Consider the following 54,738-nt stretch of genomic DNA (forward strand, 5'->3'; position numbering starts at 1 on the left):
AGGGCAACCACGTGGAACAGGATGGCCAGCGGGCTCTGCAGGGACTCGAGCCAGCCGTTGAAGGCATCGGCACCCTGTACCAGGCGCATCAGGCCCCACATCAGCACCACGGCGTAGATGGAGACGAACAGGCTGGTCCCTTCGCGCACCATGTAACCGGTGTAGAAGGCGTTCTTCAGCCACCAGTCCTTCTTCATCTCGCGCACATACGGTTTGCGTTTGCTGTTTGCGTTATTCATGGTCTCACTCCGGCTTGAACATGGCGATCATGTAGTCCTTGGCGCTCTCGACCTTGCCGAGCTGGATGGCTGCGGCGGGGTCGACCCCCTTCGGGCATACGTCGGAGCAGTAACCCACGAAGGTGCAGCTCCACACGCCGGCGTCGGCGTTGACGATCTTCATGCGCTCGGCGGCCGCGCCGTCACGGCTGTCGGCGTTGTAGCGGTAGAGCAGGGCCAGGGCGGCGGGACCGGTGAACGCCTTGTTCAGACCATACTGGGGGCAGGCTGCATAGCAGAGACCACAGTTGATGCACATGGAGAACTGGCGATATTTCTCGAGCTGGGCCGGGGTCTGGATGTATTCACCCTCGCACAGGCTGCGCTCTTCCTTCGGCACGATATAGGGCTTGATGCTCTCGAGCTTCTCGATGAAGTCGGACATGTCCACCACCAGATCGCGCTCGATCGGGAAGTTGTTGAGGGGCTCGATACGCATCTTGCCCGGGGTGTAGTCGCGCAGGAAGGTCTTGCAGCCCAGCTTGGGCACGCCGTTGACCATCATGCCGCAGGAGCCGCAGATCGCCATCCGGCAGGACCAGCGGAAGCTCAAGGTGGAGTCCAGGTGATCCTTGATGTAGTTCAGGGCCTCCAGCAGGGACATCTCCTTGGCGAAGGGCACCTGGAAGGTCTGGAACCAGGGCTCGTTATCCTGCTCGGGACGGTAGCGCAGGATCTCAATTTCCATCATCTCAGCCATTCTTCTTGGCCTCCTGTTGTTCTGCCTCGGCACCGTAGACACGCTTGGCCGGCTGGGACTTGGTGATCTTCACGTCGGAGTACTCCAGGTTCGGGGCCCCTTCGGGGTTGTAGAACGCCAGGGTGTGCTTGAGGAAGTTCACGTCGTCACGGGCCTCGTAACCGTCCAGGCGCTGGTGGGAGCCGCGGGACTCTTTACGGTTGATGGCGGAGTGGGCCATGGCCTCGGCCACGTCGAGCAGGTAGCCCAGCTCGATGGCATACAGAAGGTCGGTGTTGAAGACGGACGACTTGTCGTTGATCTTCACCTTCTTGTAGCGGGCCTTGAGCTCGGTGATCTTGTCGATGGTCTCTTGCATCAGCTCGCCGGTACGGTAGATACCGACGCCGGCTTCCATGGTCCGACCCAGATCGTTGCGGATGTCGGCCGGGTTCTCGGTACCCTCGTTGTCCATCAGGGCCATATGCTGGTCGATCAGGGCCTTGGCCTTGGCGGCCAGGGCGTCGGTGTCGCCGTGCTTGCTCTCGAGGGCATGCTTGGCCGCGGCCTCACCGGCTACCTTGCCAAACACCACCAGCTCGGCCAGGGAGTTGGAGCCCAGACGGTTGGCACCGTGCAGGCCGACCGAGGCACACTCGCCGATGGCATAGAGACCTTCCAGACGGGTGGCGCACTGGCCGTTGGTCTCGATACCGCCCATGGTGTAGTGCACGGTCGGACGTACCGGGATCGGCTCCTTGACCGGATCCACACCCACGTAGGCCTTGGCCAGCTCGCAGATGAAGGGGAGACGCTCTTTGAGGTACTTCTCGCCCAGGTGGCGCAGGTCCAGGTGCACGTAGTCGCCCATGGGGGACTCGAACACGCGACCCTTCTGCTGCTCCTGCCAGAAGGCCTGGGAGAGGCGGTCGCGGGGGCCCAGCTCCATGTATTTGTTCTTCGGCTGGCCGACCGGGGTCTCCGGGCCGAGGCCGTACTCTTGCAGATAGCGGTAGCCATCCTTGTTGAGCATGATGCCGCCTTCACCACGGCACCCTTCGGTCATCAGGATGCCGCTGCCCGGCAGACCGGTCGGGTGATACTGAACGAACTCCATGTCACGCAGGGGCACGCCGTGACGGTAGGCCAGCGCCATGCCGTCACCGGTCACGATGCCGCCGTTGGTGTTGAAGCGATAGACACGGCCGGCACCGCCGGTGGCGAAGATCACCGACTTGGCCTGGATGAAGCGGGTGATGCCGTTTTGGATATCAAACACCACCACGCCCTGGACGCGACCCTCTTCGACGATGAGATCGAGGCAGAAGTGCTCGTCGAAGCGCTGGATGCTGGGGTACTTGATGGAGGTCTGGAACAGGGTGTGCAGCATGTGGAAGCCGGTCTTGTCGGCGGCAAACCAGGTGCGGGGGATCTTCATCCCGCCGAAGGCGCGCACGTTGACCTTGCCGTCCGGTTTACGGCTCCAGGGGCAGCCCCAGTGCTCCAGTTGAACCATTTCGCGGGTGGCGTTTTCGACGAAGTATTCCACCACGTCCTGTTCGCACAGCCAGTCGCCGCCGGAGACGGTGTCGTTGAAGTGGTTGTCGAGGGTATCGTCATCGCGGACGACACCGGCAGAGCCCCCCTCTGCGGCCACGGTGTGGCTGCGCATCGGATAGACCTTGGAGATGAGGGCGATCTTCATCTCCGGATGGGCTTCTGCTACGGCGATAGCGGCACGCAGGCCACCACCACCGGCACCGATGATGGCAACATCGGTCTTGATAATATCCACATCTGCCTCCTTTGGGATAGATTTGCTGGGCACGATTTTGCTCTATGAAAAAAATTCAGGCTTGATGCAAGTCAAACAGGTCTGTTTTAGCGTTCTGGCATAGTGAATTTCTCCACGTGCCCCGTCTTCCGCGGGTAAAGACTCTGTAGTCTCTCGCCATCCAAGGATTTGATACAGACTTCGCCTGGTCAGCTGGGTGTTCCAGGACAAGGCATTATAGGCCAGAGAGGCTGACTAAAATGCGAAATGCCTCTCTTTTTAGGTACTCATCCCTATAATTTTTAAGGTTTTTATTAAGTTAGTTGAGTGACCTTGTTGCGATATTACTCAATTTGATGCGAAACACACTCAAATTCATTCACATAGATGAATGGTTATGCGTATTTTTTCTCCATGGTCGCATCAGATCAAGCGGAAGCGAATGACGTAGAGGGGAGGGAGATGGGGGTAGATGGTGCGGATCACCGCTCTGAGCTCCTCCAGCGTCATGTTCTCCTGGCGGGCATGCTCCCCGGTGAGTGCGTCGAAGGGGACGGGGGTGACCGAGAGGACCTCAATGGTGCCGAAAGGGATCTGCTCCGGGTTGGTGAAGAGAGAGAGCCGCTGGCCCGGTTGCCAGTTGGCCTCGCTCTCGTCGCGGATGGTGATGGTCTTGCGGCCGGCACGAATGTCGTCGACGAAGCGGCTGTAGAAGGTAAAGGCGGGATGGCTCACGGGATCCTCACAGTTTGAGATAGGCGCGCAGTGCCGCATGGTCGCGAATGATCAGCTCCCCCTCCCGTTTCTCCACCAGCCCCAGGGCGATGAGCTCACCAACGGCGCGCCGGTAGACGCGCTCCGTGGTGCCGAAACGGGCCGCCTCCAGGGCACTCTGGCGGGATCCCAGCATGGGGGTGCGCCGCTTGGCATGCCACAGTTCGAGGGCGATGTTGTAGGCGATGGGGTGGAGCAGCCGCTGGGTGGTGATCTCCAGGCTGTCGAGGTAGTCGCCGGCCAGGGCGCAGGTGAAAAAGAGCAGCAGCTCCGGTGCCTGTTCGAGTTGGATGCAGAGCCTGCCGACATCGATCACCTCGGCATCGAGCTCGCTCCTGGCCTCGACGCTCCACTGGATCGGCGTGCCACCAAACAGCTCCATCTCACCGAGGATCTGGTCGTGGCACTCCACCTCACCGAGCTGAAACAGACGCCCCGAGGCGACGCCGGAGTAGAAGGCGATGCGCCCGGTGGGGACGCGCAACAGCTCGTGCAGGGGTTCTCCCTGGGTCAGCATGCGCTCCCCGGGCAGGAAGCGGCGGGTGTGCAGGCGGCAGGTCGCCAACATGGCATCGAAACGGGGCTGCAGGCGAGAGAGGGCCTCACCGAAGCGGGGATGGGGATAGGGGGTACGCTGCATGGCCTCCTCCTGACGGGGAGAAGAGCGTAGCAGCGCAGCCCCTCATAACCAAGGAGATTGCGCTCAGTTCGTGAGCGCGCTCAGGGCGGCGTGAATGGCGAGGCGCTCCCCCTCCATCATGCGCGTCTCGGCGGCGGCGTAGTCGGCCACCCCCTCCTGTACCTCCTGCTGCCAGGCCACCACGTTGCAGAGCACGGCGGCAACGCGCACCCCGCGATAGCGCCCCACCGCCAGCAGGGCGCCGCTCTCCATGTCGGCGGCCAGGATGCCACGCCGGTGCCACAGCTCACACACCGCCTGCTCGTCGTCCCGATAGAAGGCGTCGTGGGAGCGCACCAGACCGTGGTGGTGCGGGTGGTCGCTGGCGCGGATTGCCGTCAGCAGCCCCTGCTGCAGGCCCGGATCGGCGCAGGCCGGGTATTCGGCGGGCAGGTAGGCCAGCGAGGCCCCGTCGTGGCGCACCGCCCCCTCGACCACCACCAGATCCCCGAGGGTGACGACGGGCTGCAGGCTGCCGGCGGAGCCGACTCGTACCAGCTGGCGGGCGCCGGACTGGGCCAGCTCCTCCAGGGCTATGATGGCCGAGGGGGCACCGATGCCGGTGCTGCAGACCGTGATATCCCGGCCCCGGTAGCGGCCGTTTGCCAGGCGAAACTCCCGGCTCTGGCCGAGGATCTCGACCTCATCGAGCTGGGCCGCGATGCGATCGACCCGGGCCGGATCGCCGCACACCACGACCCGCTCGGCGATCTGTTCGGGGCGGCACTGAAGATGGGGCAGCAGGCTCATGCCAGTGCCTCCTCACGGCGCTCGCGGCGAGCGGCCAGCATCCAGAGGCGGGTACCGTTGGCGGCGATGAAGAGCAGGATCAGGTACTCCAGGGACATGGCATAGACCCCCTGGGCGGCGTAGACGCCGACGCTGATGATGTTGATGACCACCCAGAGGATCCAGTTCTCCACGTACTTGCGGGTCATCAGGATCTGGGCGACCACCGAGAGCACCGTCATGGTGGCATCCCAGAAGGGGAAGGCATCCGGTTGGGGCTCGGGCAGGGTCAGGCCGGCACCCAGTGCGTTGAGCAGGGAGACACTGGCGCGGGCCAGGGCGGCAAACACAGGATCGATGTAGAGGGTGAGCAGGGCGATGGCGACCGCCGAGATACCCGCGGTGGCGAGCAGCTTGTGGCGCGGCAGCCAGCGGATCTCGAGGGGTTCGCCCTGATCGTTGGCCGGCCGGCTCCAGGCATACCAGCCATAGAGGTTGGCGCAGAAGAAGAAGAGCTGGAGCAGCAGCAGGCCGTAGAGCTGGATCTGGAAGAAGATGATGGCGAACAGGGTGACGTTGATGAGACCGAACAGATAGTTGATGGTCTTCTCCTGACTGGCCAGCCAGATGCACGCCAGGCCGAACAGGGTTCCGATCGCCTCGATCCAGGACATGGCATAGCCCCCTTCACCGAGGGGGATGGTGACCAGCGTGTTGCCGATATCGAACCAGGACATGGGGCACTCCTTGTGTATGGATAGAATGAACGCCGGCATTCTAGAGCGCCCGTCGTGCTCATGGCAGGACTTTTGTCCGTACCGGGCGGAGCCATACCGCATTTTGGGGAGGTCGGGAGGGCGCTGGTTGATGTTCCACAAGACAGCGGAACGCTCCCTGTGCTCTCATGGACTCTGTTGTTACCACCAAGGGGGTGAGAGGTGAGCCTGGAGCTGTATTGGGTGCTGGTGCTGTTGCTGGGTGCTGTCTTCCTGTTTGTCACCAATGCCATCCGCATGGACATGGTGGCGCTCCTCATCATAGTGCTGTTCGTGCTGAGCGGTACCCTCACCCTGCCCGAGGCGCTGGCCGGCTTCAGCGATCCCAATGTCATCCTGATCGGTGCCCTCTTCGTGGTGGGGGAGGGGCTGGTGCGTACCGGCATCGCCTATCAGGTGGGTGATGCCCTGGTGAAGGTGGCCGGCAGCAGCGAGACGCGCCTGCTGGTGCTCTTGATGGTGGCGGTGGCGGGGCTCGGTGCCGTCATGAGTTCGACCGGGGTGGTGGCCATCTTCATCCCGGTGGCCTTGAGCGTGGCCCAGCGCATGGGGATCCCGGCCGGTCGGCTGATGATGCCGCTCGGGTTTGCCGGCCTCATCAGCGGCATGATGACCCTGGTGGCAACCCCCCCCAACATGGTGGTGAACAGCGAGCTGATGCGAAATGGCCTCAGGGGCTTTGGCTTCTTCGGCTTTACCCCGTTTGGCCTGGTGATCCTGCTGCTCGGCATCGGTTACATGCTGCTGATCCGTCGCCATCTGGTGCGTGGTGAGGGGGAGGGGAAGCGTGCCGGGCATGGCCGGCACACCATGCGGGATCTGGTGCGCGACTACCGTCTTGGCGGACGGGCGCGGCGCCTGGCCATCCGTCCCGACTCTCCCCTCATCGGACGCACCCTCGACGAGTTACAGCTGCGCGCCCGCTACGGGGCCAACGTCATCGGGGTGGAGCGCTGGCGCAAGTTTCGCCGGGTCATGGTGAGCGTGTCGGGGATCTCCGAGTTCCAGGCCCGCGATGTGCTGCTTATCGACATGGGCGATGCCAGCGAGGTGCGGCGCTTTTGCGGCGAGCAGCGGCTCGAGCCCATGATACTGCGCGGCGAATATTTCTCGGAGCGTGCCCGTGAGGTGGGGCTGGCCGAGGTATCGCTGATCCCGGACTCGAACCTCATCGGCAAGAGCTTGCGGGAGGCCACCTTTCGCAGCCAATACGGGCTGAGCGTGGTGGGGATCCGCCGCGACGGCGCCCCCCTGGAGGGCAAGCTGGTGGACGAGCCCCTGCGCATGGGGGACTCCCTGCTGGTGGTCGGCAACTGGAGCCTGATCCGCCAGTTGCAGACCCATGTGCGCGACTTCCTCCTGCTCGGTTTGCCCGCCGAGGTGGACGAGATGGCGCCGGCCCGCAGTCAGGCTATCCATGCCCTGCTGGCGCTGGCCATCATGATCGGGCTGATGGTGACCGATCCTGTGCCCAACGTGGTCGCCGCCCTGATCGCCTGTCTCCTGATGGGGCAGTTTCGCTGCATCGATCTGGAGAGCGCCTACCGCGCCATCCACTGGCCAACCCTTATTCTCATCGTCGGGGTGCTGCCATTCGCCCTGGCACTGGAGAAGACCGGGGGGGTGGCCCTGATCGTCGACGGTCTGATGGCGCTGGTGGGTGAGCGGGGGCCACGGGTGATGCTGGCGAGCCTGTTCGTGCTGACGGCCTTGATTGGCCTCTTCATCTCCAACACGGCGACGGCGGTGCTGATGGCTCCCATCGCGCTGGGGGCGGCCCAACAGATGGGGGTCTCTCCCTATCCGCTGGTGATGACGGTGGCCATCGCCGCCTCGGCGGCCTTCATGACGCCGGTCTCCTCACCGGTCAACACCCTGGTGATGGGACCGGGCGAGTACCGCTTCATGGATTTCGTCCGCATCGGGGTGCCGTTCACCGTGCTGGTGCTGCTGGTGTGTATCGGCCTGGTGCCGTTACTGCTGCCTTTCTGAGGCGCCAAAACGAAAAAACCAGCCGTGAGGCTGGTTTTGACTGTGTGGCTATGGTGCGGAAGGAGAGACTCGAACTCTCACGCCTGGGCGCCAGAACCTAAATCTGGTGCGTCTACCAATTTCGCCACTTCCGCGAAGAAGATGGTGGCTATGACGGGATTCGAACCTGTGACCCCCGCATTATGAGTGCGATGCTCTAACCAACTGAGCTACATAGCCGAAGATGGCTGGGGTACTAGGATTCGAACCTAGGTATGGCGGGATCAAAACCCGCTGCCTTACCGCTTGGCGATACCCCAACAGCGGCGACGATCGTGGATCGAAGCGCTTTTAAAAATGGCTGGGGTACTAGGATTCGAACCTAGGTATGGCGGGATCAAAACCCGCTGCCTTACCGCTTGGCGATACCCCAACAGAATATGGTGGCTATGACGGGATTCGAACCTGTGACCCCCGCATTATGAGTGCGATGCTCTAACCAACTGAGCTACATAGCCGAAAAGATGGCTGGGGTACTAGGATTCGAACCTAGGTATGGCGGGATCAAAACCCGCTGCCTTACCGCTTGGCGATACCCCAACAGCGATGCTCGCGTGAGCAAACATCCTTTGGAAAATGGCTGGGGTACTAGGATTCGAACCTAGGTATGGCGGGATCAAAACCCGCTGCCTTACCGCTTGGCGATACCCCAGCAGAGATGGTGGCTATGACGGGATTCGAACCTGTGACCCCCGCATTATGAGTGCGATGCTCTAACCAACTGAGCTACATAGCCATCACTGCTGTCAGTGCGAGTCGCCTCGTCACTGTGCGGCGAGATTATGCGGATCGAGCCTTGGGGCGTCAACCCTTTTTTCCCAGAAAAACCGAAAAGCGGTGCGTTTGGCGAGTTCTTCGCCGATGTTGTGCAAAACCGCGACAATTCACGATTTTACCCAGTCCCCGCAGGGTCGCTGGGGGATAAAAGAAGGGCCGGCAGAGCCGGCCCGACGGGGATTAGACGTTGAACAGGAAGTTCATGATGTCACCGTCTTTGACGATGTAATCCTTCCCTTCTGCGCGCATCTTGCCCGCTTCTTTGGCTCCCTGCTCGCCCTTGAACTGGATAAAGTCATCGAAGGCGATGGTTTGGGCGCGGATAAAGCCTTTTTCGAAGTCGGTGTGGATCTTGCCGGCCGCCTGCGGGGCGGTGGCACCGACCGGGATAGTCCAGGCGCGCACTTCCTTCACACCGGCGGTGAAGTAGGTCTGCAGGTTGAGCAGGGTGTAACCGGAGCGGATCACCCGGTTCAGACCCGGCTCCTCGATGCCCAGATCGGCCATGAAGTCGGCGCGATCGGCATCGTCCAGCTCGGCGATGTCGGACTCGATGGCGCAGCACACCGGTACCACCACTGCGTTTTCGCCGGCGGCGATCTCACGCACCTGATCCAGGAAGGGGTTGTTCTCGAACCCGTCCTCGGCCACGTTGGCGATGTACATGGTGGGTTTGAGGGTCAGGAAGTTGAGGTAATCGACGGCGGCGATCTCCTCCTTGGAGAGATCCAGACCACGGATCATCTTGTCTGCTTCCAGGCCGGCCTTGATCTTCTCGAGCACTTCCACCTCGAACTTGGCGTCCTTGTCACCACCCTTGGCGCGCTTGGATTGGCGCAGGATGGCGCGCTCGCACGCCTCCAGATCGGAGAGGGCCAGCTCGGTGTTGATCACCTCGATGTCGTTGGCCGGGGAGACCTTGCCCGCCACGTGAACGATGTTCTCGTCTTCGAAGCAGCGCACCACGTGACCGATGGCGTCGGTCTCGCGGATGTTGGCCAGGAACTGGTTGCCCAGGCCCTCACCCTTGGAGGCACCGGCCACCAGGCCGGCGATATCCACAAACTCCATGGTGGTCGGCACGGTACGCTGGGGTTTTACGATCTCGGCCAGCTGGTCCATGCGGGGATCCGGCACCGGCACCACGCCGGTGTTCGGCTCTATGGTGCAGAAGGGGAAGTTGGCGGCTTCGATACCGGCCTTGGTCAGCGCATTGAACAGGGTGGATTTGCCCACATTGGGCAGGCCCACGATACCGCATTTAAAACCCATGGTCGTTTACCTTACTTGATTGATGCTGTGGAGTGGCTCACTCGGCCTTGAAGCTGTGCAGCCGGTTCATGGCCTTGGTCATGTCCTGCTTGAACAGGATGTCGGTGGCGCGCAGGGATTCGTCCAGCGCGGCATCGATGAGGTCCTGTTCCTTGGCCGGGGCCTTGGTCAGCACGAAGCCGGCGACCAGCTCCTTGCTGCCGGGATGGCCGATCCCGAGGCGCAGCCGATAGAAATTATTGTTGTTGCCAAGCTTGGCGATGATGTCCTTGAGGCCGTTGTGGCCCCCGTGACCCCCACCCTGCTTGAACTTGGCGATGCCGGGCGGCAGGTCCAGCTCGTCGTGGGCCACCAGGATGGCCTCCGGCTCGATCTGGTAGAAACGCGCCAGAGCGGCGACCGCCTTGCCCGACAGATTCATATAGGTGGCCGGGATGAGCAGACGCACATCCTGGCCGTCGACCTGCAGACGAGCGGTGTGACCGAAGAACTTGGGCTCCTCGCGCAGGCTGACGTTATGCCAGCGCGCCAGTTGCTCCACATACCAGGCCCCCGCATTGTGGCGGGTCTTGGCGTATTCGGGGCCGGGATTGCCGAGGCCCACAATCAACTTGATCTGGCTTGTCACGGGTTCACTCTTTCGTCGATATCAGGATGACAGGCAGGGGTGTGCCCGAAGGCAAGAGGCGTATTCTAGCCGTGGGGCGGCGATCTCTCAACCAAACCGCCCCGCGGGAGCGTGGATCAGGGCAGGCGCTTGAGGGTTACCACCTCGTCACCCAGGGCTTCGAGAGGATTGCGCACCTCCCGCACGTACTCGGTGAAGGCGGCCGCATCGGTGCCACAGTCGATCCCCTTGGCCTTGCAGTTCAGGGCCGTGCCCCGATAGCTCACCACGACCTTGTCCCCCTCCCGGGTGACGGCGGCCACCGGGAAGGCGGTGAGAGTCCCCTCGACCCGGGCCAGTTCGACCCGCTCGCTGCCCGGCTGCTGCTGGGCGCGGTAGAGGGCATCCCAGCCATCGTTGCCGTTGGCGCTGTAGCCGTTCATCACCACCCGATAGCGGGCGTTATCCTGCAGCGGTTGCCATTGGCCATCGCGACTCTGCCACGCCAGCGCCGTCACCTGGCCACCCTTGCCGGTGGTGGTCTCCTCGAAGGTGTAGCGCAGATGGCCACCGTAGGGGAACTTGCCCGCGTGGGCACCGGCCGGCAGGGTTGCGCTCACCGTCTCTGTGATGAGGGCGCGCACATCGCTGCCGCTCAGGGTCAGCACCGACAGCTGGTTTTTGAAGGGGAGCAGGGTGAGGGCGGCATCCCCCTCGCGCCACTCACCGGCGCCGATGTCGGCGCGCACGCCGCCGACGGCCGTGATGGCAAAGTCGACCGGTTGGCCGAGCAGGCGCTGCACCGGGGCGCTGTTGGCCCACCAGTATTGGGATTCGGCGACCAGGGGAGCTACGTCGGAGCCGTGGCTGTCGCTCTTGTCGTCACCGGGGCGGCGCGGGTTGGGCAGATCGGCGGGCACGCTGGCGATCACCTTGCCAAACGCCTGCTCCAGGGCCGGCTTGTAGTGGCTGTCGATGATGCCGCGCAGGCGGACATCTTCATCGACCCGCTGGATATTCTCCTGACGGTCTACGAAGGCGAGGGTCTGCTCTCTGGCCTTGCTCTCCAGAGGCGTCTGACGGGCCGCATCACGATAGAAGTCGGCGCTGGCCAGCAGGGTGTTTTTTCCCTCGCAATCGGTCACCCGGCCGTCGCCGTCGAAGGTGACCTCGACCAGACCCATGGCCTGGGCGTAGGAGCCGGCCTGTACCACGCAGGTCTGACCTATGCCGTCCGGGTTGGTGACCATCTGGGCGTAGCGGGTGGCGCTCGCTCCCATGCCGAGGTTACTGAAATCCCCCAGCAGGCTGTGGGAGTGACCGCCGACGATGACGTCGATACCGTTGACCCGCTCGGCCAGCGCCAGATCCCGCTGGTTGCCGATGTGGGTCAGCAGCACCACCTTGTCGACCCCCTTCTGCTTGAGCAGATCCACGGTCGCCTGGGCCGAGGCCACCTCCTTGGCAAAGCGCAGCTTGCCGGTGTTCGGCGCTATGTCACCCATCTCCTCCAGCACCAGGCCGACCACGGCCACGATGGGCTTGTCGGCCGGGAGGGGCTCGCCCTCTTTGAGCGGGCTCTTCTGGTTGCCGTCGAAGGCAAACAGGGCATAGGGTTTGAGGTTGGCAACAGATCGCAGGGCGGCATCCTGGCTGGTATCCAGGTTGGCGGCCAGCAGCGGGAAGTTGACCCCCTTGATAAAGCGGGCGAGCTTCTGATTGTCCAGATCGAACTCATGGTTGCCGAGGGCCATGGCATCGAGGCCAAACTGGCTGAGCAGCTCGGCGTTGGCCATCCCCTCGTTGAGCTTGAAGTAACCGCTCCCCTGCCAGGCATCCCCCCCGTGCAGGGTCAGCAGGGGGCGATTCTGACGCTGGGCATCCGCCTGCAGCGCCTTGGTCATGGTGAGCAGGCGCGGGTAACCGCCGAAGCGGGTGTAGACGGTCTCCTTCTCAACGCCCTGAGCTGCCAGTGCCGGGTTGCGCAGGGTGGCGTTGACCGGATCGAACTGGGAGTGGGTGTCGTTCATGTGGGCGATGCTGAGCACGAAGGTCTGGGGCTCTTTGCCTTGCTGGCAGGCAAACAGAGCGCTACAGAGGGTCGCGACAAGCAGGGGACGGAGTGGAGACATGGAAACTTCCTCGCTGCCTTGGTGGGTGGGATACGTTTTCGTGGATATCAAAAAGACGAAAACCGCCATGCGGCGGTTTTCGTGAATCACTCTCTATCAATGCTCAAACATGGCAGAGATAGACTCTTCATTGCTGATGCGGCGAATGGCCTCGGCCAGCACAGTGGCCAGACTGAGCTGTTTCACCTTGCCGATGGCCTTCATCTCTTCGGTCAAGGGGATGGAGTCGGTGATGATCACCTCGTCGATCACGGAATCCTTGATGTTCTGCAGGGCGTTGCCGGAGAAAACCGGGTGAGTGGCGTAGGCAAATACGCGCTTGGCACCACGATCCTTGAGGGCTTCTGCGGCCTTGCACAGGGTGCCGCCGGTGTCGATCATGTCGTCGACGATGATGCAGTCGCGGTCGGCCACGTCGCCGATCAGGTGCATGACCTGGGAGACGTTGGCGCGGGGACGACGCTTGTCGATGATGGCGATGTCGGTGTCATCGAGCAGCTTGGCGATGGCGCGGGCACGCACCACGCCGCCGATGTCCGGGGAGACCACGACCGGGGCTTCCAGGTTCTTGGCCTTCATGTCTTCGAGCAGCACCGGGCTGCCGAACACGTTGTCCACCGGCACATCGAAGAAGCCCTGGATCTGCTCGGCGTGGAGATCCACGGTCAGCACGCGGTCAACGCCGACGCTGGAGAGGAAGTCGGCAACCACCTTGGCGGTGATGGGCACACGGGCGGAGCGAACACGACGGTCCTGACGGGCATAGCCGAAGTAGGGGATCACGGCGGTGATCCGGCCGGCGGAGGCACGACGCAGGGCATCCACCATCACGATCAACTCCATCAGGTTGTCGTTGGTCGGGGCACAGGTGGATTGAATGATGAAGATATCGCCGCCGCGTACATTCTCGTTGATCTGTACGCTGATCTCGCCGTCGCTAAAGCGACCGACGGCAGCATTGCCGAGTTTGATAAACAGGCGATCTGCGATCTTCTGGGCCAGTTCGGGCGTGGCGTTACCAGCAAACAGCTTCATGTCAGGCACGGTTTGAAACCTCGGGGTTGCATCCAGTATGTGGGGGTGGACCAGGGGTCCGCTCGTTCGGGGGCAAACGATTTATCAAGGTGACGGACGAACAGCCCGGCCAGGGAAGTGGGGCCCTCATCCGCTTTCACTCAGATGAACCCTGCCGTATTTGCATGACGAGCCTGTTGCAAGGCATCTGCCAGAGGTGATATGTTCACGCCCTTGGCAACAAACCCCACCCAGCCGTCAGGCAGTTTTGCCAACACTTCCCGAGCGAGGCTCTCGTCTTCAAATGCAGCGAAGACGCAGGCTCCAGTGCCCGTCATTCTTGACGGCGCGTATTCTAGCAACCAGCCGAGCGCATTGGCAACCTCGGGGTGGCGCTTTTTGACGAGCGCCTCGCAATCGTTTTTCCACTCTCCGCTCATCAGCTCCTGCAATCCCATTTTCGGGGTATTTCTCGGCAGGTCAGGATCCTGAAAGATGGCCGCCGTCGCCACGTGGCACTCGGGTTTGATCACCAGATACCAACGCTCCGGGACCGCCACCGGCTGCAGCCGTTCCCCGACGCCCTCGGCGAAGGCGGCGGTGCCGCGCACAAACACCGGCACGTCGGCCCCGAGGCGCACCCCGAGCCCGGCCAGCTCATCCACCGACAAACCGGCGCCCCAGAGATGGTTGAGGGCCACCAGCGTGGTGGCCGCATCCGACGAGCCACCGCCGATGCCACCGCCCATGGGCAGTACCTTGGTGATCCGGATATGCGCCCCCTTGGGCTCCGGCAGGCGAGCCTGCAACAGACGGGCGGCGCGGATGATGAGATTCTCCTCGTCGGGCACGCCGGGAATGGCGGGGGAGAGGGTGAGGCGATCCCCTTGGGTCACCTCGACGCTCAGGGTGTCCCCGTGATCGAGGAAGATAAACAGGGTCTGCAACTCGTGGTAACCGTCGGGGCGGCGGCCGTTGACGTGCAAAAAGAGGTTCAGTTTGGCGGGCGCCGGCCAGAGGATGTCGCTCATTTCAGGCTCCACTCGTTGATCAGCAGCTTGAGGCGGGTGCCTTCCCCCTGCAGGGAGAGCTGGTGCGGCAGGCGATAGCCGTCCTGGTCACGGTATTGCTGATAGTCGATCTGCCAGGCGCCGTCGGTGACGCTGGCCAGGCTCTTGTCCGGATTGAGGGTGTAGCGGGCCTCGCCCGGCAGCCCCTTGATCCACTCGGGCAGGCCGTCGATGGGGAGCTCCCAGCCGGTCAGACGATAGATGAGATCGCCCGCGTCCTGGCTCTGGTGGCGGTTGCCATCCCGATCGATCAGGGTGAGTCGGCCACTCTGGCGGCTCAGCTCGAGAATATGGGTACCGATGACGCTGGTGAGGTTGAGGCGGTAGTCATCGCCTTCCTGCTGCCAGTTGAGGCGGGCGCTGCCCTTCTCTTTTTCGGTGATGATGGCGAGCTTGCCCGAGAGCTGCCAGTGGGTCAGCTGCTCGAGGCGCAGGCGCTCCTGGCTCCAGTCCACCTGTTGGCGCTGGGGTTGGGGAGTGGTGGCACAGCCTGCCAGCAGCAGGGCCAGGGTGAGGAGTATGAGACGAAGGGGCACGGGGTCGGCTCCGGATGATGGTTTGCGACAGTATAAGTGGCGGCCGTATCGCTTTTAAAGGCCTACCCTTTCCCGTACAATTAGCGCCCTGCCACTGCCCTGCTCCAAGGATTACCCCACAGCCCCATGAGTCTGCTCGCGCTAGGAATCAACCACAAGACGGCCAGCGTCTCGTTGCGCGAGCGTGTGGCCTTCGGTCCCGACTGCATCGAGCGCGCCCTGCACGATCTGGTGCAGCAGCCCGGGGTAAGCGAGGCGGTGATCGTCTCCACCTGCAATCGTACCGAGATCTACTGCAACCTGGACGCGGGCCAGGGGGAGCAGGTGCTGCACTGGTTGCAGCGTTTCCACCGGCTGGAGAGCGGCGAGCTCGACAATGCCACTTACCTCCATCACGACGAGGAGGCGGTGCGCCATCTGATGCGGGTGGCCTGCGGCCTCGACTCACTGGTGCTCGGTGAGCCCCAGATCCTGGGGCAGATCAAGCAGTCTTACGGTACCGCCCAGCAGGCCGGTGGCCTGCGGGCCATCCTGGAGCGATTGTTCCAGAAGGCGTTCTCGGTGGCCAAGCGGGTGCGCACCGACACCGAGATCGGCGCCAGTGCCGTGTCGGTGGCGTTTGCCGCCGTCAGCCTGGCGCGCCAGATCTTCGCCGATCTCTCCCAGACCAAGGTGCTGCTGGTCGGTGCCGGTGAGACCATCGAGCTGGTCGCCCGTCACCTGCGCGAGCAGAACGTCACCCAGATGATGGTGGCCAACCGAACCCTGCAACGGGCCCAGGGGCTGGCCGAGGAGTTCGGCGCCCAGGTGATGACCCTGGAGGCGATCCCCGAGCACCTGCACGAGGCGGATATCGTCATCAGTTCGACCGCGAGCCCACTGCCCCTCATCGGCAAGGGGATGGTGGAGCGGGCCCTCAAGGCGCGCCGTTACCGTCCCATGTTTCTGGTGGACATCGCCGTGCCGCGCGACATCGAGGAGGAGGTGGACGAGCTCTCCGATGCCTATCTCTACACGGTGGATGATCTGCAGGGGATCATCGAGCAGAACCTGGAGGCGCGTCGCCGCGCCGCCCAACAGGCGGAGCGAATCGTGCTGGAGGAGCGCGACGACTTCATGGGGTGGTTTCGTTCCCTCCATGCGGTCGATCTCATCCGCGACTATCGCCAGCAGGCCCAGGGGTATGCAGAGGAGGAGCTCCTGCGCGCCCTGCAGAGTCTGCAACAGGGTGAGGAGCCCGAGGCGGCGCTGCGGCGCCTGGCCCATCGCCTCACCAACAAACTGATCCACACCCCGACCCAGGCCCTGCGCCATGCCGGCGAACAGGGGGATCGGGAACAATTGGCCCTGCTGCGAAGCGCCCTCGGCCTGCAGCAGGAGTGACCCGTCGGCCACCCTTGGCCAATGCCCATTTTTGAGAGAACCATGAATCCATCTGTCATTCGCAAGCTGGAAGGGCTCATTGAGCGCCACGAGGAAGTGCAGGCCCTGCTCGGGGAGCCTGACGTCATCAACGATCAGGATCGCTATCGCGCCCTGACCAGGGAGTACTCCCAGCTCGAGGAGATCGTCGGTGGCTTCCGCCGCTGGCGCCAGGCCGAGGAGGATCTCGAGGCCGCCAGGCTGATGCTGGAGGAGGATGATCCGGAACTGCGCGAGATGGCGCAGGAGGAGCTGCCGCTCGCCAAGGCCAATCTGGAGAGCCTGGAGCAGGAGCTGCAGATCATGCTGCTGCCCAAGGATCCCAAGGATGACAACAACTGCTACCTCGAGATCCGCGCCGGAGCCGGTGGCGACGAGGCGGCCATCTTCGCCGGGGATCTCTATCGCATGTATTCGCGCTATGCGGAGCGCCAGGGCTGGCGCCTGAGCATGGTCAGCTGCAACGAGGGGGAACACGGCGGTTTTAAAGAGGTGATCGCCAAGATCGACGGGGAGCGGGTCTATGGCCGCCTCAAGTTCGAGTCCGGCGGTCATCGGGTGCAGCGGGTGCCGGAGACCGAGTCCCAGGGGCGTATCCACACCTCTGCCTGCACGGTGGCGGTGCTACCCGAGGTGCCCGAGGCCGAGCAGATCGAAATCAACCCGGCGGATCTGAAGGTCGACACCTTCCGCGCCTCCGGTGCCGGTGGTCAGCACATCAACAAGACCGACTCGGCCATCCGCATCACTCACCTGCCGACGGGCCTGGTGGTGGAGTGCCAGGACGAGCGTTCCCAGCACAAGAACCGCGCCAAGGCGCTGGCGGTACTGGCGGCACGTCTGCAGGCGGCCGAGGATGAGCGTCATCGCGCCGCCGAGCAGACCACCCGCCGCAATCTGGTGGGCTCGGGGGATCGCTCCGAGCGCATCCGCACCTACAACTACCCCCAGGGACGCCTGTCCGAGCACCGCATCAACCTCACCCTCTATCGCCTCTCCGAGGTGCTCGAAGGGGATCTGGACTGCGTCATCACGCCGCTGGTGCAGGAGTACCAGGCCGATCAGCTCGCCTCCCTGGCGGACAACAGCTGATGCGTCTGGACGCCGCTCGCGCCTGGCTGACCGGGGCCCTCGCCGCTGGCGAGTCGCCCCGTGCCGATGCCGATGCCCTGCTCTGCCATCTGCTGGGGCGGGATCGCGGCTATCTGCTGAGCTGGCCCGAGCGCGAGCTCACCGGCGACCAGTTGGTTCGGCTGGAGGGATGGCTGGCGCGCCGTCAGGGGGGCGAGCCCATCGCCCATATCCTCGGGGAGCGGGAGTTCTGGTCTCTGCCCCTGCTGGTGAGCCCGGCCACCCTGATCCCGCGCCCGGATACCGAGGTGTTGGTGGAGCTGGCCCTGGCGCGCCTGCCGGCAGCCCCTGCCCGGGTGCTCGATCTCGGCACCGGTACCGGTGCCATTGCTCTGGCCCTCAAGTCGGAGCGAGCCGATGACGAGGTATGGGCGGTCGATGCCCAGCCCGATGCGGTGGCGCTGGCGAGGCGCAACAGCGAGCGGCTGCGCCTGCCCCTGCTGCTGCGTCTGGGCTCCTGGTTTGAGCCCCTGGGCGATGCACCCCGCTTCGATCTCATCGTCTCCAACCCTCCCTATATCGATGGGGAAGATCCGCACCTGGCCCAGGGGGACGTGCGTTTCGAGCCCCTCAGCGCCCTGGTGGCCGACGAGGCGGGGCTGGCGGATCTGCGCCACATAGTGCGCAGTGCGCCGGCTCACCTGGTGCCCGGCGGCTGGTTGCTGCTGGAGCACGGCTGGCAGCAGGGGGCTTGCGTGCGCGAGCTGCTGGCCGAGGCAGGTTATGACGCCATCGAGACGGTGCGCGATTACGGTGACAACGACCGCGTCACTCTGGGACGCTTCCAAGGAATTGCCTGATGTATCCAATCCTGAAACATCTCCATTTGCTGCTTGTCGCCCTGGCGGTGGTGGCCTTTATGGTTCGCTTTGCCCTGTTGCAGCGCGCCGCCGCGCCGGCCAGGCAAGCCCGGCTGATGCGGGTCGGCGGTGTGCTCAATGGCCTGGTGGTGCTGTCGGGGCTTGCCCTGTGCCTGTTGCTCGGCCTCAATCCCATCAACAACGCCGTCCCCTGGCTCAGCGAGAAGCTGGTCTGCATCCTGATCGCCGCCTTCCTGGGGTGGATGTCCCTCAGCCGTTTCGGCAGTCGCACCACCCGCTGGTTCGCCTTCCTCGGCGCTCTGGGGTGGGTCTATTTCGCGGCCAAGCTGGCGGTGATCAAGCTTCCCTCCCTGTTTGGTTGAGATTGTGATGACGCGTTTTCGTATCGACGAGTGGACCGATTTCGAGGGGTATGAGCTGACCGAGCTGGCCCTCTCGGTGGCCGACGAGGTCTATGGTGAAGGGCGCGCCGCCGAGGGGAAGGCGTACCTCAATGCGCTGGAGTCCCGTCTGGACTCTGTGCGCCTCGCCCCCCCCGAGGCGCGACGCCCGGCCCTGCTGGCCCTGCTCTATGAAGAGCTGGGGTTTCACGGGGATTGGCAGGACTACTTCAACTCGGAAAACTGCGATCTCTGCGCCGTGTTGCACCGGCGTTGCGGCATACCGGTGAGCCTCGGCATCGTACTGATCCAGCTGGGGCGTACGCTCGGCCTCAAGGTGGAGGGACTCTGTTTCCCCGGCCACTTTCTGGTCTGCTTCGACGAGGGGGATAGCCAGGTCTATGTGGACCCCTTCAATGGTGAGGAGCTCTCGCTGCACGGAGTCGAGCTGCTGCTGCGCGGGGCACTGGGCAATTTTGCCACCCTGAGTGGCCAGTACCTGATGCCGGCGAGCCAGTGGGAGATCCTCGAGCGGTTGCTCAACGTGAGCAAGGCGGCCCTGCTGCGGGAGGGGCGCATGAACGAGGCCCTGCGCTGCTGCGAGTTGCTGCTGCGCATGAAACCGGGCGATCCCCTCGAGACTCGGGATCGCGGCTTTATTTATGAACAGCTCGACTGCCCCCAGTTTGCCGCGGGGGACTTCGAATACTTTATTGAACAGTGTCCGGATGACCCTGTGGCCGATCTGCTCAAGGCGCAGCTCAAGGCCCTGGATCTCACCCCCAAGACCCTCCATTAAGGAACCCGTGATGGAACAGAAAATCGTCAAGGTAAATGCCATCGAAGTGGCCAACGACAAGCCTTTCGTGCTGTTTGGCGGCATGAACGTGCTGGAGTCCCGCGACATGGCCATGGCCGTGTGTGAGCGCTACGTGGAAGTGACCAGCAAGCTGGGCATCCCGTTTGTGTTCAAGGCGAGCTGGGACAAGGCGAACCGCTCCTCTATCCACTCCTATCGTGGCCCGGGGCTGGAGGAGGGGATGAAGATCTTCCAGGAGCTCAAGGCGACCTTCGGCATGCCGGTCATCTCCGATCTGCACGAGCCGTGTCAGGCCAAGCCGGTGGCCGAGGTGGTGGATGTGATCCAGCTGCCCGCCTTCCTGGCGCGCCAGACCGACCTGGTGGAGGCCATGGCCCGTACCGGTAACGTCATCAACATCAAGAAGCCCCAGTTCCTGAGTCCGAGCCAGATGAAGAACATCACCGAGAAGTTCGAGGAGTGTGGCAACGATCGCCTCATTCTGTGCGAGCGCGGTGCCAACTTCGGTTACGACAATCTGGTGGTCGACATGCTGGGTTTCGGTGTGATGCAGCGCAGCACCGGTGGCTATCCGGTGATCTTCGACGTGACCCACTCCCTGCAGTGCCGCGATCCCCTGGGCGCCGCCTCCGGTGGTCGTCGTGACCAGGTGACCGAGCTGGCCCGTGCCGGCATGGCGGTTGGCCTGGCAGGCCTGTTTATCGAGTCCCATCCCGATCCCAAGGTGGCCCGCTGCGACGGCCCGAGCGCCCTGCCGCTGGACAAGCTGGAAGGCTTCCTCAAGCAGATGAAGGCCATCGACGAGCTGGTGAAGGGGTTTGAGCCCCTCGACACCTCGGCCTGATGAGCCCCCGACGCCCCGCTTTGCGGGGCGTTGTCGTTCAGGTGCTTCAAGCGCCGGTTTCCACAGGGATTTTCACCACTCACTCGCTTGTGCTTTCTTTTGTCTTGGGGCCGAATATGGGAAACTAGGCCGCTTCTAGGAGACACAGTGCATGCGGCTATTCACCCTGATCCTGCTGGCCCTGCTCGGCGGCCTGCAATACCACCTCTGGCTCGGCAAGAACGGGCTGGAGGACTACTACAAGATGTCTGACACGGTCGCACGCCAGCAGCAGGACAATCAGTCGCTCAAGGATCGTAACGGCCTCATCTACCGGGAGATCGCCGATCTCACCAGCGGTCTCGAGGCGATCGAAGAGCTGTCACGCAACGATCTCGGCTATATCAAGCAGGGGGAGACCTTCTACCGCATCATTCCCAAGAAGGAGAAGCAGGAGGAGGTGAGCAATGAGTAATGCCGTGACTGCCGTGGTGCCCGCCGCCGGCATCGGCAGCCGCATGGGAAGCGAGCTGCCCAAGCAGTATCTGCTGCTCAACGGCAAACCCATCCTCGAGCACACCCTCAGCCGCCTGCTGGCTCATCCGGCCATAGAACAAGTGGTGGTGGCGCTGGCCCCCCATGATGCCTGGTTCGATGCCCTGCCGATGGCCAGCGATCCCCGCGTGGTGCGGGTCGAGGGGGGCGGCGAGCGGGCCAACTCTGTACTCAACGCCCTGATGGTGGTGGAGAGCGACTGGGTCATGGTGCACGATGCCGCTCGTCCCTGTATCACGGCCGGCGATATGGACCGCCTCATCACAGTGGCGCAGCAGGGGGAGGGGGCCATCCTCGGCAGCCGGGTACGCGATACCATGAAGCGCACCAACGGGGCCGGCGAAATAGTGGCCACCGTCGATCGCGACGAATTGTGGCACGCCCTGACGCCACAGATGTTTCCCACCAGAACCCTGCGCTGTGCCCTCGAAGAGGGGCTGGTGCTGGGGGCCCTGATTACCGATGAAGCGTCGGCCATGGAGCGGGCCGGCTATTGTCCACGGATGGTGGAGGGACGGGCCGACAACCTCAAGGTGACCCGTCCCGAGGATCTGGCACTGGCCAGCCTCTATTTGCGTCAACAAGACGCGCTCTAACACTATTCAATCGCGCGGCCGGTGCCGCGGCAGGAGGAGATGGCGTGATCCGGATCGGACATGGTTTTGACGTGCACAAGTTCGGGGGCGAGGGCCCCTGCATGTTGGGCGGGGTTGCCGTTCCCTATGAGCAGGGGCTGCTTGCCCACTCGGACGGCGATGTGGTGCTGCACGCGGTGAGTGACGCCCTGCTCGGTGCCATCGCCGCCGGTGACATCGGCCGCCACTTCCCCGATACCAGTGCCGAGTTCGAGAATATCGACAGCCGCATCCTGCTGCGCGACGTGTTCGCCCGGGTCAAGGGGGCCGGCTATCGTATCGGTAACCTGGATGTCACTATCATCGCCCAGGCACCCAGGATGGCGCCCCACATCGACGCCATGTGCGCCGTGCTGGCGGCCGATCTCGAATGTGAGCTGAACCGGGTCAACGTCAAGGCGACCACCACAGAGAAACTCGGCTTTACTGGCCGCAAAGAAGGGATCGCCACCGAAGCCGTGGTATTGCTGGTGAAACAATAATGCTCGAACAACTGACCTATCTGCATGGCCAGCCGGCCGTCACCGGTGTGCTCAAGGCCGCCCCGTCCGACTTCGTCGTCATCGAGGATCTCGGTTTCGAGCCCTGCGGCGAGGGGGAACATATCTTCGTGCGGGTGCGCAAGAGCGGCGAGAACACCGCCTGGGTGGCGGGCCTGCTGGCCGACGCCGCCGGGGTGAACCGCAACGCGGTGACTTGGGCCGGCCTGAAAGATCGCCACGCGGTGACCGAGCAGTGGTTCGGTATCCACCTGCCGGGTAAGGGCGAGCCTGACTTGAGCGTCATCGAGAGCGACAGCATCCAGATTCTCGAGGCCAGGCGCCACAACCGCAAGCTGCGCACCGGTTACCTCAAGGGCAACCACTTCACCCTGCGCCTGACCGGGCTGTCGGGCAGCGAGGGGCTCGAGGCCCGCCTGCAGGCGGTGGCCGAGCAGGGGGTACCCAACTACTACGGCGAACAGCGTTTCGGCCGGGGTGGCAACAACCTGGAGGCCGCCAAGGCCATGTTTGGCGGCAAGCGGATCAAGGATCGCAACAAGCGCTCCCTCTACCTGTCGGCGGCGCGCAGCATGCTGTTCAATACGGTCGTGACCGCCCGTATTGAACAGGGAGTGGCCCACACCCTGCTTGCCGGTGACTGCCTGATGCTCAAGGGCTCCCACTCCATCTTCAGCGAACCCGAGGTCACTCCCGAGCTGGCGGCACGCCTGGCCAGTGGCGATGTGCAACTCACCGCCCCCCTGTGGGGTCGTGGCCGCCTCGCCAGTCAGGGAGAGGCGGCCGCCTTTGAAGAGGCGGCTCTGAGCGAACTTGCCGAGTGGCGCGAGGGGCTCGAGAAGGCCGGGATGGATCAGGAACGCCGTCCCCTGCTGCTGCGCCCCGAGGGGATGCAGTGGCAGCTGGAGGCCGATACCCTGACCCTCTCATTCTTCTTGCCGGCCGGCGCTTTTGCCACCAGCGTGGTGCGCGAGCTGATCGATGCCCGCGAGGCGGATCACTACGGAGAGACCCATGCGCATTCTGGTGAGTAATGACGATGGCGTGAATGCGCGTGGCATCCGGGCGCTCTCCCGGGCGCTGGCCGAGTGCGGTGAGGTGACCGTGGTTGCACCGGATCGCAATCGCAGCGGTGCCAGCCACTCTCTGACCCTGGAGGTGCCACTGCGGGTCAGCCGCATCGAGGAGACCGGCTTCTATGCGGTGAAGGGGACGCCGACCGACTGCGTGCACCTGGCCGCCAACGAGCTGCTCAGGCCCGAGCCCGACATGGTCGTGGCCGGTATCAACCACGGTGCCAATCTGGGTGATGACGTCATCTACTCCGGCACCGTGGCGGCGGCCACCGAGGGGCGCCATCTGGGCTTCCCCTCCATCGCCATCTCCCTGGTGGGGGATACCCACTTCGAGACGGCGGCCCACTATGCGCTGACCCTGGTGCGGGCGCTGCAGCATCACCCCCTGCCCGCGGATCAGATCCTCAATGTCAATGTGCCGGATCTGCCGCTGGAGCAGGTAAAAGGGATGAAGGTGACCCGTCTTGGCAATCGTCACCGGGCCGAGTCGGTGATCCGGCAGCAGGATCCCCGGGGCCAGACCGTCTATTGGATTGGCCCCCCGGGGGCCCGGCAGGATGCGGGAGAGGGGACCGACTTTGCGGCCATCGAGCAGGGCTATGTCTCCATCACCCCGCTGACCATCGACATGACCGCATATCGCAACATGAGCAACCTGGAGGCCTGGCTGGCACAGCAAGGATAAGGGTGTGATAGAGCAGCGCCTATTGAATCAACTGATCGCCAAGGGGATCACGGATTATCGCGTGTTGGCTGCCATTGCCGACATTCCGCGCGAGTACTTCGTGGACGAGGCGATGGCTCACCAGGCGTGGGATAACACGGCCTTGCCCATCGGGCATGGCCAGACCATCTCCCAACCCTACATGGTGGCGCGCATGACCGAGCTGGTGGTGGCCAATGATCCGGCCCATGTGCTGGAGATAGGCACAGGGTCGGGTTATCAGACGGCAGTGCTGGCGCGTCTGGTGGAGCATGTCTATACGGTCGAGCGCATCAAGTCCCTGCAATATCAGGCGCGGCGCCGGCTGAGAAACCTGGACCTGCACAACATCTCGACCCGGCACGGTAATGGCTGGGATGGCTGGGCCTCCAAGGGACCCTTCGACGCCATCCTGGTCACGGCGGCGGCCAGCGAGGTTCCCCAGGTTCTGCTGGAGCAACTGGCCGACGGGGGACGCATGGTGATTCCCGTGGGTGAGCAGCAGCAGGCCCTGATGCTGATTGAACGCAATGGCTCCCAACTGACCCAGAGGGCGCTGGAGCCGGTGCGATTTGTTCCTCTTGTTAATGGAGAAATTGAGTGAAGTTGTTTTCCCGCCTCTACGCCATGGTCATGGTATGGGCCCGTCATCGGCATGCCCCCTTCTACCTCTCGGGGACGGCCTTTATTGAATCCATTTTCTGGCCCATCCCGGTCGATGTGATGCTGGCGCCCATGGCGCTGGCCAAGCCGCAAAAGGCGTGGCATTACGCCGCACTGGCGACGCTCTTCTCCGTGCTCGGCGCCCTGTTTGGTTATGCCCTGGGCTATGCCCTGTGGGAACCCGTGGTTCAGCCCATGGTGGCGGCGGTCGGTTATCAGGAGAAGATTGCCCTGGCCGAGCAGTGGTTTGAGCAGTGGGGAATCTGGGTCATTTTCATCGCCAGCTTCACTCCCATCCCCTACAAGGTGTTCACGGTGACGGCCGGCCTGTTGCATATGGCGCTGCTCCCCTTTATTGTCACCTCCCTCATTGGTCGCGGCATGCGCTTCTTCCTGGTGGCCGGGTTGATGCGATGGGGTGGTGAGAAGATGGAGCGCAAGCTGATGCACTATGTGGATGTGCTGGGCTGGCTCTGTATCGCTCTGGCCGTGGCGGCTTATTTCTGGTTTAGCAAGTAAGGGATTGTTATGAGTCTGTTGCAGTGGCGAAAGAGCAGCGCAGTGCTGTTGTCCGGTCTGTTGTTTGCCTGCTCCTCCAGCCAAACCCCGGCCCCGGTCGGCAGTATCGATGGCGGTTACCGGTCCGGTAGTTCGGCCCGTTATGTGGGCAAGCAGCGGACCCTGACTGGCAACAGCTATACGGTACAGAAGGGGGACACCCTCTATTCCATCGCCTTCAGCGCCGGCACTAATGTGCCCGCCATTGCCAGTCTCAACGGGATCGAGCCTCCCTACAACATCTATCCGGGTCAGCAACTGCGACTGCACGTCTTCGAATCCCAGTCTCTGGGGGGTAAATCCGGCGGTGGCGCCGTGGTCGTTACCCAGCCGTCGGTCGCCAAGCCTTCTGGTCAGACCTCGCAGTGGACGGAGCAGAAAACCGTTGCCGCGCCTGCACCAAAGGAATACGCTCAAAAAACAGCTCAAAATAACAACAATGTCTCCAGCGGATCGCCGGATTGGCGTTGGCCAACAGATGGCAAGCTTGTCGAGGGGTTCTCCACTGCCGAACAGGGCAACAAGGGGATCGACATTGCCGGCAAGAAGGGGCAACCCGTCTTTGCGGCCAGCGACGGCAAGGTAGTCTATGCCGGCAGTGCGCTTCGGGGATATGGCAAGCTGATCATTCTCAAGCATGACGATGAGTATCTCTCCGCCTATGCCCACAACGACCAGTTGCGGGTGCAGGAGGGGCAGAGTGTCAAGAAAGGGATGGTCATTGCCGATATGGGAAGCACGGATGCGCCGGATGTGCGACTGCACTTTGAAATCCGGTACAAGGGCAAGTCGGTCAATCCGATGAGCTATCTGCCCAAGCGTTAAACCCAGAGGGAAAGCGTGACTCTGGTTCTGGAGGGATGCCATGAGCCAAGAAGATAAGCTGGATGTACAGGACGTTGAATTCGAGCTTGATGAGGAGATTGAGAGCGCAGAGGAAGAGGAGGAGCTGACCGTTGAGGCTGCCGATGAGGTGGTCAGCGATGAGGTGTTCACCCCTGAACTCAACCGGGTCATGGATGCGACCCAGCTCTATCTGGGAGAGATAGGCTTCTCTCCCCTGCTCACTGCCGAGGAAGAGGTCTACTTCGCCCGCCGCGCCTTGCGCGGCGACAAGGCTGCCCGCAAACGGATGATCGAATCCAACTTGCGGCTGGTCGTCAAGATTGCCCGCCGTTATAACAACCGTGGCCTGGCTCTGCTCGATCTCATCGAGGAGGGTAATCTGGGCCTGATCCGTGCCGTCGAGAAGTTCGATCCCGAGCGCGGTTTCCGTTTCTCTACCTACGCCACCTGGTGGATCCGCCAAACCATAGAGCGGGCCATCATGAATCAGACGCGCACCATTCGACTGCCGATCCATGTGGTCAAGGAGCTCAACGTCTATCTGCGTACCGCCCGTGAGCTGGCCCATCGCCTCGATCACGAGCCCACGGCGGAGGATATCGCCTCTGCCCTCGACAAGCCGGTCGAAGACGTGAGCCGCATGCTCAAGCTCAACGAGAAGATCAGCTCGGTCGATACGCCGATCGGTGGCGACAAGGACAAGGCTCTGCTGGATGTGCTCTCCGATGAGCGTGGCTCCGGCCCCGAGCTGGAGACCCAGGAGGACGATATGCGCAGCAGCATTGTCCACTGGCTCGAGGAGCTAAATCCCAAGCAGCGCGAGGTGCTGGCCCGCCGTTTCGGCCTGCTGGGGTATGAGGCGGCGACGCTGGAGGATGTGGGTCACGAGATCGGTCTCACCCGGGAGAGGGTGCGACAGATCCAGGTTGAAGCCCTGCGCCGCCTGCGTGAGGTGCTGCTCTCTCAAGGCCTCTCTATCGATGCGCTGTTTCGCAACGGTTGAGTGACCTCGAGGGAAATGGTGAGGGGGCTTGTCCCCCTCGTTTTATGGTGGGCGAGCATGGGTTTGCGCCGAGATACACCTGTTATGTGATTGTTTCCGCAGATCTTGATGAAAAGCCCGCCATTTGAGGGCTCAAAGGGGATAAAGGCTTTGCCTGACAACCTCTTTTTGCATAGAGTGAAGCCGTGCTAATTGCCAGTTGATAAAGGATAACTTATGAACAAAGCGCAACTTGTCGATGCTATCGCCGCTAAAGCCGATCTGAGCAAGGCTCAGGCCAAGGCTGCACTGGAGGAGATCCTGGCAGGTATCACCCAGAGCCTGAAAGAGGGCGATGCAGTCCAGCTGGTCGGTTTCGGCACCTTCAAGGTCAACCATCGTGCTGGTCGTACCGGTCGCAATCCCCAAACCGGCAAGGAGATCCAGATCGCCGCGGCTAATGTGCCCTCCTTCGTTGCCGGTAAGGCCCTGAAGGACGCCGTCAAGTAAGACGCCCGTTTTGCCAAAAAACCCGGCCTGTTGCGCCGGGTTTTTTATTGTGTGTCCCGTCCCTTTTTTCGGATAAACTGAGAGAAAAGCGGTATCGGGAGGTTGGTATGGCACATCCCATGACCATAGGCCAGGTGGCCATTCCCTGGGCCCCCTCCAGGCAGTTATCGCCCGGTCTGGTGGTGGTCGATCTACACCACGACATCTGGGGTGACACCCTGACCATAGCGCTCGGGCAGGCCCGCAGCATCGACATACCTCCCCTCACTCAATGCCATGTCTACTTCCGCCAGGTGTTTGCCCTGCGCGTGGTGGAGGATGGGGATCTCTCCGATGGCATGAGCAGCCATCCCGTCGAGGAGCAGATTCAGATCATCACCCCGTCACGGTTCGCCGCCTGGTTTCATCAGGAGTCCAAGGGGGTACATCTGGACGAGGATCTGCAGCACTACCGGATTTCGACCTGGGACTACTGTGTCGACATCCTCACGTCACGTCCCCCCGAACTGCATCTGGTCGAATAAATCAGCAAGGGAGGCCATGGCCTCCCTTGCTGATTCGAAAGAATCCCCTAGCTACTCCACATAGAAGGTGTGCTGGAACTCCAGGGGCCACCGCTGTCCGTTCCCCATCAGGGTCAGGGTGATGCGGTACGTATCTTCGTTGCGGTAGGGAAGCTCGGCCAGGTAATAGATCGCCTTACCCTCCCTGACCTCACGGAAGGATAGGGGGCGAACCGTGCCGGTCAGGTTGCGGGCCTCACCCGTGATGCCAACCGATTGGGGTATTCCCTGCTTGTCCTGTACCGCAATGTTGATGATGCCGTTATAGCGGCTGCGCTCAACCTGATACTGAGTGGCCACCTCCGGGGTCAGAAAGCTGGAGGCAAAGGCACTGTAGTGCACGTTCCAGGGGCCGACCTCTTTCATCTGCTCCGCCTGGCCGGGGAGGGACAACATCATCCCCAGCAGGGCGCCTAACCAGGCTCTCATCATCGCTTCTCCTTGTCGGTGACTCTCATGTTCAGTTTAACAGGGCGGCAATCTCGGAGGGGATTGCCCGTGGCCCTTCGATACTGACCGCCTTGTGGCGTCCCAGTTCGCCGCGAATAACCCTGACTTGCCCTTTGGCCACCTTGAACTGCTTGGCCAGATACTTGATCAGATGGGCATTGGCCTGCCCATCAACCGGAGGCGCCGTGATGGCGACCTTGATCTCCTCTCCGTGCAGACCGACTATCTGATCCCGGCTCGCCTTGGGCTGGATGAGGAGCTGAAGCAGCAGCACCTCTCCCTGCCAGCTGGCTGCCACCATCAGATCATCCACCAGAGCTGGCCGAAGAGATCGCCCAGCAGGTAGTTGATGGCCTGCAGGGCGATGAAGGCAACCAGCACGGAGAGATCCAGTCCGCCCAGGGGGGGAAGGATGCGGCGTATGGGTTGCAAGAAGGGTTCGGTCAGCTGATGCATCACATATTCGATGGGGTTGCGGCCTTGACTGACCCAGCTCAGGATGGCGCGAATCAGCAGGATCCAGAAGACCATGGAGCCAGCCTTCTTGAGGACGGTCAGACCGGCGAAGAGGGAGAGGCTGACCCAGTCGGCCTGCAATACCCCAAGGCTCTTGAGCAGAGCCAGCTTGCCCATTGCCACGATCAGGGCCAGCACCAGGGAGGCGAGATCCAGGCTGCCCACGCTGGGGATTACCCGGCGCAGGGGAACCAGCAGCGGTGAGGTGAGCTTGACCACGGTTTGGCTCAGGGGGTTATAGAAGTCGGCACGTGCCCACTGCAGCCAGAGGCGCAGCAGCACGACCATGAGGTAAAGGTCGAAGACGGTGTTGATAAGGAAAAAGGCGGTATTCATCGAGGCTCCTTAGAAGAGTGTTTCCATCTCGCCGGCCCGGCGAACGGCGGCCTGCATGGCGTGGCTGGTGATCTGCTGCAATCCCTGCTCCTGAAAGGTTCGGATCGCCTCGGCAGTGGTGCCGCCCTTGCTGGTGACCTGCTCGCGCAGTTGTGCGAGAGAGAGGGTTGGATTCTGCGCCACCATGGCAGCCGCGCCGATGGCGGTCTGTTGAACCAGGGCCCGGGCCTGCTCCGGGGTGAATCCCATCTGCTCGGCCTCTTCGCAGATGGCCTGCATAAAGAGAAAGAAGTAGGCGGGGGCACTGCCTGCGGCAGCAATGACCCCGTTGATCCCGCTCTCGTCAGCCACCCAGAGTGTCTGACCCACCGCCTGCAGCATCTGCTCGGCGAACTGGCGGTCTTCTTCATTCACAGGATCGGGGGCATAGAGTCCGGTCATGCCCAGTCCGAGCAGGGCCGGGGTATTGGGCATGCAGCGGATGATCCGCGTCTGCCCCGTCATCTGGGTGAGACGTTCGACCCGGATCCCGGCGGCGACAGAGATAAGCAGCTTGCCCTCCAGGATGCCAGGTTCGGCGCGCAGGGTCTCGAGCATGTCAGCCATCAGCTGGGGTTTGACCGCCAGCACGATCACCTCGGCTCTCCGGGCTGCCGCCAGGTTATCCTGAGTGATGTGGATGCCGGTCTCGCTGGCCAGGGCATCGAGCTTGGGGCGGCTGGGGTTGGCCGCGGTGATGCAATCAACCGGGTAACCGGCGCGCACCAGCCCCAGTATGATGCTGCGGCTCATGTTACCGGCCCCGATGAAGGCGATCTGTCTGTGTTGCATAGGCATCCTGCTTATGAGTAGTCGCGGGCACCGAAGATGGCGGTGCCGATTCTCACCATGGTACTGCCATGGTGGACGGCGGGCTCGAGATCCTCGGTCATGCCCATGGAGAGGGTGTCGACCGAGGGATATTTTGCCTGGAGACGAGTGAACAGTTGCTGCATGCGGGCCATCTGCCCGGCCAGGCGATCTGCATCGTCGGTATGTTCAGGAATGGCCATTAGGCCGCGCAATACCAGGCGATCACTGCGTGACACCTGTTCGGCAAGGCTGAAAATCTGCTCTTCCGTGGTTCCTGATTTGCTGAGCTCTCCGCTAATATTGATTTGCAGACAAATATTTAGCGGTGGCATATGGGGCGGTCTCTGGGATTGCAGCCGCTCGATCAGCTTGGCTCTGTCCACGCTCTGCACCCACTGGAAGCGCTCGGCAACAGGGCGGGTCTTGTTGGACTGCAGGGGGCCGATGAAGTGCCACTCCAGGTCATCAAAGGCGGGATCCTGGCGCAGACGATCGATCTTGTCGACCGCCTCCTGGGCATAGGATTCACCGAAGCGACGTTGTCCGCAGTCATAGGCGGCGACAATGGCCTCCAGGGGCTTGGTCTTGCTGACCGCCAGCAGGGCAACGCTGCTGGTGGCTCTGCCTGCCTCTGTTTCGGCCTTGGCGATTCGATCCGCCACCTGGGCGAGGTGCTGGGCAATCTGGCTCATGATTTAGTTAGTGATGCGCAATGGGAGAATGACAAGTCTATGGATATCACAGAGTTATTGGCCTTCAGTGTAAAGCATAAAGCCTCGGATCTACACCTCTCTGCCGGGGTGCCACCCATGATCCGGGTCGACGGGGAGATGCGCAAGATCAATCTGCCCGTCCTGGAGCACAGGGAGGTTCACGCCCTCATCTATGACATCATGAACGATCAGCAGCGCAAGGAGCTTGAAGAGAATTACGAGGTCGACTTCTCCTTCGAGATCCCCGGGTTGGCGCGCTTTCGTGTCAACGCCTTCCAGCAGTCTCGTGGCTCGGGAGCCGTCTTCCGGACCATCCCCAGTACAGTATTGAGTCTCGATGAGCTCGATGCTCCCGAGGTGTTTCGCAAGATCGCCGAATATCCCCGTGGTCTGGTACTGGTGACGGGGCCAACCGGCTCGGGCAAGTCGACGACGCTGGCCGCCATGATCAACTACATCAACGAGTCCTTTCATCATCACATCCTCACCATCGAGGATCCCATCGAGTTCGTGCATGAGAACAAACGCTGTCTGGTGAACCAGCGCGAGGTGCACCGGGATACCAAGAGTTTCAGCAATGCCCTGCGCTCGGCCCTGCGTGAAGACCCCGACATCATACTGGTCGGTGAGATGCGGGATCTCGAAACCATTCGGCTGGCGATGACGGCGGCCGAGACCGGTCACCTGGTGTTTGGCACTCTGCACACCTCGTCGGCGGCCAAGACCATAGACCGTATCATCGACGTCTTCCCCGGGGCCGAGAAGGACATGGTGCGCTCCATGTTGTCCGAATCCCTGCGGGCGGTTATCTCCCAGACCCTGCTCAAACGTATCGGCGGTGGTCGGGTGGCCGCACACGAGATCATGATAGGTATCCCGGCGGTGCGAAACCTGATCCGGGAAGACAAGGTGCCCCAGCTCTACTCTGTGATTCAGACCGGGATGACTCATGGCATGCAGACCATGGATCAGTGCCTCAAGCAGTTGGTCGGGCGGGGCGTGGTTACCCAGCAGGATGCCAGGGGCAAGGCCGCCGATCCCAACAGTATTTAGGAGTCTCTATGAGCATGGATGCCTGGTTGGGCGAGCTGGTGGCGAGGCGTGGTTCGGATCTCTTCGTCACGACTGGCATGGCCCCTACCGTGAAGCAGGACGGGCGCTTCGTCGCCCTCGGCGATACGCCCTTGTCGGCAAAAGAGGTTGAAGAGGCGATGGCCCTCATCATGGATGAGGAGAGCAGACACCTCTTTGCACAGACCAGGGAGGCCAACTTCGCCATACAGAGGCCGGGTCTCGGTCGTTTCCGGGTCAGTACTTTCCTGCAACTGGCCCAGCCTGGCATGGTGCTGCGTCGCATCGAGACCCGGATCCCCACCTTCGAAGAGCTCAAGCTGCCACCTGTGCTCAGGGAGGTCGTGATGGCCAAGCGGGGGCTGATCCTCTTCGTCGGTGCCACCGGTGCCGGTAAGTCGACGACCCAGGCGGCCATGATCGGCTATCGCAATCAGCAGAGTGATGGCCACATCCTGACGGTCGAAGATCCGGTGGAATTTGTGCATCACCACGGGCGCAGCATTGTGACCCAGCGAGAGGTGGGGCTGGATACGCCCTCTTTCGATTCGGCCCTGCGCAGTGCCCTGCGTCAGGCGCCGGACCTTATCCTGATCGGCGAGATCCGTACCCAGGAGACCATGGAGTTTGCCATCCAGTTTGCCGAGACGGGCCATATCTGCATGGCCACTCTGCACGCCAACAATGCTGACCAGGCGATCGAACGGATCATGCATCTGATGCCGGAGGGGCGCCACCGCCAGCTGCGCTACGATCTGGCGTTCAATCTGAAGGCCATCGTCGCCCAGCAGTTGCTGCCCCTCAAGAGTGGTAGTGGGCGCAGTGCTGCGTTCGAGATCCTGCTCAACACGCCCCTGATTGCCGACATCATCCGTAAAGGAGAGGTGGACAGACTCAAGGATGTGATGGGGCGCTCCCGCGAGCAGGGGATGGTGACCTTCGATCAATCCCTCTTCGATCTCTACATGGGGGGACAGATCGACATGGAGACGGCCCTGGCCCATGCGGACTCGGTGAACGATCTCCGGTTGATGATCAAGCTGAAGGGGGGTGAGAAACTTGGCTCCGGCTCTCTGGATAATGTTACCCTGCAGCCCGATATGGAGTGAAACAGAGGACGCTTATGCTGATTGTGGTCTCGCCGGCCAAGACGCTGGACTATGAATCCCCCCTGCCAACCCGACGCCATACTCTGCCTGCCTTGCTGGATCAGTCGGCCGAGTTGATCGCCAGGGCTCGCCAGATGAGCCCGGCCGAAATCGGCTCGCTGATGAAGATCAGCGACAAGCTGGCGGGCCTCAACGCCGCACGCTTTGCCCAATGGCAACCGGCCTTCACCCTGGACAACGCCCGTCAGGCCATCTTCGCCTTCAAGGGGGATGTCTACACCGGACTGGATGCCGGGAGCCTGGGTGAGGAGGATCTGTGCTATGCCCAGGAGCACCTGCGGATGCTCTCCGGTCTCTACGGCGTGTTGCGGCCACTGGATCTGATGATGCCCTATCGCCTCGAGATGGGGATTCGGCTCGATAACGCCAGAGGCAAGGATCTCTACGCCTTCTGGGGAGAGCGGATCACCGAACACCTCAACCAGGCCCTGGCCGAACAGGGGGATGAGGTGCTCATCAACCTCGCCTCGGACGAATATTTCAAGTCGGTACGGCCCGGCTCGCTCAAAGGGCGCATCGTGACCCCGGTATTCAAAGATGGCAAGAACGGCCAGTACAAGATCATCAGTTTCTACGCCAAGAAGGCGCGTGGCATGATGGCCCGCTGGTTGCTGGTTAACCGGATCACCCGAGTGGAGGAGATCCCGGCCTTCGATGTGGATGGCTACTATTTCGTTCCCGAGGAGTCCAGCGCCGACACCCTGGTGTTCAAACGGGAAGAAAAAATGCAGTAAACAGGGAACCAAATGTGCTTACCCGAGTCTTACCTATTGAATCCTCTGTTGTAAGCACTTTCTTAAGGCCGATGTCTGTTTGATGTCGGCTTTTTTTATGGGCTCTTGCCTGTGAAGAGGCCGCCTCGCGGCGGCCCTCATGCTTACTTTTTCTTGCCCTTCTTCTTGGCGGACTTCTTCTTGTCCTCCTTGGGCTTCTTCTTCTTGGTCGGCACCTTGGCTTCCTTGTGCTGCGGGCGCAGACCGTCGATGACACGGCGCTTGAGGCGCTCTTCGGTGTAGCGTTCAATCTTGCCGACCACGGCCATGTCGTGAGCCTCGGTCAGGCTGATGGCACAGCCGCGGTTGCCGGCACGTCCGGTACGGCCGATCCGGTGCACATAGACATCGGCGCTGTAAGGCATGTCGTAGTTGATGACATGGCTGACGTTCGGCAGATCGATACCGCGGGCCGCCACGTCGGTGGCGATCAGGAAGGGCACATCACCCTCGCTGAACTTGCGGATCGCCTCGATCCGTTTCTCCTGCTCCATCTCACCGCGGATCCAGGCGCAGGGAATACCGGCGGTTTGCAACTGTCCGGAGAGCTCGGCCAGGCGTTCGCGGGTCTTGACGAAGATGATCGCCTTCGTGGTCTCCGGATCGCGCAGTATATGGGTCAACAGGGCCAGCTTGTGGGCGGCGTTGTCGGCCAGGTGGATCCACTGGGTGATCTTGCGGCGCTCGCTGCGCGGCGGTTCGGCGTGCAACTCGACCGGATCGTTAAGGATCTCGTTGGCGAAACGGGTCAGACCGGCCCCTTCCAGGGTGGCGGAGAAGAGCAGGGTGTGTTTGCGGTAGCGTGCCTCGGCGGCGATGCGGCTCACGTCGTCGATGAAGCCCATGTCGAGCATGCGATCCGCCTCATCGAGCACCAGCACCTCGATGTCGTCGCTCTCGAACTCGCCGGCGTTGATGTACTCGAGCAGGCGGCCCGGGGTGGCCACTACGATATCGGTGGTGCGGGTCAGGGCCGGGCGCTGCTCTTCATGATTCACACCACCTATGATGGTCTCGATGGCGAGGTGCGCATGGGCGGCCAGTGCCTTGGCGTGTGCGGTCACCTGCAGGGCCAGCTCGCGGGTCGGTGTCAGGATCAGCATGCGGCAGGGGCCGGGCTTGCGGCGTGGGAAGTCGAGCAGATGCTGCAAGGCCGGCAGCAGGAAGGCGGCGGTCTTGCCGGTGCCGGTCGGGGCCGAAGCCAGAATATCGCGGCCGTCCAGGGCCGGCTCCAGCACCAACTGCTGAATGGTCGTGGGGCGGGTGAAGCCCATCTCGGCCAGGGCCTGGTTGAGGGCTGGGTGCAGGTCGAAGTCGTCGAAGGACATGCTCATGGCGATACTCGGTTAGAAGGAAAACGCCGCATTATAGGCGATTGTGGCCGCTACTCCTATGGTTGATGGGGTGGCAGCCGTTATAATCCGCGCCGGTTTTGGAAGGAGGTGTGGATGGCAAGTCCCGGCTTTACGTTCAAGCAGTTTCATGTGGCTCACGATCGTTGTGCCATGAAGGTGGGCACCGACGGGGTGCTGCTGGGAGCCTGGGCCCCGGTGGCTGGGGCCAGGCGTATCCTCGATATCGGCAGCGGTACCGCTCTGGTCGCCCTGATGCTGGCGCAGCGCAGCGCCCCCGAGAGCCATATCGATGCCGTGGAGATCGACTCCGCTGCCGCCGCCCAGGCACGGGAGAATATTGCCAGCTCTCCCTGGCCAGAGAAGATCCACTTGCACGAGGGGGCGATTCAGACATTTGATGGGGGCCCCTTCGATCTTATCGTCTCCAACCCACCCTATTTCGTGAATGGTCAATCCTTTAGCGACCCGGCGCGGGCGCAGGCCCGGCACACGGGGAGCCTGGATCAGCAGGATCTGCTGGTGGCTTGTCGACGGCTATTGGCGCCAAATGGACTGGTTGCTCTGGTACTTCCCCGCATGGAAGGCGAACGTTTGCGCGACTTGGCAGCACAATATGACCTTCATTGTGTTTGTAACGAAGTTGTGATCACTCGAGAGGGAAAAGAGGCAAATCGTGTTTTGCTACTGCTTTCCAGAGAATTTAATCAGTGTAAGGTGGGGCAAATTGTGATCCATTCTGCTGATGGTGGCTATTCCGATAGATATGTCCAACTGGCGTCCCCCTTCTATTTGAAGATGTAAATTTCGTCTTGCACTTATTTTCCACTCCTTTATTCTGACTCCTAAATGAGCACCCGCTCCCGGCCAGCGAAAACCACTATCGCTGGTCGAAAAAACAGCGGTGCTCTTTTTTTTAACCTCTCGCTCAGCTCGGACGAGTGAGGGTAAAAAATATAAAAAGCAATAAGTTACAAGACAGACGAGGTTGACCTTGACGAAATCACTCAAACTTTCCGACGTGCTCGGACTGGGCTTTATGACCTTCGCCTTCTATCTGGGCGCCGGCAACATCATCTTCCCCCCGCTGGCGGGCTTCCTGGCCGGGGAGCATCTCTCCTTTGCCATGCTGGGCTTTCTGGTGACCGCGGTCGGTCTGCCGCTGATTACCATCATTGCGGTCGCCAAGGCCGGTGATGGTTGGGCGGGGATGACCCGTCTGCTGCCGGCGGGTGTCGCCACAACCCTGGCCGTGGCCATCTACATCATCATAGGTCCGGCCTTCGCCGCTCCCCGTACTGGCCTGGTGGCCTACGAGATGGGTCTCAAGCCCTTCCTGGGTGAAGCGGGCCAGCTGGGGCTGATGGTCTATACCATTTTCTTCTTCGGTCTGGCCATGCTGGTCTCCCTGAACCAGGGCAAGCTGATGGATGCCATCGGCAAGTATCTGACCCCTGTGCTGATCGTGCTGCTGCTGGCCCTGGCCGCCGGTGTCATGATCGCCCCCCAGGGCTCCATGCCCGATGCGTCCGGTGACTATGTCAACAGCCCCTTCATCAAGGGGATGCTGGAAGGCTATAACACCATGGATACCCTGGCTTCCCTGATGTTTGGTGCCCTGATCGTCGATCTGCTGCGCCAGAAGGGGATCACCGACTATCGTAGCCAGTTCAAGTACCTGGTGATTGCAGGTTCCATCTCTGCCATCGGTCTTTCCGTCGTCTATGTCTCCCTGTTCCAGCTTGGCAACACCGCCTTTGGTGTGGTGAGCGAGGCCAGCAACGGGGGCGCCATCGTCAGCGCTTACGTGCTCAGCCTGTTTGGCAAGCCGGGCCTCTTCATCCTGGCCGGTATCATCACCCTGGCCTGTTTCACCACGGCCGTGGGGCTCATCTCTGCCTGTGCCGATTTCTTCCACAACCTGACGGGTATGGCTTACCGCAAGCTGGTGCTGATTCTGGGTGTCATCTGCGCCATCGTGGCCAACGTGGGTCTGAGCCAGCTCATCAGCCTCTCTATCCCTGTGCTGGTGGCCATCTATCCGGTCGCTGTGGCCCTGGTGCTGGTGACCTTCCTGAAGGAGCGTTTTGCCCGCCCGGCCCTCACCTATCGTCTGGTGCTGACCATCGCCTTCCTGTTTGGCTGCCTGGACGGACTGGGTGCCGCCGGCCTGAAGATGGATGCCTTCTCCTTCCTGCCCCTGTTTGACAAGGGCCTGGCCTGGTTGATGCCGACGCTGCTGGCCTGTGTGGCAGGCATGCTGCTTCGCCGCGATGACGAGGTGGCTGCCGAGGCTGCCTAACGCCGAGTGCAATACCACAGAAGGGGCCTGCTATCGCAGGCCCCTTTCTGTTTTTGGTCACCCTGGTCTGAATGAGGAAATGAAAAAGGCCTGCGCTGGCAGGCCTTTCATCAATGGTGGGGTGGGTCCTTCATGGGGTGGTCGGGGCCATCCAGCCCGTACCACTCCCACTGCCAGGTTCCGGCGTGCCAGATCATCCTGGCCCAAGGGAAGAGGGGCTGCCAGCGGGGGAGCCGTACTTCGACCCGGTTATCCTCATACTTGTAGAGGGAGGTCTGAATGTGAAAGTCGCAGATGATGAGCAACAGGGCCCAGAGAATCAAAATCCATTTCAATGCACGCCACATCCTGTGGCCTCCTTATTCGAAGCAGATCTCTATGGTTGCGCGTCCAAACTCTGACTCGAAGGGCATCATCAACTTCATCCCGTCGGCCTTGTGGGTGATGGTATGGCTCGGGCCTGCCACCACGATGGGGGTGGCCATGTCAAACTCGTAACCTTTCTCGCCCAGCATGCGTTTGGCGCCGCCGGTCACCATGTTGGTGATCTCGCCCACCATGTCGGTCACCTCTTCATTGATACCGTTGGGGGCTTCTCCCAGCATACGGCGCATGATCTCCAGCGCCAACCCCTTCTCGAAGCTGATGGAGAGAGAGCCGCGGGTCTGGGGACCGACCATGCCGATCAGCCCAGAGACATCGCCCCGGGCCAGCTCGTCCGTTTTACGCTTGGGTTTCCCCGGCTTGAGCTCGAGCTGTGCCATGGTGGTCATGACGTTGAGCAGTGACAAGAGAAATGGATTGATGAAATCTGCTTTCATGGTGTTTCCCCGCAGATCAGGCGCACCGGGCGCACTGACCATGAGCCTCAATGGTCTTGTTAGTAATAGTAAAGCCGTGCTGCCGGGCCTGCTCGAGAAACGCGCTGTCGATCGTGCTGTCGTGCAGCTCGACCACATTGCCACAGCGATCGCAAATAAGCAGCTGCATGGGATGGGCATGGTCGAAGTGACAGCAGTAGATATAGGCGTTGAGTGACTCCACCTTATGGGCAAAGCCCTGTTCGAGCAAGAAGTCGAGTGCTCGATAGATGGTGGGTGGCTTGGCATTGGGTTCGGTGAGACGCAATTGATCGAGCAGATCATAGGCGCTGATGGCGTTACCGTGTCTGGCGAGCAGGCAGAGTACCTGCTGGCGGGTAGCGGTAAAACGCAGTCCCCGCTGTTCACACAGACGTCGGGCGCGGCTTAACAGTTGTTCCAGATCCATGACTCGACCAATGACCCCCCAAGTGAGGCCTCATAGTATCACAGGGGAAAAGATTGAGATGCCTTTCCCCCTCTGGGCACCCCTCTGGCCCTCAATTCTGTGACCTTGGATCTCCTCGTACTGAAAGGAAACCCCGGCCAGGCCGGGGTTGGATCAGAAGTGCAGGCTCATCATACCGCGGACCAGGCTGATGAGAGGCTGTGGCATGATGCCAAGCAGCAGGACGGCAAGGGCCGAGAGCAGCACCACCACCCCGCCGGAGGAGAGGTGCCACCCGCTCTCGGCATCTCGGCGCTGCATACCGGGCTCACGCATGTAGAGCGTCACCATGACCCGCAGATAGTAGAAGAGGCCGAGGGCGCTGCCGAGTACGATGGCGCCGGCCAGCCACCAGAGTTGGGCCTCCACGGTGACCCCTACCAGGTAAAACTTGCCGATAAAGCCCAGTGTCATGGGGATGCCCGCGAGGGAGAGCAGCATGACGGTGAGCACGGCCGTCAGATAGGGGCGGTGCCAGAAGAGGCCTCGGTAGTGGTGCAGGCCATCGGCATCCTTACCGTGGAAGGGGCTCGACATGGTGCTTACCACCCCGAAGGAGCCGAGGCTGGTGAAGAGGTACATGAGCAGATAGACCCCGGCCGCCTCCATGGGGAGCTGGCCGAGCCGGCTCGCTACGATGGCGGTGAGCAGATAGCCGAAGTGGGCGATGGAGGAGTAACCCAGCATCCGCTTGATATTGCTCTGCATCAGGGCCAGCAGGTTGCCGAGCAGGATGGAGAGGATGGCGATGGCCGCCAGCAGCCCGTGCACCGCAGGGTCTGCCGCCGCCGGGACGGCCAGGTAGAAGCGCAGCAGCACACAGAAGACGGCCAGCTTGCTGACGGTGGCGAGGAAGGTGGCCACGGGCGCGGGTGCCCCCTCGTAGACATCGGGGGTCCAGAGATGGAAAGGGGCCAGCGACAGCTTGAAGCCGAACCCCACCAACATCAGACCGATACCCGCCAGCAGCAGGGGATGATGAGCGGGTTGGGTGCTCATGGAGTGACCGAGCGCGGTAAAGCTGAGGCTGCCTCCCTGAGCGTAGAGCAGGGCCATGCCAAAGAGCAGGAAGCCGGTGGCGGCGGCCGAGAGCACCATGTATTTGATGCCGGCCTCCAGGCTGTGGCGCTCGCCGCGGGCATAGGCGACCAGGCCGAACATGGGCAGGGTCAGCATCTCGATACCGATAAACAGCGAGGCCAGGTGGCGAGCCCCGGTCAGCACCAGTCCGCCGGCGGTGGCGATGAGCAGCAGCAGATAGAACTCTTCCCGGTTATCCGGCAGGGTCTTGAGCCAGCTTCGGGCGAAGGTACAGGTGGCCAGGGCCCCCACCAGCACCAGCGCCGAGTAGAAGAGGGCGTAGCCATCGACGATAAGCAGGGGGGTGACCGATTGGGGCGCCAGAGAGAGGAGGAAGGGAATTGAAACCAGTGCCCCGTTGAGCCCGGTAATGGTCACCAGATAGGCAAACTCCTGATTGCGCCGCCAGGCGATGGCCAGCATCAGGGCCACCAGGGTGGCACTGGTCAATAGCAGGGGCAGCAGGGCCAGCAGTTGAGAAGCGGTAAAGGTCATTGCAAGGCTCCGGGAGTCACAAACCAGTGCATCACCTGGGTGACACTGGCGCTGGCGGTATCCAGCACGGGTTGCGGGTAGAGGCCGAGTAGCACCAGCAGGGCCGCCAGACCCAGCATCATGGTCACCTCGCGGCCATCCAGTGCCGGCAGGGGATCGCTACTCTTGGCGGGGCCAAAACTGGCTCGGTGCAGCATGATGAGGGAGTAGACGGACGCAAACACCAGACCAAAGGTGGCGACCGTCGTGATCACGGGGGCGATGGGGAAGCTGCCGAGCAGGATCAGGAACTCGCCCACGAAGTTGCCGGTGCCCGGCAGGCCGAGGGAGGCGACCGAGAAGAACATCATGATCCCCGGCAGGTAGCGCAGCCGGCTCCAGAGCCCTCCCATTTCGCGCAGATCGCGGGTGTGCAGCCGTTCGTAGAGTTGGCCACACAGGATAAAGAGGCCGGCGGCGGAGAGGCCGTGGGCGATCATCTGCACCACGGCCCCTTGCAGGGCCAACTCGGTTCCCGAGTAGATGGCGATCATCACAAAGCCCATGTGGGAGATGCTGGTGTAGGCCACCAGGCGCTTGATGTCGGTTTGGGCAAAGGCGGCCAGGGCCCCGTAGAAGATGCCCACCAGACCCAACCCCATGGCGATGGGGGCAAACTGGGCCGAGGCCTCGGGGAACAGCGGCAGGGCGAAGCGCAGCAGGCCATAGGCGGCGGTTTTCAGCAGGATCCCGGCGAGATCCACCGAACCGGCGGTCGGTGCCTGACTGTGAGCGTCCGGCAGCCAGCCGTGCAGGGGGACCAGGGGCATCTTGACCGAGAAGGCGATGAAGAAGCCGAGCATCAGCACCCACTGGGTACTCTCGCTCATCTCGGTGTGGAGCAGCTCCTGATAGTTGAAGGTGAGTACACCGGTGCCGTGATAGTGAGTCAGTACCAACCCCAGGATGGCGACCAGCATGATGAGGCCGCTCGCCTGGGTGTAGATGAAGAACTTGGTGGCGGCATTGATGCGCGACTTGCCATCGCTGACCGAGTGACCCCAGAGGGCGATCAGGAAGTACATGGGGACCAGCATCATCTCCCAGAAGAAGAAGAAGAGGAACAGATCCACCGCCATGAAGACCCCGAGCACCCCCCCCAGGATCCAGAGCAGGTTGAGGTGGAAGAAGCCCACCCGCTGCACTATCTCCTTCCAGGAGCAGAGGATGGCGAGTACACCGATGAGGGCGGTCAGCACCACCATCAGGATGGAGAGGCCATCCACGGCCAGGTGCAGATCGATGCCAAAACGGGGGATCCAGGGCAGGCGTAGCTCGGCGCTCCACTGGATGAGACCGTTCTGGGGCAGGGCATAGGTGCCACCGAGCCAGAGCGAGCCGGAGATGAGCAGGACTGCCGACATGGAGAGCAGCGCCACCCAGCGCACCCAGCGGGAGCCGAAGCGTTCCCCCTGCCAGCAGAGCAGGCCGCCGAGGAAGGGGATGAGCAGGATCAGGAGTAGAGTCACGATATCCTCGCTTAATGCAGTGACGGCCTGGCCGTCACACCAACAAGAGCACGGCCAGTACCAGCACGGCCCCCAGTCCCATCGAGGCCGCATACCAGCGCAGTTTGCCGGTCACGGTCAGGGAGAGCGTGCGGTGTGCCCACAGGGCCAGGGCCGCATTCCAGCCCATCACCCGATCCGCCGGGTCCGGGCCGCAGAGTCGGGTCAGGGCCAGGAAGGGCCGTACAAAGAGACGATCATAGAGCCAGTCAAAGCCCCAGGCGTGCAGCCAGAGGGTGGCCAGCGGGCGTCCCGGCGTGCTCTCGCCCAGCGCCCTGGTGAGGCGTCGCTCGCCGAGAAACAGGAAGGCTGACAGGGCGATGCCCGCGATGGCCACGACCCCGGAGAGGATCTCCAGCCCATGGCGTCCCGCTTCGATATGATCCCCCGGCCCGGCCGGCAGCACGCCGGCCAGAGGCGGCACTATCAGGGCACCGACGCCGGTGGAGAGCACCAGCAGCACCAGCAGCGGCAGATGGTGGGCGAGACCCTGACCGGGATGGGCCTGGGTCTGCTCCTTGCCGTGGAAGGCGATGAAGATGAGGCGGAAGGTGTAGAGGGAGGTGAGGAAGGCCCCCACCAGACCCGCCAGCAGCAGGGTTTGCTGGCCGGAGGCCTGTACCTGCCACAAGATGGCGTCTTTGCTGTAGAAGCCTGAGGTGACCAGCGGCAAGGCCGCCAGCGCCGAGCCCCCGACCAGGAAGCAGGCATAGACCAGCGGCAGGCGCTTTCTCAGTCCGCCCATCCTGAAGATGTTCTGCTCGTGGTGACAGGCGAGGATCACCGAGCCCGACGAGAGGAACAGCAGCGCCTTGAAGAAGGCGTGGGTCATCAGGTGGAAGATGGCACCCTGCCAGGCGCCGACACCGAGCGCCAGGAACATATAGCCAATCTGGCTCATGGTCGAGTAGGCCAGGATGCGCTTGATATCGGTCTGCACCAGGGCGGCGCAGCCGGCCAGCAACAGGGTAATCGCCCCCACCACGGCAACCAGGTGCAGGACATCCGGCACCATCACAAACAGACCGTGGGTGCGGGCGATGAGGTAGACCCCTGCCGTCACCATGGTGGCCGCATGGATCAGTGCCGATACCGGAGTCGGGCCGGCCATGGCGTCAGCCAGCCAGGTTTGCAGCGGCAACTGGGCGGATTTACCCACGGCGCCACCGAGCAGCATCAAACAGGCCAGCGCCAGCGTGGGCGAACCTTGCTCCAGCAGGGTCGGTGCCCGAACCAGCAGCTCATGGATGTTGAGGGTGCCGAGCTCGCGATAGAGGATGAAGAGGCCGATGGCGAGGAAGACGTCACCCACCCGGGTCACCACGAAGGCCTTGAGGGCCGCGGCGCCGTTGTTTCTGTCTTGGTAGTAGAAGCCGATCAGCAGGTAGCTGCACAGCCCCACCCCTTCCCAACCCAGATAGACAAACAACAAGTTGTCGGCCAGCACCAGGAAGATCATGCTGGCGATGAAGAGGTTGGTGTAGGCGAAGAAGCGGGAATAGCCCTCCTCACCGCGCATGTACCAGGAGGCAAACAGGTGGATGAAGAAGCCCACCCCGGTCACCACCCCCATCATGGTGAGCGACAGTCCGTCGAGGGAGAGGGTGAAGGCAGGAGTAAAGCTGCCCACCGATATCCAGTGCCACAGGGTCTGGGTGAAGACACCGGCTTCGGGCGGGTTGCCGAGGAAGTCGATGCCGACCCAGAGGGTGATGAGGGCCGACAGACCTATGCTGCCGACGCCGATGAGGGCCGAGCGCGATTCGCTCAGGCGTCCCTGGGAGAAGGCCAGCAGCAGCCAGCCCAGTAGCGGAAATATGAAGGTCAGAGTTAGCAGGCTCATCCGCGCATCTCGCTCACAGTGTCCACGTTCAGGGTGTGGTAACGACGATAGAGCAGCAGCACCAGAGCCAGACCGATACTGGCCTCGGCGGCTGCCAGGGAAATCACCAGGATGTACATGATCTGGCCGTCCGGTTGCACCCAGTGGCTACCGGCCACCACGAAGGCGAGCGCCGAGGCGTTCATCATGATCTCTATGCTCATCAGGATGAACAGCAGATTGCGCCGGATCAGCAGGCCACACAGGCCGATGCAGAAGAGAATGGCTGCCAGCAGCAGGCCATGTTCCATGGGAATATCGATCATGCCTCACCTCCCTGATGTTCTTTCTGCTTGGGTACCGAGAGCACCTCGCCCGGTTTCTCCTCACGACCCAGATGCCAGGCGGTGACCAGACCGGCCAGCAGCAGGATGGAGGCGAGCTCGACCGCGATGACGTAGGGGCCGAACAGGCTGATCCCCACCTGCTTGGCGGTTACCTCCATGGTGCCGAGCTGACCCCCGGTCAGCCCCAGTATGCCGTCGACCAGGAAGGCGAGCAGCAGCAGCGAGAGCAGGGCAGGTCCCACCCAGGTGGCGGGGGAGAGCCACTTCTTCTCCTGCTCCGAGGCCGAGCCCAGATTGAGCATCATCACCACGAAGACAAACAGCACCATGATGGCTCCGGCGTAGACGATCACCTGCATGGCACCGGCAAAGGCCGCCCCCAGCACGAAAAAGATGACCGCCACCGCGATGAGGGAGACGATCAGATTCAGCAGCGCATGCATGGGGTTGCTGGTGCTGATGACCCTCAGGGTGGCGTAGACGGCGACCAGGGCCGCCACGTAAAACAGCAGTTCCATGGGCTCTCCTCAGGGCAGCAGACTCTTCACATCGATGGGCTTTGCCTCGTTCTCGGCCTCACCCTTGGGTTTGCCTTCGATGGCCATGCCGCTCATGCGGTAGAAGTTGTAGTCGGGATACTTGCCCGGTCCGCTGATGAGGAGATCCTCCTTCTCGTAGACCAGGTCCTGACGGCGATACTCCCCCATCTCGAAGTCGGGGGTGAGCTGAATGGCCGTGGTGGGGCATGCCTCCTCGCACAGGCCGCAGAAGATGCAGCGGGAGAAGTTGATGCGAAAGAACTCGGGATACCAGCGCCCGTCGTCGCGTTCGGACTTTTGCAGCGAGATGCAGCCCACCGGGCAGGCCACGGCGCAGAGGTTACAGGCCACGCAGCGCTCGTCTCCGTCCGGATCACGGGTCAGCACGATGCGACCGCGATAGCGAGGGGGGAGTGGCACCGGCTGCTCCGGGTAACTCAGGGTCTCACGGGGGCGCCAGGCGTGGGAGAAGACCATGGCCAGGCTGCGGATCTGTGAGCCGACACCTTTGATAATACTGACTATTTTCATCTCAAATCGCCTCAGCCATTGACCAGCACCAGAGCCCCGGTGACCAACATATTGATGAGGGTCAGGGGCAGACACACCTTCCAGCCAAACGACATCACCTGATCGAAGCGTGGTCTCGGCAGCGAGGCGCGCAGCAGGATAAAGAAGACGATGAAGCAGGCGGTTTTGCCGGCGAACCAGACCACGGGCGGGAGCCAGGGACCCTGCCAGCCCCCGAAGAAGAGGGTGACGATGAGCGACGAGACCAGCACTATGCCGATGTATTCCCCCACGAAGAAGAGCCCCCACTTCATACCGGCATATTCGATGTGATAGCCATCAGCCAGCTCCTGCTCTGCCTCCGGCTGATCGAACGGGTGACGGTGAGTGACCGCCACACCGGCGAACAGGAAGGTGATAAAGCCGAGGAACTGGGGAACGACATTCCAGAGGTCGGCCTGGGCTTCGACGATGTCGCGCAGGTTGAAACTGCCCGCCTGAATCACTATTCCCATCAGGGAGAGACCCAGAAACACCTCGTAGGAGAGGGTCTGGGCCGAGGCGCGCAGGCTGCCGAGCAGGGAGTACTTGTTGTTGCTCGACCAGCCGGCGAACAGCACCGCATAGACTGCCATGCCGGCGATGGCCAGGATGTAGAGCAGCCCCACGTTGAGGTTGGAGACACCCCAGGTGGGGGTCACCGGCACCACGGCGAAGGCCAGGATAAAGGCGGTGAAGGCGATGACCGGCGCCAGCACAAAGAGGCGGCGATCGGCGAAGGGGGGGATCCAGTCCTCCTTGAAGAACATCTTGATCATGTCGGCCAGTAGCTGCAACAGGCCGAAGGGGCCCACCCGGTTGGGGCCGTGGCGATCTTGCCACAGCCCCAGGAGGCGACGCTCGATGAAGCTCATGAAGGCACCGGCACCGATCACGGCAATGAGGATCACCAGCGCCTTGCCCACCTCGATCAGCAGGTTCAGCATCTCGTCGCTCATGCGATCGCCTCCTTGAGATCGGCCAGTACGGCGTGCTGCAGGGTGGTCGGCAAGCCCCCCATGCCAAGGGGCAGGCCGATAAGGCCTACCGGGAAGTGTTCACTCACCCGCACGGTAAACTGCCAGTGGCTGCCTCCCCAACTGAAGGCGATCTTCTGGCCCTCCTGCAAGGCGAGGCGGGTGGCGTCCGCGTGGCTCACCATCCCCTCCGGCCTGCCCATCCGCTGGCGGAAGACCGGGCTCTTGGCGGAGAGCTCCTCGCTACCGAAGAGCTGCGCCAGATTCACTACCGTCAGGCCTGAGGATGAGGCGGTGAAGGGGGCCGGGGCCTGGAACCAGGGCAGGTCACCCTCTGTGGCCTCGATCAGGCGACGGCCCGGGTCGCCGGCGCGCAGGTGGCCCCCCACCTCGTCTTGAAACTTGTTCCAGGCCGACGGTGAGTTCCAGCCCGGTGCCCAGGCGAACGGCACCTGGGCCAGGGGTTGCCGGGCGCCGGCGTAACCCTCCATGGAGAAGGCGAAGGGAGAGTCCTGATCCTGGGCAACCCGAGGCTCATGCACGCTGCGATCGGCCAGCATGGAGGTGCGGCCGCTGTAGCGGTGTGGCTCGCGGGCCAGCTTCATGCCGCGGATACGCAGGCCGGCGTTGGGGGCCGGCTCCTTCATGGGGGCGAGCACGGGGAAGGCATGAATGCATGCCTCGCACACCTGGCTCCACTTGTCCCAGCGCGGTCCCATCCCCTGCAGGGCCCCCTCAAGGGCCCCGAGCCAGCGCCAGCTCTCTTGTACCAGCACGTCCGGGTGGTACCAGTGGGGATCGAACACCTGGAAGCTGCGCTGGGCGCGCCCCTCCATGTTGATCTGGGTGCCATCCCCCTCGGCAAAGGTGGTGGCCGGCAGGATCAGGTGAGCGCGGCGAGCCGTCTCTGTCTCCTGATGATCGATGACGATCAACTCCTGCAACCCGCTACAGATGGCGTCGAGTCGTTGGCGCGGGGCGCGCCGATAGAGATCGTTCTCCATCACCAGCAGGGTTTGGCCCGGCTCGGCCTCGAGTCTGTTCAGGGCCTCCTCGAGGGGCATGCCACCGAGCATGGCCAGCCCCAGGGAGTTGACCTCGGCGCCGACCAGGGCCAGCTCGGCCTCTTGGCCACGCGCCTTGAGGGCGCGCGCCAGGTTGGCGGCAGCTTCGATAAGGGCCGGAGTATGCGCCTGGCTGCCGGCGATGATGAGGGGCTTCTTGGCCCCCGCCAGCAGGGTGGCCCACTGATGAGCCAGGAGAGCGGTTGCCTCATCCATGTCGATCACCGTCGGGGCGTCGTCACTGAGCTGCTGGGCGATGGCAAAGCCGAGACGGGCCTGATCGACCGGTGCTCCGTACCAGGTGGCTTCGGCCACGTCGTCGAGTCGGCCGGGATGGGTGCCGGTGATGAGCAGGGGCCAACGGTCGAACTGCCCCAGGGTTGCGACGGCGGCCACTTGCCACTCGTCGACCTTCATGGCGCGGGCCTTGGCGCGGGCCTTGCCCTTGACTGCCTGGCGCAGGGCCAGGGCGATGCGGGCGGCGGTTTGGGTCACATCCTCGCCGAGGATCAGGATGGCGTCGGCCTCCTCCATGTCGCGCAGGCTGGGGGTGCGTACCCCCCCCTCTTGCAGCACTCTGCGCATCAGGGTGAGGCACTCCCACTCGCGGTGTTCGATACCGCAGGAGAAATTCTCTGCGCCCACCAGCTCGCGCAGGGCGAAGTTACTCTCCAGACTGGCGCGTGGAGAGCCGATACCGATGACACCACGGCCGGCGCGCAGGGCGTCGGCGGCGCGGTTGATTCCCCCCTCGCGGGTGATGCTGATGCTGTTGTCACCCTCGCGCAGCAGGGGCTGCATGGGGCGCTCCTCCAGATTGACCCAGCCATAGCCGAAGCGGCCCCGGTCGCACAGGAAGTAGTGGTTGATGGCGCCGTGGTAGCGGTTTTCGATGCGGCGCAGCTCGCCGTAGCGCTCACCCGGGCTGATGTTGCAGCCGACCGAGCACTGCTGGCAGATGCTGGGGGCAAACTGCATGTCCCACTTGCGGTTGAAGCGCACGGAGTGAGTCTTGTCGGTGAAGACGCCGGTGGGGCACACCTCGACCAGGTTACCGGAAAACTCGCTCTCCAGAGTGCCGCTCTCGACCCGACCGAAGTAGACGTTGTCGTGGGCACCGTAGACCCCGAGATCCTCGCCGCCGGCATAATCCTTGTAGTAGCGCACGCAGCGATAGCAGGCGATGCAGCGGTTCATCTCGTGGGCCACGAAGGGGCCGAGATCCTGATTCTGGTGGGTGCGCTTGGTGAAGCGATAGCGGCGGCTGTTGTGACCCGTCATCACCGTCATGTCCTGCAGGTGGCAGGCGCCCCCCTCCTCACACACCGGACAGTCGTGGGGGTGATTGGTCATCAACCACTCCACCACACTCTTGCGAAACTCGACCGCCTCTTCGTCTTCGATGGCGATAAAGGTGCCGTCGCTCGCTGGTGTCATACAGGACATGACCAGCCGGCCGCGCTTGTCGTCGGCATTCTGATACTGCTTGACCGCACACTGGCGGCAGGCACCGACGCTGCCAAGCGCCGGGTGCCAACAGAAATAGGGGATATCCAGGCCAAGGGAGAGACAGGCCTGCAGCAGGTTATCGGCCCCGTCGACTTCATACTCTTTGCCATCAACATGAATGGTTGCCATACAGCATCTTTCCTTCGCAACAGATCGCCGCGTCTACGACCAGCGCTGGTTCAGCAGATTGGGCTGCACGCCCTTGATTGCCTTGCGGTTATCGCCCGCGCCCTTGATCCCGGCCTCGAACTCCGGGCGGAAATATTTGATGGCGCTGGCGAGCGGCTCTACCGCCCCCGGCGCGTGAGCGCAGAAGGTCTTGCCCGGACCGAGTTGGCGGCAGAGCTGCTCCAGGGTCTCGAGATCCCCAAGCTCCCCGTCACCACGCTCGATGGCGCGCAGCAGCTTGACGCTCCAGGGCAGGCCATCGCGACAGGGGGTGCACCAACCGCACGACTCGCGGGCGAAGAACTCCTCCATATTGCGCAGCAGGCTCACCATGCTGATGCGGTCATCCACCGCCATGGCGAGGCCGGTCCCCATCCGGGTGCCCACCTTGCCGATACCGGCCGTGTACATCTGGGCGTCGAGGTGTTCGGGTAGCAGGAAGCCGGTACCGGCGCCGCCCGGCTGCCAGGCCTTGAGGGTGTAACCGTCGCGCATGCCGCCGGCATACTCCTCGAACAGTTCCCGGGCCGTGATGCCGAAGGGGAGCTCCCACAGGCCCGGATTTTTGACCTTGCCCGAGAAGCCCATCAGCTTGGTGCCGTGATCTTCCGAGCCGGGCAGGGCCAGCCCCTGATACCAGCTCACCCCGTTGCCGATGATGGCCGGCACGTTGCACAGGGTTTCGACGTTGTTGACGCAGGTGGGCTTGCCCCAGACCCCGGAGACGGCGGGGAAGGGGGGCTTGGCTCGCGGGTTGGCGCGGCGTCCCTCCAGAGAGTTGATGAGCGCCGTCTCCTCGCCACAGATGTAGCGGCCGGCGCCGGTGTGGACGAACAGCTCGAAGTCAAAGCCCGAACCCAGAATGTTCTTGCCGAGCAGGCCGGCGGCCCTGGCCTCTTCCACGGCACGGCGCAGGTTGGTCGCCGCGTCGACGTATTCGCCGCGCAGGAAGATGTAGCCACGGTAGGCCTTCAGTGCCCGGGCCGAGATGAGCATCCCCTCGATAAGCAGGTGGGGCAGCTGTTCCATCAGCAGCCTGTCCTTCCAGGTGTTGGGCTCCATCTCGTCGGCGTTGCATAGCAGGTAACGGATGTTCATGCTCTCGTCTTTGGGCATCAGGCCCCACTTCACCCCGGTGGGGAAGCCCGCCCCGCCGCGCCCCTTGAGGCCGGCATCCTTGACGGTGGTGACTATCTCGTCCGGCGTCATCTGGCCGAGGGCCTTGCGAGCGGCCTCATAGCCCTGCTTGGCCCGGTATTCGTCCAGCCAGACCGGTGCGCCGTCGTCGCGCAGGCGCCAGGTGAGCGGGTGAGTCTCGGCGGCCCGGGCGATCAGATTGGCGGTGCCAAAAGAGGTCAATCTCATGGGTAGTTCTCCAGGGTCTGGCGCAGGGCCTCGCCATCGAGACCACCAAAGGTGTCGTCGTCGATCATCATGGCCGGCCCCTTGTCGCAGTTGCCCAGACAACAGACGGGGAGCAGGGTGAAGCGGCCGTCCTCTGTGGTCTGGCCGGGTGCGATACCGATGTGCTCCTTGAGGGTGGCCAAGACCCCCTCGTGACCGTTGATGTAGCAGACCATGCTGTCGCACACCCGGATGATGTGGCGCCCCACTGGCTGGCGGAAGATCTGGCTGTAGAAGGTGGCAACTCCTTCCACGTCGCTGGCGGGGATCCCCAGCTCGGCGGCGATGGCGGGAATGGCACCGTCAGGCACCCAGCCACGAGCCTGCTGCACTATCTTGAGGGCCTCGATGCTGGCGGCGCGGGGATCCTCGTAGTGGTGTTTCTCGTGGGTGATGGCGTCACGCTCGGCGTCGGTGAGGGCAAAGCCCCCCGCGCATCCCGGTGCGTCTTGTTGTAATGCGCCTTTCTGGCACTGACATTGCTGGTGGCTCATGGCTTAGCGATCCACATCCGACATAACGAAATCGATACTGCCCAGATAGACGATGAGATCCGACACCATCTGGCCGCGGATCACCGAGGGGATCTGCTGCAGGTGGGCGAAACTCGGGGTCCGGATCCGGGTGCGATAGCTCATGGTGGAGCCGTCACTGGTCAGGTAGTAGCTGTTGACGCCCTTGGTCGCCTCGATCATCTGGAACGACTCGGCGGCTGGCATCACGGGCCCCCACGACACCTGCAGGAAGTGGTTGATGAGGGTCTCGATGTGCTGCAGGGTGCGCTCTTTGGGTGGTGGCGTGGTGAGCGGGTGATCCGCCTTGAAGGGCCCCTCGGGCATGTGCTCGAGGCATTGGGCTATGATACGCATGCTCTGGCGCATCTCCTCGAGGCGCACCATGGCGCGATCATAGGCGTCACCGTTGGCGCCTACCGGTACCTCGAACTCGAACTGGTCATAGCCCGAATAGGGGCGCCATTTGCGGATATCGAAGTTGAGGCCGGTGGCGCGCAGGCCGCCCCCTGTGGTCCCCCAGGCCAGCGCCTGCGAGGTCGAGTAGGCGGCGACGCCAATGGTGCGCCCTTTCAGGATGCTGTTGCGCATGGCCGCCTTCTCGTACTCCATCAGGCGCTTGGGCAGCCAGTCGAGCAGGTTCTCCTTGATGAGCTGACGCCACCCTTGCGGCAAATCGTGAGCCACGCCGCCGATGCGGAACCAGGCCGGGTGCATGCGGGCCCCGGTGATCGCCTCGATGATGTTGTAGATGCGTTGCCGGTCGGTGAAGGTGAAGAAGACCGGGGTCATGGCGCCCACGTCCTGAATATAGGTGCCGATAAAGAGCAGGTGGCTCTGGATGCGGAACAGCTCTGCCAGCATCACCCGGATCATGTCGACCCGCTGGGGCACCTTGATGCCTGCCAGCTTCTCGACCGCCAGCACATAGGGGAGGTTGTTCATCACTCCGCCCAGGTATTCGACCCGGTCTGTGTAGGGGATGTAGCTGTGCCAGGACTGACGTTCCCCCATCTTCTCGGCGCCGCGATGGTGATAACCGATGTCGGGCACACAGTTGAGGATCTCTTCTCCATCGAGCTGCAACACCAGGCGAAATGCCCCGTGTGCCGACGGGTGGTTGGGGCCGAGGTTCAAGAACATATAGTCCTCGTTGGCATTGCCCCGCCGCAGCCCCCACTCTTCCGGTTTGAACAGCAGGTTCTCCTGCTCCATGTCCTGCTTGGCGGCATCGAGCATGAAGGGATCGAACTCGGTGGCCCGCGCCGGATAATCCTTGCGCAATGGGTGTCCCTGCCAGCTGCGCGGCATCATGATGCGGGTCAGGTGGGGGTGACCGTTGAAGGTGATGCCGAGCAGATCCCACACCTCGCGTTCATACCAGTTGGCGTTGGGATAGAGAGCGGTGGCGCTCGGCAGGGTGAGGTCCCCCTCCTGCAGGGGCACCTTCAGCATCAGGTCACTGTTTCTGTCGATGGAGAGCAGGTGGTAGAAGACGGTGAAATCCGAGGGGGGGAGCCCCTCGCGATGGCTGCGCATCCGCTCGTCGACTCCGTGCAGATCGTAGAGCATCACGAATGGCTTGGGTTGCTGGCGCACGAAGCGCAGCACATCCAGCAGCAACTCTCTGGGTAGCCAGAGTACGGGGATGCCGGTACGGGTGGTCTGCAGGGTAAAGGGGTCGCTCCCGAAATGGGCGAACAGCTCGCCGACGATGGGGGCTTGCGCCTGGTCGCCCGGTTGCCACCGGGCCATCTCGGCATTGGTCGGAAACTCGTTGGTCAGTCGCATATCAGCTCTCGTCCGGGGTCCGCAGGTTCTTGACGGCGATCCGCTCGCCCCGCTTGCGCTCTTTCATCGCCTCCAGCTGAGGGCGGTAGATGCCCTGATCCCCCGCCACCCAGGAGAGGGGGCGGCGCTCCTTGCCGATAGAGTCCTGCAACAGCATCAGGGCCTCGAGGAAGGCCTCGGGACGGGGCGGGCAGCCCGGAATATAGACGTCGACCGGCAGAAACTTGTCGACCCCCTGCACCACAGAGTAGATGTCGTACATGCCGCCCGAGTTGGCACAGGCGCCCATGGAGATGACCCACTTGGGTTCGAGCAGTTGCTCATAGAGGCGCTGGATGACGGGCGCCATCTTGATGAAGGGGGTACCGGCGATCACCATGAAGTCCGCCTGACGGGGTGATGCCCGGATGACCTCGGCGCCGAATCGGGCCACGTCGTGGGGGGAGGTGAAGGCGGTACACATCTCCACATAGCAGCAGGAGATGCCGAAGTTATAGGGCCAGAGGGAGTTCTTGCGGCCCCAGTTCACCGCGTCGTGCAATACCTCTTCCACCCGTCCGAGCAGTATGCCGCGTTCGGCACTCTGGGCCAGAGGGTCAGCGACCGTCTGGCGCTGCTCTTGGGGGTAACGCTCCAGAGGGGCGTCGGGATCGATCCGGGTCAGGGTGTACTTCATGAGCAGACCTCAAAGACGGGTTAGTCCTGTTGCTGGTTGAGGGGTTTCTTGCCGGGGGACCAGTCGAGGGCGCCGATACGCCACAAATAGAGGAGACCGACCAGCAGCAGCACGATGAAAATGGCGGCTTCGATAAAGCCGACCCAGCCGGTCTCTCGCACCGAGACAGCCCATGCGAAGAGGTAGAGGGCCTCGACATCGAAGATGACGAAAAACATGGCGACGAGATAAAACTTTGCCGAGAAGCGCAGGCGGGCATTACCGACCGATTCCACACCCGACTCGAAGGGCTTGTTCTTGGCACGTCCCCGGGCTCGCCCTCCCAGAAAGGCGGCCAGCCCTATCATGGTGAAGCAGATGGCAAAGGCGGCGATCACATAGACGGTGAAGGCCCAATGCTCTGGAATGACTCCTGAAAACATAGGTGTTGTTCCCTACCGAGAGAAAAACGGCAGTAACAATGATGTCATTTTATTCAGAGGCTTGGTAGGTGAAAGTGAATCTAATGTTTTGTTTTTTAATTAATCGTTTCTTTTGTTGCGTGCATTTTCACAAATGAAAATGAGAGTGTATTTTATTTGTTCAGGATCCTCTGGCATTGGACACGCCTTGTCATAGACATGCTCTTTTTAGCGGGTGCGCTTGGCGTCAGTGAGCTTCTGGTAGTCCAGATCAATGATTGGAGGCCTGGGGGAACCACAATAGCGAGATTGTAATGGTGGAATCGTGGCCTAACGGAAGGTGGTTAATGAAACATTGGATCATCAGTGGATTGTTGTTATCGCTATCCGGTTGTGGTGTGACACCGGAGAGGGAGCCTCGCATCGACGACCCCGATGCCTGGCGAGCGCTTTGTCGGGATGGCACCCGGATTCGGGCCGCACGCGAAGAGGGGATGTGCGATCGCCATGGAGGGGTCTCGTTGTGGTTGAACCGGGCCAGAGAGTCAGCAGATGTAAATGTGGAATAATGACGGTGTTTCTGTCTATTCCTCGCCCTTAATTGTTAGAAAGTGTGTTTTGTGCTGTCAGTCACCAAATTGTTACATTTTTGTTCATGTTGGACTCAGAAATCCGTCACCATACTGAGGTAACAGTTAGATTGAGACGGAGACGAGGACATGACGCACAGTGTCGGGCTCTCCATCTTGTGGGGGCTGGCCAGTTTTGGACTGCATGGTGAGTTTGTGGCCAGCCGCGAGGGAGAGCGCCGTCATTGGCCTGCCTCGAAGCTCGAGATGGAGGGGATGGTGATTGCCCCCCTCAAAGAGGGGCGCTGGCTGTTTGACGATGGCACGCGC

The 54,738-nt window shown here is 62.4% G+C and carries 59 protein-coding genes and 8 tRNA genes (2 of these 67 only partly in view); 24 read left to right on the forward strand and 43 right to left on the reverse strand.

Annotated features, from left to right (window positions below):
* From BN1133_RS15195 to pnuC, 7 genes are all read right to left on the reverse strand, one after another.
* Positions 1-239, reverse strand: the 5' portion of a protein-coding gene (locus BN1133_RS15195) for a fumarate reductase subunit C (protein ID WP_050667334.1). The gene continues 160 nt to the left of window position 1, outside the view; the window shows 239 of its 399 coding nt (coding positions 1-239); its start codon is at positions 237-239; the stop codon falls past the left edge of the window.
* 4 nt (positions 240-243) lie between these two features.
* Complete coding sequence (locus BN1133_RS15200; protein ID WP_050667335.1) at positions 244-978, reverse strand: succinate dehydrogenase/fumarate reductase iron-sulfur subunit; 735 nt, start codon at positions 976-978, stop codon at positions 244-246.
* A complete protein-coding gene (gene frdA, locus BN1133_RS15205; RefSeq protein ID WP_050667336.1) occupies positions 971-2,752 on the reverse strand; it encodes a fumarate reductase (quinol) flavoprotein subunit in 1,782 nt (593 codons plus the stop codon). Before frdA ends, BN1133_RS15200 begins: the two co-directional genes overlap by 8 nt.
* A 402-nt stretch (positions 2,753-3,154) precedes the next feature.
* Positions 3,155-3,466 (reverse strand): N(4)-acetylcytidine aminohydrolase, encoded by a 312-nt coding sequence (gene yqfB / locus BN1133_RS15210; RefSeq protein ID WP_224160352.1) that lies wholly within the window; start codon positions 3,464-3,466, stop codon positions 3,155-3,157.
* Positions 3,467-3,473: 7 nt separating this feature from the next.
* The gene (locus BN1133_RS15215; protein ID WP_050667338.1) at positions 3,474-4,145 is read right to left on the reverse strand and encodes a Crp/Fnr family transcriptional regulator; all 672 of its coding nucleotides are present in this window, start codon (positions 4,143-4,145) and stop codon (positions 3,474-3,476) included.
* A 63-nt stretch (positions 4,146-4,208) separates the two neighbouring features.
* A complete protein-coding gene (locus BN1133_RS15220; protein WP_050667339.1) occupies positions 4,209-4,934 on the reverse strand; it encodes a nucleoside phosphorylase in 726 nt (241 codons plus the stop codon).
* Complete coding sequence (gene pnuC, locus BN1133_RS15225; RefSeq protein ID WP_050667340.1) at positions 4,931-5,650, reverse strand: nicotinamide riboside transporter PnuC; 720 nt, start codon at positions 5,648-5,650, stop codon at positions 4,931-4,933. Before pnuC ends, BN1133_RS15220 begins: the two co-directional genes overlap by 4 nt.
* A gap of 201 nt (positions 5,651-5,851) precedes the next feature.
* On the opposite strand from pnuC, the gene BN1133_RS15230 reads away from it, so the two are divergent.
* Positions 5,852-7,681: an SLC13 family permease gene (locus BN1133_RS15230; RefSeq protein WP_050667341.1), complete on the forward strand. Its 1,830-nt coding sequence runs from the start codon at positions 5,852-5,854 to the stop codon at positions 7,679-7,681.
* Positions 7,682-7,732: 51 nt separating this feature from the next.
* On the opposite strand, the gene BN1133_RS15235 is transcribed toward BN1133_RS15230, so the two are convergent.
* From BN1133_RS15235 to lolB, 14 genes are all read right to left on the reverse strand, one after another.
* Positions 7,733-7,815, reverse strand: a tRNA-Leu gene (locus tag BN1133_RS15235).
* Positions 7,816-7,823: 8 nt separating this feature from the next.
* Positions 7,824-7,900, reverse strand: a tRNA-Met gene (locus tag BN1133_RS15240).
* A gap of 5 nt (positions 7,901-7,905) precedes the next feature.
* Positions 7,906-7,980, reverse strand: a tRNA-Gln gene (locus tag BN1133_RS15245).
* Between the two features lie 38 nt (positions 7,981-8,018).
* Positions 8,019-8,093 (reverse strand) — tRNA-Gln (locus BN1133_RS15250).
* Positions 8,094-8,101: 8 nt separating this feature from the next.
* Positions 8,102-8,178, reverse strand: a tRNA-Met gene (locus BN1133_RS15255).
* 7 nt (positions 8,179-8,185) lie between these two features.
* Positions 8,186-8,260, reverse strand: a tRNA-Gln gene (locus tag BN1133_RS15260).
* Positions 8,261-8,297: 37 nt separating this feature from the next.
* Positions 8,298-8,372, reverse strand: a tRNA-Gln gene (locus BN1133_RS15265).
* 7 nt (positions 8,373-8,379) lie between these two features.
* Positions 8,380-8,456, reverse strand: a tRNA-Met gene (locus tag BN1133_RS15270).
* 221 nt (positions 8,457-8,677) lie between these two features.
* Entirely contained in the window at positions 8,678-9,769 is a 1,092-nt protein-coding gene (ychF, locus tag BN1133_RS15275; RefSeq protein WP_050667342.1) for a redox-regulated ATPase YchF, read from the reverse strand.
* Between the two features lie 37 nt (positions 9,770-9,806).
* Positions 9,807-10,397 carry an aminoacyl-tRNA hydrolase gene (gene pth / locus BN1133_RS15280; RefSeq protein ID WP_005351687.1) on the reverse strand — a complete coding sequence of 197 codons (591 nt, stop codon included), beginning with the start codon at positions 10,395-10,397 and terminating at the stop codon, positions 9,807-9,809.
* A 116-nt stretch (positions 10,398-10,513) separates the two neighbouring features.
* Positions 10,514-12,508 (reverse strand): bifunctional metallophosphatase/5'-nucleotidase, encoded by a 1,995-nt coding sequence (locus tag BN1133_RS15285; protein ID WP_050667343.1) that lies wholly within the window; start codon positions 12,506-12,508, stop codon positions 10,514-10,516.
* Positions 12,509-12,604: 96 nt separating this feature from the next.
* Positions 12,605-13,552 (reverse strand): ribose-phosphate pyrophosphokinase, encoded by a 948-nt coding sequence (locus BN1133_RS15290; RefSeq protein ID WP_050667344.1) that lies wholly within the window; start codon positions 13,550-13,552, stop codon positions 12,605-12,607.
* Positions 13,553-13,683: 131 nt separating this feature from the next.
* Entirely contained in the window at positions 13,684-14,553 is an 870-nt protein-coding gene (gene ispE, locus BN1133_RS15295) for a 4-(cytidine 5'-diphospho)-2-C-methyl-D-erythritol kinase (RefSeq protein ID WP_050667345.1), read from the reverse strand.
* The gene (lolB, locus tag BN1133_RS15300; protein WP_050667346.1) at positions 14,550-15,128 is read right to left on the reverse strand and encodes a lipoprotein insertase outer membrane protein LolB; all 579 of its coding nucleotides are present in this window, start codon (positions 15,126-15,128) and stop codon (positions 14,550-14,552) included. The genes ispE and lolB overlap by 4 nt, the downstream gene beginning before the upstream one ends.
* A 126-nt stretch (positions 15,129-15,254) precedes the next feature.
* Here lolB and hemA point away from each other — a divergent pair, with 126 nt between their 5' ends.
* The 17 genes from hemA (at position 15,255) to BN1133_RS15385 (ending at position 28,077) form a co-directional block, all read left to right on the forward strand.
* Entirely contained in the window at positions 15,255-16,511 is a 1,257-nt protein-coding gene (gene hemA, locus BN1133_RS15305) for a glutamyl-tRNA reductase (protein ID WP_050667347.1), read from the forward strand.
* Positions 16,512-16,553: 42 nt separating this feature from the next.
* Complete coding sequence (gene prfA / locus BN1133_RS15310; protein WP_050667396.1) at positions 16,554-17,642, forward strand: peptide chain release factor 1; 1,089 nt, start codon at positions 16,554-16,556, stop codon at positions 17,640-17,642.
* On the forward strand, positions 17,642-18,481 hold the full coding sequence (gene prmC / locus BN1133_RS15315) for a peptide chain release factor N(5)-glutamine methyltransferase (RefSeq protein ID WP_050667348.1): 840 nt from the start codon (positions 17,642-17,644) through the stop codon (positions 18,479-18,481). The genes prfA and prmC overlap by 1 nt, the downstream gene beginning before the upstream one ends.
* On the forward strand, positions 18,481-18,864 hold the full coding sequence (locus tag BN1133_RS15320; protein WP_050667349.1) for a SirB2 family protein: 384 nt from the start codon (positions 18,481-18,483) through the stop codon (positions 18,862-18,864). The genes prmC and BN1133_RS15320 overlap by 1 nt, the downstream gene beginning before the upstream one ends.
* 7 nt (positions 18,865-18,871) lie before the next feature.
* On the forward strand, positions 18,872-19,681 hold the full coding sequence (locus BN1133_RS15325; protein WP_050667350.1) for a SirB1 family protein: 810 nt from the start codon (positions 18,872-18,874) through the stop codon (positions 19,679-19,681).
* Positions 19,682-19,691: 10 nt separating this feature from the next.
* Entirely contained in the window at positions 19,692-20,546 is an 855-nt protein-coding gene (gene kdsA, locus BN1133_RS15330) for a 3-deoxy-8-phosphooctulonate synthase (protein ID WP_050667351.1), read from the forward strand.
* 151 nt (positions 20,547-20,697) lie between these two features.
* Positions 20,698-21,000: a cell division protein FtsB gene (gene ftsB / locus BN1133_RS15335; protein WP_050667352.1), complete on the forward strand. Its 303-nt coding sequence runs from the start codon at positions 20,698-20,700 to the stop codon at positions 20,998-21,000.
* Positions 20,993-21,676, forward strand: a complete 684-nt coding sequence (gene ispD, locus BN1133_RS15340) for a 2-C-methyl-D-erythritol 4-phosphate cytidylyltransferase (RefSeq protein WP_050667353.1) — start codon at positions 20,993-20,995, stop codon at positions 21,674-21,676. Before ftsB ends, ispD begins: the two co-directional genes overlap by 8 nt.
* A gap of 44 nt (positions 21,677-21,720) precedes the next feature.
* Positions 21,721-22,197 carry a 2-C-methyl-D-erythritol 2,4-cyclodiphosphate synthase gene (gene ispF / locus BN1133_RS15345; RefSeq protein ID WP_050667354.1) on the forward strand — a complete coding sequence of 159 codons (477 nt, stop codon included), beginning with the start codon at positions 21,721-21,723 and terminating at the stop codon, positions 22,195-22,197.
* Positions 22,197-23,249: a tRNA pseudouridine(13) synthase TruD gene (gene truD, locus BN1133_RS15350; protein ID WP_050667355.1), complete on the forward strand. Its 1,053-nt coding sequence runs from the start codon at positions 22,197-22,199 to the stop codon at positions 23,247-23,249. The genes ispF and truD overlap by 1 nt, the downstream gene beginning before the upstream one ends.
* Positions 23,230-23,976 (forward strand): 5'/3'-nucleotidase SurE, encoded by a 747-nt coding sequence (gene surE, locus BN1133_RS15355; RefSeq protein WP_050667397.1) that lies wholly within the window; start codon positions 23,230-23,232, stop codon positions 23,974-23,976. Before truD ends, surE begins: the two co-directional genes overlap by 20 nt.
* A 4-nt stretch (positions 23,977-23,980) precedes the next feature.
* Positions 23,981-24,598, forward strand: coding sequence for a protein-L-isoaspartate(D-aspartate) O-methyltransferase (locus BN1133_RS15360; protein WP_050667356.1), 618 nt, complete (start codon positions 23,981-23,983; stop codon positions 24,596-24,598).
* Positions 24,595-25,176 (forward strand): YqaA family protein, encoded by a 582-nt coding sequence (locus BN1133_RS15365; protein ID WP_050667357.1) that lies wholly within the window; start codon positions 24,595-24,597, stop codon positions 25,174-25,176. Before BN1133_RS15360 ends, BN1133_RS15365 begins: the two co-directional genes overlap by 4 nt.
* A gap of 9 nt (positions 25,177-25,185) precedes the next feature.
* Positions 25,186-26,040, forward strand: coding sequence for a peptidoglycan DD-metalloendopeptidase family protein (locus BN1133_RS15370; protein ID WP_050667358.1), 855 nt, complete (start codon positions 25,186-25,188; stop codon positions 26,038-26,040).
* 40 nt (positions 26,041-26,080) lie between these two features.
* Positions 26,081-27,064 carry an RNA polymerase sigma factor RpoS gene (rpoS, locus tag BN1133_RS15375; protein WP_050667359.1) on the forward strand — a complete coding sequence of 328 codons (984 nt, stop codon included), beginning with the start codon at positions 26,081-26,083 and terminating at the stop codon, positions 27,062-27,064.
* 216 nt (positions 27,065-27,280) lie between these two features.
* Positions 27,281-27,553, forward strand: coding sequence for a nucleoid-associated protein HU-alpha (gene hupA / locus BN1133_RS15380; protein WP_005351739.1), 273 nt, complete (start codon positions 27,281-27,283; stop codon positions 27,551-27,553).
* Positions 27,554-27,660: 107 nt separating this feature from the next.
* A complete protein-coding gene (locus BN1133_RS15385) occupies positions 27,661-28,077 on the forward strand; it encodes a type 2 periplasmic-binding domain-containing protein (RefSeq protein ID WP_050667360.1) in 417 nt (138 codons plus the stop codon).
* 51 nt (positions 28,078-28,128) lie between these two features.
* Here the strand turns inward: BN1133_RS15385 and BN1133_RS15390 are convergent, their stop codons facing one another.
* The 5 genes from BN1133_RS15390 to BN1133_RS15410 are packed head-to-tail and all read right to left on the reverse strand — an operon-like array spanning position 28,129 to position 30,962.
* Positions 28,129-28,548, reverse strand: a complete 420-nt coding sequence (locus BN1133_RS15390; protein WP_050667361.1) for a DUF4426 domain-containing protein — start codon at positions 28,546-28,548, stop codon at positions 28,129-28,131.
* 28 nt (positions 28,549-28,576) lie between these two features.
* Entirely contained in the window at positions 28,577-28,867 is a 291-nt protein-coding gene (gene yggU / locus BN1133_RS15395; protein ID WP_050667362.1) for a DUF167 family protein YggU, read from the reverse strand.
* Positions 28,867-29,418 (reverse strand): YggT family protein, encoded by a 552-nt coding sequence (locus BN1133_RS15400; RefSeq protein WP_050667363.1) that lies wholly within the window; start codon positions 29,416-29,418, stop codon positions 28,867-28,869. Before BN1133_RS15400 ends, yggU begins: the two co-directional genes overlap by 1 nt.
* Before the next feature lie 9 nt (positions 29,419-29,427).
* Positions 29,428-30,249 carry a pyrroline-5-carboxylate reductase gene (proC, locus tag BN1133_RS15405; protein ID WP_050667364.1) on the reverse strand — a complete coding sequence of 274 codons (822 nt, stop codon included), beginning with the start codon at positions 30,247-30,249 and terminating at the stop codon, positions 29,428-29,430.
* 11 nt (positions 30,250-30,260) lie between these two features.
* Complete coding sequence (locus tag BN1133_RS15410) at positions 30,261-30,962, reverse strand: YggS family pyridoxal phosphate-dependent enzyme (RefSeq protein WP_050667365.1); 702 nt, start codon at positions 30,960-30,962, stop codon at positions 30,261-30,263.
* A 39-nt stretch (positions 30,963-31,001) separates the two neighbouring features.
* On the opposite strand from BN1133_RS15410, the gene tapT reads away from it, so the two are divergent.
* Genes tapT through yaaA form a run of 3 tightly spaced genes read left to right on the forward strand, consistent with a single transcriptional unit; the run spans position 31,002 to position 33,957 of the window.
* Positions 31,002-32,036 carry a type IVa pilus ATPase TapT gene (gene tapT, locus BN1133_RS15415; protein ID WP_050667366.1) on the forward strand — a complete coding sequence of 345 codons (1,035 nt, stop codon included), beginning with the start codon at positions 31,002-31,004 and terminating at the stop codon, positions 32,034-32,036.
* 8 nt (positions 32,037-32,044) lie between these two features.
* Positions 32,045-33,163, forward strand: a complete 1,119-nt coding sequence (locus BN1133_RS15420) for a PilT/PilU family type 4a pilus ATPase (protein WP_050667367.1) — start codon at positions 32,045-32,047, stop codon at positions 33,161-33,163.
* Positions 33,164-33,177: 14 nt separating this feature from the next.
* Complete coding sequence (gene yaaA / locus BN1133_RS15425) at positions 33,178-33,957, forward strand: peroxide stress protein YaaA (protein WP_050667368.1); 780 nt, start codon at positions 33,178-33,180, stop codon at positions 33,955-33,957.
* Between the two features lie 143 nt (positions 33,958-34,100).
* Here yaaA and srmB read toward each other — a convergent pair whose 3' ends face one another.
* Positions 34,101-35,330: an ATP-dependent RNA helicase SrmB gene (gene srmB / locus BN1133_RS15430; protein ID WP_050667369.1), complete on the reverse strand. Its 1,230-nt coding sequence runs from the start codon at positions 35,328-35,330 to the stop codon at positions 34,101-34,103.
* A gap of 114 nt (positions 35,331-35,444) precedes the next feature.
* Between srmB and BN1133_RS15435 the strand changes: the two genes are divergently transcribed.
* Both BN1133_RS15435 and brnQ read left to right on the forward strand, forming a co-directional pair.
* The gene (locus BN1133_RS15435) at positions 35,445-36,152 is read left to right on the forward strand and encodes a tRNA1(Val) (adenine(37)-N6)-methyltransferase (protein WP_050667370.1); all 708 of its coding nucleotides are present in this window, start codon (positions 35,445-35,447) and stop codon (positions 36,150-36,152) included.
* 235 nt (positions 36,153-36,387) lie between these two features.
* Complete coding sequence (gene brnQ, locus BN1133_RS15440) at positions 36,388-37,650, forward strand: branched-chain amino acid transport system II carrier protein (RefSeq protein ID WP_050667398.1); 1,263 nt, start codon at positions 36,388-36,390, stop codon at positions 37,648-37,650.
* A gap of 110 nt (positions 37,651-37,760) precedes the next feature.
* Here the strand turns inward: brnQ and BN1133_RS15445 are convergent, their stop codons facing one another.
* The 16 genes from BN1133_RS15445 to BN1133_RS15520 form a co-directional block, all read right to left on the reverse strand.
* Positions 37,761-37,997, reverse strand: coding sequence for a hypothetical protein (locus BN1133_RS15445; protein WP_050667371.1), 237 nt, complete (start codon positions 37,995-37,997; stop codon positions 37,761-37,763).
* A gap of 12 nt (positions 37,998-38,009) precedes the next feature.
* Complete coding sequence (locus tag BN1133_RS15450) at positions 38,010-38,471, reverse strand: chemotaxis protein CheX (RefSeq protein WP_050667399.1); 462 nt, start codon at positions 38,469-38,471, stop codon at positions 38,010-38,012.
* A gap of 16 nt (positions 38,472-38,487) precedes the next feature.
* Complete coding sequence (gene zur, locus BN1133_RS15455) at positions 38,488-38,919, reverse strand: zinc uptake transcriptional repressor Zur (RefSeq protein WP_050667372.1); 432 nt, start codon at positions 38,917-38,919, stop codon at positions 38,488-38,490.
* 153 nt (positions 38,920-39,072) lie between these two features.
* Positions 39,073-40,533, reverse strand: a complete 1,461-nt coding sequence (nuoN, locus tag BN1133_RS15460) for an NADH-quinone oxidoreductase subunit NuoN (RefSeq protein WP_050667373.1) — start codon at positions 40,531-40,533, stop codon at positions 39,073-39,075.
* Entirely contained in the window at positions 40,530-42,041 is a 1,512-nt protein-coding gene (nuoM, locus tag BN1133_RS15465) for an NADH-quinone oxidoreductase subunit M (RefSeq protein WP_050667374.1), read from the reverse strand. The genes nuoN and nuoM overlap by 4 nt, the downstream gene beginning before the upstream one ends.
* A 34-nt stretch (positions 42,042-42,075) precedes the next feature.
* The gene (gene nuoL, locus BN1133_RS15470) at positions 42,076-43,923 is read right to left on the reverse strand and encodes an NADH-quinone oxidoreductase subunit L (RefSeq protein WP_050667375.1); all 1,848 of its coding nucleotides are present in this window, start codon (positions 43,921-43,923) and stop codon (positions 42,076-42,078) included.
* Positions 43,920-44,228, reverse strand: coding sequence for an NADH-quinone oxidoreductase subunit NuoK (gene nuoK / locus BN1133_RS15475; RefSeq protein ID WP_050667376.1), 309 nt, complete (start codon positions 44,226-44,228; stop codon positions 43,920-43,922). Before nuoK ends, nuoL begins: the two co-directional genes overlap by 4 nt.
* Positions 44,225-44,767: an NADH-quinone oxidoreductase subunit J gene (nuoJ, locus tag BN1133_RS15480; RefSeq protein ID WP_050667377.1), complete on the reverse strand. Its 543-nt coding sequence runs from the start codon at positions 44,765-44,767 to the stop codon at positions 44,225-44,227. Before nuoJ ends, nuoK begins: the two co-directional genes overlap by 4 nt.
* A gap of 9 nt (positions 44,768-44,776) precedes the next feature.
* The gene (gene nuoI, locus BN1133_RS15485; protein WP_050667378.1) at positions 44,777-45,319 is read right to left on the reverse strand and encodes an NADH-quinone oxidoreductase subunit NuoI; all 543 of its coding nucleotides are present in this window, start codon (positions 45,317-45,319) and stop codon (positions 44,777-44,779) included.
* Between the two features lie 11 nt (positions 45,320-45,330).
* Positions 45,331-46,296 carry an NADH-quinone oxidoreductase subunit NuoH gene (gene nuoH / locus BN1133_RS15490; RefSeq protein WP_050667379.1) on the reverse strand — a complete coding sequence of 322 codons (966 nt, stop codon included), beginning with the start codon at positions 46,294-46,296 and terminating at the stop codon, positions 45,331-45,333.
* Positions 46,293-49,016, reverse strand: coding sequence for an NADH-quinone oxidoreductase subunit NuoG (nuoG, locus tag BN1133_RS15495; protein ID WP_050667380.1), 2,724 nt, complete (start codon positions 49,014-49,016; stop codon positions 46,293-46,295). Before nuoG ends, nuoH begins: the two co-directional genes overlap by 4 nt.
* A 33-nt stretch (positions 49,017-49,049) precedes the next feature.
* Complete coding sequence (gene nuoF / locus BN1133_RS15500) at positions 49,050-50,420, reverse strand: NADH-quinone oxidoreductase subunit NuoF (protein WP_050667381.1); 1,371 nt, start codon at positions 50,418-50,420, stop codon at positions 49,050-49,052.
* Positions 50,417-50,953, reverse strand: a complete 537-nt coding sequence (gene nuoE, locus BN1133_RS15505; RefSeq protein WP_082178025.1) for an NADH-quinone oxidoreductase subunit NuoE — start codon at positions 50,951-50,953, stop codon at positions 50,417-50,419. The genes nuoF and nuoE overlap by 4 nt, the downstream gene beginning before the upstream one ends.
* Positions 50,954-50,956: 3 nt before the next feature.
* Positions 50,957-52,762, reverse strand: coding sequence for an NADH-quinone oxidoreductase subunit C/D (gene nuoC, locus BN1133_RS15510; RefSeq protein WP_082178026.1), 1,806 nt, complete (start codon positions 52,760-52,762; stop codon positions 50,957-50,959).
* Between the two features lies 1 nt (position 52,763).
* Positions 52,764-53,438 carry a NuoB/complex I 20 kDa subunit family protein gene (locus tag BN1133_RS15515; protein ID WP_005351836.1) on the reverse strand — a complete coding sequence of 225 codons (675 nt, stop codon included), beginning with the start codon at positions 53,436-53,438 and terminating at the stop codon, positions 52,764-52,766.
* 20 nt (positions 53,439-53,458) lie between these two features.
* A complete protein-coding gene (locus BN1133_RS15520; protein ID WP_050667382.1) occupies positions 53,459-53,860 on the reverse strand; it encodes an NADH-quinone oxidoreductase subunit A in 402 nt (133 codons plus the stop codon).
* Between the two features lie 698 nt (positions 53,861-54,558).
* Here BN1133_RS15520 and BN1133_RS15525 point away from each other — a divergent pair.
* Positions 54,559-54,738 carry the 5' portion of a hypothetical protein gene (locus tag BN1133_RS15525; protein ID WP_050667383.1) on the forward strand. 135 nt of this gene lie beyond the right edge of the window, so the window shows 180 of its 315 coding nt (coding positions 1-180); the start codon lies at positions 54,559-54,561; its stop codon lies off the right edge, out of view.

This window comes from Aeromonas schubertii, from assembly GCF_000820105.1.
Classification (GTDB): domain Bacteria; phylum Pseudomonadota; class Gammaproteobacteria; order Enterobacterales; family Aeromonadaceae; genus Aeromonas; species Aeromonas schubertii.

Bases quoted from the DNA above. Each gene is read 5' to 3' on its own strand.
- BN1133_RS15200 (WP_050667335.1), bottom strand. From the start codon at position 978: ATGGCTGAGATGATGGAAATTGAGATCCTGCGCTACCGTCCCGAGCAG.
- BN1133_RS15215 (WP_050667338.1), bottom strand. From the start codon at position 4,145: ATGCAGCGTACCCCCTATCCCCATCCCCGCTTCGGTGAGGCCCTCTCT.
- BN1133_RS15220 (WP_050667339.1), bottom strand. From the start codon at position 4,934: ATGAGCCTGCTGCCCCATCTTCAGTGCCGCCCCGAACAGATCGCCGAG.
- pnuC (WP_050667340.1), bottom strand. From the start codon at position 5,650: ATGTCCTGGTTCGATATCGGCAACACGCTGGTCACCATCCCCCTCGGT.
- ychF (WP_050667342.1), bottom strand. From the start codon at position 9,769: ATGGGTTTTAAATGCGGTATCGTGGGCCTGCCCAATGTGGGCAAATCC.
- BN1133_RS15285 (WP_050667343.1), bottom strand. From the start codon at position 12,508: ATGTCTCCACTCCGTCCCCTGCTTGTCGCGACCCTCTGTAGCGCTCTG.
- ispE (WP_050667345.1), bottom strand. From the start codon at position 14,553: ATGAGCGACATCCTCTGGCCGGCGCCCGCCAAACTGAACCTCTTTTTG.
- hemA (WP_050667347.1), top strand. From the start codon at position 15,255: ATGAGTCTGCTCGCGCTAGGAATCAACCACAAGACGGCCAGCGTCTCG.
- prfA (WP_050667396.1), top strand. From the start codon at position 16,554: ATGAATCCATCTGTCATTCGCAAGCTGGAAGGGCTCATTGAGCGCCAC.
- prmC (WP_050667348.1), top strand. From the start codon at position 17,642: ATGCGTCTGGACGCCGCTCGCGCCTGGCTGACCGGGGCCCTCGCCGCT.
- BN1133_RS15320 (WP_050667349.1), top strand. From the start codon at position 18,481: ATGTATCCAATCCTGAAACATCTCCATTTGCTGCTTGTCGCCCTGGCG.
- BN1133_RS15325 (WP_050667350.1), top strand. From the start codon at position 18,872: ATGACGCGTTTTCGTATCGACGAGTGGACCGATTTCGAGGGGTATGAG.
- kdsA (WP_050667351.1), top strand. From the start codon at position 19,692: ATGGAACAGAAAATCGTCAAGGTAAATGCCATCGAAGTGGCCAACGAC.
- ftsB (WP_050667352.1), top strand. From the start codon at position 20,698: ATGCGGCTATTCACCCTGATCCTGCTGGCCCTGCTCGGCGGCCTGCAA.
- ispD (WP_050667353.1), top strand. From the start codon at position 20,993: ATGAGTAATGCCGTGACTGCCGTGGTGCCCGCCGCCGGCATCGGCAGC.
- truD (WP_050667355.1), top strand. From the start codon at position 22,197: ATGCTCGAACAACTGACCTATCTGCATGGCCAGCCGGCCGTCACCGGT.
- surE (WP_050667397.1), top strand. From the start codon at position 23,230: ATGCGCATTCTGGTGAGTAATGACGATGGCGTGAATGCGCGTGGCATC.
- BN1133_RS15370 (WP_050667358.1), top strand. From the start codon at position 25,186: ATGAGTCTGTTGCAGTGGCGAAAGAGCAGCGCAGTGCTGTTGTCCGGT.
- rpoS (WP_050667359.1), top strand. From the start codon at position 26,081: ATGAGCCAAGAAGATAAGCTGGATGTACAGGACGTTGAATTCGAGCTT.
- hupA (WP_005351739.1), top strand. From the start codon at position 27,281: ATGAACAAAGCGCAACTTGTCGATGCTATCGCCGCTAAAGCCGATCTG.
- BN1133_RS15385 (WP_050667360.1), top strand. From the start codon at position 27,661: ATGGCACATCCCATGACCATAGGCCAGGTGGCCATTCCCTGGGCCCCC.
- BN1133_RS15390 (WP_050667361.1), bottom strand. From the start codon at position 28,548: ATGATGAGAGCCTGGTTAGGCGCCCTGCTGGGGATGATGTTGTCCCTC.
- yggU (WP_050667362.1), bottom strand. From the start codon at position 28,867: ATGGTGGCAGCCAGCTGGCAGGGAGAGGTGCTGCTGCTTCAGCTCCTC.
- BN1133_RS15400 (WP_050667363.1), bottom strand. From the start codon at position 29,418: ATGAATACCGCCTTTTTCCTTATCAACACCGTCTTCGACCTTTACCTC.
- proC (WP_050667364.1), bottom strand. From the start codon at position 30,249: ATGCAACACAGACAGATCGCCTTCATCGGGGCCGGTAACATGAGCCGC.
- BN1133_RS15410 (WP_050667365.1), bottom strand. From the start codon at position 30,962: ATGAGCCAGATTGCCCAGCACCTCGCCCAGGTGGCGGATCGAATCGCC.
- tapT (WP_050667366.1), top strand. From the start codon at position 31,002: ATGGATATCACAGAGTTATTGGCCTTCAGTGTAAAGCATAAAGCCTCG.
- BN1133_RS15420 (WP_050667367.1), top strand. From the start codon at position 32,045: ATGAGCATGGATGCCTGGTTGGGCGAGCTGGTGGCGAGGCGTGGTTCG.
- yaaA (WP_050667368.1), top strand. From the start codon at position 33,178: ATGCTGATTGTGGTCTCGCCGGCCAAGACGCTGGACTATGAATCCCCC.
- srmB (WP_050667369.1), bottom strand. From the start codon at position 35,330: ATGAGCATGTCCTTCGACGACTTCGACCTGCACCCAGCCCTCAACCAG.
- BN1133_RS15435 (WP_050667370.1), top strand. From the start codon at position 35,445: ATGGCAAGTCCCGGCTTTACGTTCAAGCAGTTTCATGTGGCTCACGAT.
- brnQ (WP_050667398.1), top strand. From the start codon at position 36,388: ATGACCTTCGCCTTCTATCTGGGCGCCGGCAACATCATCTTCCCCCCG.
- BN1133_RS15445 (WP_050667371.1), bottom strand. From the start codon at position 37,997: ATGTGGCGTGCATTGAAATGGATTTTGATTCTCTGGGCCCTGTTGCTC.
- BN1133_RS15450 (WP_050667399.1), bottom strand. From the start codon at position 38,471: ATGAAAGCAGATTTCATCAATCCATTTCTCTTGTCACTGCTCAACGTC.
- zur (WP_050667372.1), bottom strand. From the start codon at position 38,919: ATGGATCTGGAACAACTGTTAAGCCGCGCCCGACGTCTGTGTGAACAG.
- nuoN (WP_050667373.1), bottom strand. From the start codon at position 40,533: ATGACCTTTACCGCTTCTCAACTGCTGGCCCTGCTGCCCCTGCTATTG.
- nuoL (WP_050667375.1), bottom strand. From the start codon at position 43,923: ATGAGCCTGCTAACTCTGACCTTCATATTTCCGCTACTGGGCTGGCTG.
- nuoK (WP_050667376.1), bottom strand. From the start codon at position 44,228: ATGATCGATATTCCCATGGAACATGGCCTGCTGCTGGCAGCCATTCTC.
- nuoJ (WP_050667377.1), bottom strand. From the start codon at position 44,767: ATGGAACTGCTGTTTTACGTGGCGGCCCTGGTCGCCGTCTACGCCACC.
- nuoI (WP_050667378.1), bottom strand. From the start codon at position 45,319: ATGAAAATAGTCAGTATTATCAAAGGTGTCGGCTCACAGATCCGCAGC.
- nuoH (WP_050667379.1), bottom strand. From the start codon at position 46,296: ATGAGCGACGAGATGCTGAACCTGCTGATCGAGGTGGGCAAGGCGCTG.
- nuoG (WP_050667380.1), bottom strand. From the start codon at position 49,016: ATGGCAACCATTCATGTTGATGGCAAAGAGTATGAAGTCGACGGGGCC.
- nuoF (WP_050667381.1), bottom strand. From the start codon at position 50,420: ATGAGATTGACCTCTTTTGGCACCGCCAATCTGATCGCCCGGGCCGCC.
- nuoE (WP_082178025.1), bottom strand. From the start codon at position 50,953: ATGAGCCACCAGCAATGTCAGTGCCAGAAAGGCGCATTACAACAAGAC.
- nuoC (WP_082178026.1), bottom strand. From the start codon at position 52,762: ATGCGACTGACCAACGAGTTTCCGACCAATGCCGAGATGGCCCGGTGG.
- BN1133_RS15515 (WP_005351836.1), bottom strand. From the start codon at position 53,438: ATGAAGTACACCCTGACCCGGATCGATCCCGACGCCCCTCTGGAGCGT.
- BN1133_RS15520 (WP_050667382.1), bottom strand. From the start codon at position 53,860: ATGTTTTCAGGAGTCATTCCAGAGCATTGGGCCTTCACCGTCTATGTG.